This is a genomic window from bacterium (genome assembly GCA_035691305.1).
Classification (GTDB): domain Bacteria; phylum Sysuimicrobiota; class Sysuimicrobiia; order Sysuimicrobiales; family Segetimicrobiaceae; genus DASSJF01.
The window spans coordinates 1-55,622 of sequence record DASSJF010000061.1 but is presented as its reverse complement, the minus strand read 5'-3'; the positions used below and the strand labels follow the sequence as shown (position 1 = coordinate 55,622).

The window sequence follows — 55,622 nt, the reverse complement described above, 5'->3', positions numbered from 1 at the left end:
GATCGCGAAAGGTAACGGACGGAGTCACCGCGCGCCGATCGAGGAACTCCCGAAACCGCAGCTGCGCGCGCAGCGACGAGCCGCGGCGCATCTTCTCCGACTGGACGCGCTCGGTGTCCCGAATCGACCGGGCGAGGACCGCGATCTCTTGCGCCCTCGCCGCGGGCACGAAGACGATACCGTTCGCGTCGCCGACCGCGACGTCGGCGGCGCCCACGGTCCATGGACCGACGCGGGCCGACCGCAGAGCATCGGCTTCACGCGGGTCCAGCCGCAGCGGGCCCGTCGGGCACCCGCCGAGGCTGAAGAGCGGCAGTTCGATTTCCAGGAGTTCGGGCGTGTCGCGGTGCAGGCCCCAGATGACGATCCCCGCGAGTCCCGCCTGCTTCGCTTCCAGAACGATCAGATCGCCGACGCACGCCTCGTCCAGGCGGCCGGCGTTGTCGATCACCATCATCTCGCCCGGGGACGTCTCTTCCAACGCTTCGAGGAAGATATCGACGCTGCCGTAGTGGCGGACGGGGCGCACCGGGCCGGCCGCCCGCTTCGCCGGATCGAGCGCACGAACGCCGGCGGGGGCGCAGCGCACTTCCACGCCGGTGCGGAGGCACGCGTCGGCGACGTGCGGCGTGGTCAGATCTCGGAAGAGGGCGGCCGTTGCCGTGGCGTCCATGGTTCCTCCCCGTCAGCGCAGAATGAGCACAATCGAGAGCACGAGTAGCGCGGCCATCGCGCCGTTGAACAGGCGCCGGCGGCCCGGGCTGTGGAGCAGGCGATGCACCGCGGCGCCGAAGGCCAGCCACGGGAAGCAGCTCGGCAGGGCGGCCGAGACGAAGAGCGCGCTCAGCAGCGCCGCCTGTGCGACGGGACTGCCGGCGCCGGCCGTCATGAACGTGCCCGCGGCGCTCGCGCTGACCAGCCACGCTTTGGGATTCACCCATTGAAAGACGGCCGCGTCCAGGTAACCGAGCGGCCGTCCGCCGGGCGCCGCGTCGATGCCGCCCGACGCCGTGGCAATCTTCCACGCGAGCCAGAGCAGCACCGCCGCGCCGCCCCAACGGAGGGCCTGAAGCACGGCCGGATGTCCCAGCACCAGGCTGCCGAGCCCGGCCAACACGCCGAACAGCATAAGCCCCATGCCGGTCGTCTGGCCGAGGAGACACGGGAGCCCTCGCCGCACGCCGACCTGTGCGCCGGTCGCCGTCAACATCACGTTGCTGGGGCCGGGCGTGCCGGCGGCGGCCACGGCGAAGAGCAGGAACGCCACCGCCTGGCCGGTAGTCATTGAACGCGGCCCTTAGGGAACCGTGGGAGAATCGTCGCCATGCGTTTCAAGCACACCACATCGGCCGGCGAAGGTCTTGAACGATCGTGCCGGGAGCCGGGACGGCAATGGATCGCAAGCGCCGGCCCGCTCGACGGGGTCGAGCTCTTCCGGGCGTCCTTCGCCGGCGAGCGCTACCGGAAGCACCGCCACGCCACGTACGCGATCGGGCTCACCGACTTCGGGCTACAGGTCTTCGATTATCGGGGCGCCGTCCACGCGAGCGCGCCGGGCCAGGTCACGGTGCTGTACCCAGACGAGCTCCACGACGGGCGCGCGGGCGGCGAGGCAGGCTTCGGATACCGGATTGTGTATGTAGAGCCCGCACGGCTCGCCGACGCGGTTCGGGTGGTCTGCGGACGGCCCTATCCGCTGCCGTTTCTCAGGGATCCGGTATCGGGCAACGTCCGGCTCGCGCGGGCGATCACCGAGGTATTCGCAGCCGGCCTCGAGCCGCTCGCCGTCGACGACCTCGTGGTAGAACTGGCGGAAGGCCTGCTGGCGGGAGAGCGCGCCCGCGGCGCACCTACCGCCTCGCGGCGGGTCGACACACGCGCCGTTGAACGCGCGCGTCAGCTGCTCGACGTCGAACGAACCCGGACCGTCCGCTCGGCGGAGCTGGAGGCTGTGACCGGGCTCACGCGCTACGATCTCGCCCGCCAGTTTCGGGTCGCGCTCGGGACGAGCCCGCACCGTTACCAGCTGATGCGCAAACTCGAACGCGCCCGGGAGGCGATCCACCGGGCGCGTTCGCTGGCCGACGTGGCATCCGATGCGGGCTTTGCCGATCAGGCCCACTTCACACGGGCCTTCGTTTCTGCTTTCGGGCTCACGCCGGGCCGCTACCGGAGGCTGCGGCGTCCCCTGTTCTTACCGAAAGCCGGTTAGCTCGGGACCGAGCCGTCCAGGCTCCGCCGCGCCGGTCCCGGCGCGGCCGCACACCACGAATACGGCTAACAGCCCCACCGCCCCGGGGACGAGGGCGGACAGCCCGCCGCCGACGGCCAGCGTGACCACCGTCGCGCCGATCATGACTACCGACAGTCCGGCGGCGGCGAGCGGCGTCAGATCCTCCGCGATGTGAAGCACGCCCGGCAGGATCAGACCCAGCGCGCCGAGGATTTCGGCCGTTCCGGTGAACCGCAGGAACCAACCGGGAAGCGGCATCTGTTTGGTCATCATCTCGAGCGGCAGCACCAGCTTCATGGTGCCGGCAAAAAGGAACAGGGCGGCGAGCAGGGCCTGCACGATCCAGAGCACACGGTTCATGGCGGGGCTCCCTTCCGGCTTCGAGTCTCTTTCATCTCGTAGTCGGACGGCCCCGGCCGAAATCGACAATGGAGCGCGGACTAGACGACCGGCACGGCTTGCGCCCGCCTCAACAGGCGGGTGTCTCCAAGGCGCTCGGCCCAGGCCGCGAAGGCTTCCGTCGGCCCGCGCCACCGCAGGTCCTCCACGCCCTCGAAGAGCGGAGCGTCCATCCGGAGGGTCGCCAGGTTTTTGAACAGCAGCGCCGACCTGCGCGCAGAGGCGGGGAGCGCGTCCGGCGGAAAATCCTCGATCGCGCCGTACCGGTTCACGAGGCGCGCGGCCTTGACCGGGCCGATCCCCGTGATGCCCGGGTAGCCGTCCGCCGAGTCGCCGGTCAGCGCCAGGAAATCGGGGATCCGGGCCGGCGCGACCCCGAACTTCGCGCGCACGCCGTCTTCATCCAGAATGCGCCCGCTCTTGCGGTCCGCCTGTACGACCCGCTCGCCCCGCACGCACTGCGCCAGGTCCTTGTCGGGCGTCCAGATGCTGACTTTGGCGACGCGGCCGTCCCCGGACGAGATGCGCGCCGCGGACGCCAGCGCGTCGTCGGCTTCGAGCTCGACCATGGGCCAGACCGCCACGCCCATCGCGGCGAGCGCCTCTTCGAGCGGATGGAACTGCCGCAGCAGCGCGGGCTCCATGCCCGCGCTCGTTTTGTATCCGGACCAGAGCGTGTTGCGGAAAGATTCCACGACGTGATCGGTCGCCACACCGAGGTGCGTCGCGCCCGTCTCGATCATCTGCAGCACCGTGGAAAGCACGCCGGCGGCGGCGCCGAGCGGCGGATCGTCGCCCTTCGTAAACCGGCGCAGGCCGTAGAAGTGCCGGAACAGCTCGTACGTGCCGTCGAGCAGATGAACGATGATCCCGCCGCCGGGTCCGGCACCGGCGGGCGTCGCCGCCCGTCCCCTAGCGGCGCGCGGGCGAGGGGGCACCGAACCGCTCCGCGGCGCGGGCCTTCGCCTTGGCGGCTTCTTCCTCCCGGCTCTTCGGCGGCGCGCTCGTCTCGAGCGACGCGAGGAGGCGGGCGGCCGCCGCCGCGACCTCATCCACCGCGGCCACGAACGCCGGCTCGTTCGCCCGTGACGGCTTGGCGAAACCGCTGATCTTTCTGACGAACTGCAGCGACGCGCCCCGAATCTCCTCAGGAGTCGCGGCCGGTTGGAAGTTGAACAGCGTCTTGATGTTCCTGCACATCGCCGACGTCCTCAAGGGTGAGACATGCCCGGGCAAGCGAGCGGCGTGACTCAATCTTACCTCTTGGTGCCGCGGCGGGCTGCACCGGTTTGTCCGCCCGAATCGGATAGCCCGTCGATACGTTCCGGGCTACCCTTGCCGCATGAACACGACACTTACGCCGCGTCAGCAGGCCGGCATCGATCTCGTCGCGCTGCTGGTGGTCTCGATTTGGGGCATGAGCTTCGCTTTTCAAAAAATCGCGCTGCTACAGTTCGGGGCGCCGGGGTTCATGTGCCTGCGGTATCTCGGCATGCTCGCGTTGAGCTGGGGCGTCTTCCTCGCGCTCCGGGAGCGAGGGGAGCCGGTCGGGCTCGCCAAGGGCGACCTGCCCGCCCTCGCGCTTGTGGGCGTGATCGGCTACACCTTCTACATTCCGCTCAGCACGTTCGGCCTCAGCTACACCACGCCGTTTGCCAACGCGCTGCTGATCGCGCTCGCGCCGCTCTTCGCGATGGCGCTCCTGCGGGGGCTGCGCCTCGAGACGGTCGGACGCGCCCAGTACGCGGGCATGCTCGTGGCGCTGGCCGGCGCGGCCATCTTCGTCCTGCCGGCCCTCCGGCTGCGGGCCGACCAAAATTGGATCGGCGACCTGCTGAGCCTCGCCGGCGCGGCGTTCTTCGCCGGCTACACCGTGGCGAGCAGGCCGCTGCTCTCCCGCTACCGCCTGCCCGCGATGATGGCGTACACGCTCACGATCGGCACGGTGCCCGTCGTGCTGCCGCTGCTGCCGTGGCTCTTCCGCCTTCCCTGGAACGCCATCACGCCGGCGGGATGGGCTGCGTTCGCGTGGACGGTCGTCGTACCCGTCTACGTCGCGTGGACGCTGTGGAACTGGACGATCGGGCGCATGGGCGTCGCGCGGGCCTCGGTGTTCATGTATCTGGTGCCGGTCGTCGGCGGCGCCACGTCGTGGGTCCTCTTCGGAGAAGGATTCGGGCCGCTCAAAGTGACGGGCGCGCTGCTCATCCTCGCGGGGCTCAGCGTTGCGAGGCGGCGGGCGACGGCCGAATCGGCCCAGGCGCGCCGGCTGATCGCGCGCTACGCGGGAAGGTGACCATCACCGTAGCTCGCCGCTTTGTCTTTTCGGTAGCATGGGAGGTGTGGCCCGGCGGGCCACACCTCTCCATCGAAAAACGGAGATCACCGGGGGGATGGCGCGTGCCACCGATCGATCCGCTGGAGGCGTTCCGGGCGCTGGACCTTCGGGTCGGGCGCGTCGCGGCCGCGGAGCCGCTCGAGGGCGCCCGGAAGCCGGCGTACAAGCTGACGATCGATTTCGGTCCGCTCGGCGTGCTCGGGTCGAGCGCGCAGCTTACCGAGCTGTACCGCCCCGAGCAGTTGATCGGCCGCCAGGTGATCGCGGCGGTCAACCTCGGCGCGCGACGAATCGCCGGCTTCGCGTCGGAAGTCCTGGTGCTCGGCGTACCGGACGAGGAAGGCCGGGTCGTGCTGCTCGCGGCGGAACGGAACGTACCGCCGGGCGGGCGGGTCTACTAGCGCCGCCTCGAGCCACGCCGTGCCCCCGCTCTTTCCCGAGATTGAGCCCTACGACCGCGGTACGCTGGACGCGGGCGAGGGACACCGCGTGTATTGGGAGACCTGCGGCAACCCGGCCGGCAAACCCGCGGTCGTGCTCCACGGCGGCCCCGGGTCGGGGTGCGCGCCCTGGCATCGCCGGCTCTTCGATCCGGCAGCCTACCGCGTCGTGCTCTTCGACCAGCGAGGCTGCGGACGCAGCACGCCGCACGCCGGAGAGCCCTCCGCCGACCTTGCCGCCAATACCACGGCGCACCTGCTCGGCGACCTCGAACGGCTTCGCCGCCGCCTCGGCGTCGAGCGCTGGCTCGTGCTCGGCGGCTCCTGGGGCAGCACACTTGCGCTCGCCTACGCGGAAACGCATCCCGAGCGTGTGTCGGAGATCGTCTTGTTCGGCGTGACCACGGGGCGCCATCGGGAGTTCGATTGGTGGTTCCGCGGCGGCGCCGCGGTGCTGTTTCCCGCCGAGTGGGAGCGGCTGTGCGCCGGACTGCCGGCGGACCGGCGCGGCGACGTCGTCGGCGCCTACGCGCGGCTGCTCAACGATCCGGACCCCGCCGTCCACCACAAGGCCGCGGCCGATTGGTGCACCTGGGAATCGGCGGGCCTCGCGTGGCCTCCGGAGGGGCGCCTTGCGCCGCGTTTTGCGGATCCACGCTACGCGCTCGCCTTTGCACGGCTCGTCACACACTACGTCCGGCACAACGCCTGGCTCGAAGACGGCGTCCTTATTCGAGGCGCGGGCGCGCTCGCCGGCGTTCCGGGCGCCATGGTGCAGGGCCGCCTCGATTTCGGGGCCCCGATTGCCTGGGCGTGGGAGCTGAGCAAGGCGTGGCCGCGCGCCGAGTTGGTGGTCGTGCCCGGGGCCGGGCACGCGGGCGATCACCCGGGCATTTCCGCGGAACTGGTCCGTGCTACGACTCGGTTTTCGAGGGCTCGGTAGGGCGCTCGCGCCGCGGCCCGCGCACCTCATGCGAAACCGCGAGGTCCGCGACGACCGGCATGAGGCGGTTGAGGCCGAACCGCTCGACAAGCTGCAGCGTCGGGCGCGCGGCGACCAGCGTCAGCGCGCAGCCGAGACGCTCGGCGCGCTGCCCGGCGCGCAACAAGATGTGCAGCCCGACGCTGTCGATGTAGCGCAACCCCCGCACGTCGATGATCAGACCCCGGCGCGCGTCGATGGCGCTGAAGAGCGCGTCTGCCAGCATGTTCGCGTTGGTCAGATCGATATCGTCGAACACCCGGAGAACGGCGCCCGCGTCGGTCTCTTCGAGCCGATAACTCACCTTCATGGCCGGCTATTACAGACTGTACCCGGGATCGCCGCAAACGTCGCCCCCAGTGCCGCGGCAAGGGGCGGCGCCGCGCATCTTCGATTGGGGGGAGCGTGAGGTCCGCCCCGTGAATTCGCCGCCGCGCGCGATCCGCATGCCGGAGCGGGAGCCGCGAATCTGCGTCGCCGGCGCCACCAACGTGGACCTCATCGCGAAGGTGTCGCGGATTCCGGCGATCGGCGAGACGCTGCCCGCGGACGCGTTCCACGTCGACTGCGGCGGCAAGGGCGGCAATCAGGCGGTCATGGCCCGCCGGCTCGGCGCGCGCGTGACGATGGCATCGAGGGTCGGACGGGATGTCTTCGGCGAGCGCGCCGTCCGGAACTACGAAGACCGCGGGATCGACACCGCGTTTGTCTCGTGGGACGACGAACAGCCGTCCGGCGTCGCCGCGATCCTCGTGGACGGCGACGGCCGGAACGCGATCGTCTACGTGCCGGGCGCGAACTACGCGCTCACCCCGGCGCACATCCGGGCCGCGGGCGACGCGATCGCGCAAGCCGACGCCGTCGTCTCCCAGCTCGAGATCCCGCCGGCGACGACCCAGGAAGCGCTGGCGATCGCGCGGCGGGCGCGGCGTCCGGTCACGATCCTCAACCCGGCTCCGGCGGGGGCGATCTCGGGCGACCTGATCGAGCTCTGCGACGTGATCGTACCGAACGAGCTCGAGGCCGAGGCCCTCACCGGCGTCGCGGTGCGCACGCTCGATGACGCGGCCGCCGCGGCGCGGCGCCTCCGCGAGGCCGGGGCCCGCGCGGCCGTGATCACGCTCGGCGCCCGCGGGGCGCTTATCGCCGACGAAGGCGGCACGGCCCACATCCCCGGCCTGCGCGTCGGCGCGGTGGACACGACCGGCGCGGGAGACGCGTTCATCGGCACCCTGGCGTACCTGCTCGGCGCCGGCGCGACGCTGCGCGAGGCCGCACGCTTCGCCAACGCCGCCGCGGCGCTGTCGGTGACGAAGATCGGTACGCAGGCGTCCTTCCCGTCCAGGGCCGAGGTCGAAGAATTGACCGCCCGGCTCGCGAACATCACATGACGCAACGGACGGAGGTGTGAGAGACATGCACGCGCGTGCGATCCCCGAACCCCCGCAGTTTCCGGCCGGACCGTTCGTCCCTCTGGAGCGCTACGGACCCGGCGACCTGCGCGACTGGATCGACGAGATCGAGCGCGCGCCGGCCCGCCTGCGCGACGCGGTGGCCGGCCTCGGCGACGCGCAGCTCGACACGACCTACCGGAACTGGACGATCCGGCAGATCACGCACCATCTCGCCGACAGCCACCTCAACATGTACGTGCGCGTCCGGCTTGCGCTGACGGAAGAGCGCCCGACGATCAAGCCGTACGACGCCAGCCTCTGGTCCGCGCTCGCCGACGCGCGGACCGCGCCGGTCGCGCCGTCGCTCGCGATCATGGAGGGGATCCACGCGCGATGGGGGCTGCTGCTGCGCTCCCTTCCGGAGAGGGCGTTCGCGCGCACGTTCTACCATCCGGAGAGCCGCGCCGACGTGGCGCTCTGGCAGGGCCTCGCGACGTACGCGTGGCACGCCCGCCACCACACCGCGCAAATCGCATGGGTCCGGGCACACAAGTTGTGAACACCGGGTAGCGATCTCGTGAAAATTGATTCACAACCGCGCCCCTCGGGAACGGGAGAACGCGCCGGCGGCGTTAGTGAGGGTAGATAAAGAGGGAGCGACGCGGGCGGCGTCATTTCCAAGGAGCGTCCGAAGGAGGGGCACTGTAATGCACAAACGGATTGCCGCGGTGATTGCGGGGATCACGCTGGTCGCCGCGGCCGCGTTCTGGCAGGCGACCGGGGGCACCGCGCCGGTCGCGCACACGCTCGCCGCCGCTGCGCCGGCGCCGGGCTCGGCGAACGCGCAGCACTTCGTCATCGATCCGCGGGCGTCGGAAGCCTCGTATCACGTCGGCGAGACGCTCTTCCGCGACAACACATTCCAGGTCGCGGTGGGCGTGACGCACGGCATCCAGGGCGACGTGTACGTCGACCGCGCGCATCCCGAACAGAGCCGCATCGGAACGATCACCGTCGACGTCAATCAGTTCACGTCGGACAACAGCCACCGCGACAACGCGATTCGGACCCATTGGCTGGAGTCGAACGCGTACCCGACGGCGACGTTCGTCCCGACCTCCATCGAAGGACTGCCGAAGACCTACGCCGCCGGGCAGACGGTCCCCGTGAAGATCGCCGGCAACCTCACCGTTCACAACACGACGAAACCGGCGACGTTTACCGGGACGCTGAAGCTGTCCGGCGACACGCTCACCGGCACGATGCAGTCGACCGTGCTGATGAAGGACTTCGGATTCAATCCGCCGAGCATCATGATGCTGCAGACCGAGGACAAAGCGCTGCTGGAGTTTCAGTTCACCGCGCATCCGTTCGGCGCCTAGCCCGCGCCCAAGGCGCCCAGACCGCCGTCGTTGAAGCGTATCCTCATCTCCGCGGGCCGGTCTCGCGGCCGGCCCCGGGGGAGGAGGATCCGTTGCCCACGCCAAGACGTCCGATCGCCGTCGACGACATTCTAAAGTGGAAGATCGCGGGGCCGCCCGCATTGTCCCCCGACGGCACCCGCACCGTCTGTCCGCTGACGATCGTCGACGAACCCGCGAACGGCTACCAGACGCATCTCTGGATCGTCGACAGCAGCCACCCACCGCGCCAACTCACCACGGCCCGCGCCCGGGACACCGGCCCGCGCTGGTCGCCGGATGGCAGCCGGGTGGCCTTCCTCTCGGACCGCGGCGGCTCGAAACAGATCTGGGTCATCACCGTGGACGGCGGAGAGGCTCGGGCGGCGACGGCCGGGGCGCTCGCGCCGTCTGAGTTCGCGTGGTCGCCGGACGGCAAGTCGCTGGCGTTTACGGGCAAGCCCGAGCCGGCGGCACGCGGCGAGCAAAGCGACGTCCGCGTCATTTCCCGGCTTCACTACAAACAGGACGGCGAAGGCTTTTGGGACGGCCGATGGAAGCAGATCTTCGTCGTCGCCGCCTCGGGCGGCGAGGCGCGGCAGGTGACCAAGGGTGACTATGATCATACGGGCCCCGCCTGGTCGCCGGACGGCGCGCTGCTCGCCTACGCCGGCGACAACTCCCCGGACGCCGACCTCGACGAGCGCACCGACCTCTGGATCATCCGGGCCGACGGGACCGGCTCGCCGCGCCGCCTGACGCAGCGGATCGGCGCGGTCGAGTCCCCGGCGTGGTCCTCGGACGGACGGTCGATCGCCTATCTCGGGCACGACAGCGCATGCGGCGGGGCCACGCTCTCACAGGTATGGGTCGCGACGCCCGACGGCGGCGCGCCGGTCTGCCTGACGCGCGGGTACGAGGGCAGCATCGGGCACCACATCGGAAGCGACGTCCGTTCGCAGCCCGGCATGGGCGGGGTGACGTGGTCGCCCCGCGGCGACCGGCTCTACTTTCTCGCGACGGAGCGCGGCGACTGCCAAGTCGCCTCGGTGGGAGCGGACGGCGGCACGGTACGGCTCGAGACGGCCGGCGAGCACGACCTCGTCGGCTGCTCGCTCGACGCCGCCGCGCGGCGGGTGGCGTGCGTCGAGGCCGACCCGCTGACGCCCGGGGAGCTCGCGGTCGCCGACCTCGGCAGCGGACGGCCGGCGGCGTTCCGGCGTCTCACGGCGTGGAACGCGCCGATCGCCGAGGCGCTCTCGCTCGTCCGTCCAGAGCGGTTCGAGTACAAGACGCCGGACGGATACGTCTTCGACGGCTGGGTACTGAAACCGGCGGCGGCCGCGTCCGGCCGCCGGGTACCCGCGGTGCTCGAAATCCACGGCGGACCGCACGGCGCCTACGGGCACGCCTTCTCGAATCAGTTCCAGCTGCTGTGCGCCGCGGGCTACGGCGTCGTGTACGTGAACCCGCGGGGCAGCCACGGCTACGGGCAAGCGTTTCTCGCCGCCACGCACCACGACTGGGGCGGCGGCGACTACGAGGACCTGATGGGCGCGCTCGACCGGGCGCTGGCCGTTCACGAGTGGATCGATCCCGAGCGGCTCGGCGTCTGCGGCGGCAGTTACGGCGGCTACATGACCAACTGGATTCTCGGCCACACACAACGGTTTCGGGCCGGCGTGACGCTGCGCAGCACCTGCAACCGCTACAACCACTTCGGCACCGGCGACATCGCGTATCTCGGCGCGCGGTGGGAGTTCCCCGGCGCGCCCTGGGAGTCGCCGGAATTCTACCTCGAGCGCTCCCCGATCGCATACGTGCGGCAGATGAAAACGCCGCTCCTGATCCTGCACGGCGAGAACGACTACCGCTGCTCGGTCGAGCAGGCAGAGCAGCTGTTCCTGGCGCTCAAGCGCCAGGGCACGCCGACGCTCATGGTGCGCTTCCCGGGCGAGAGCCACGGCATGTCGTCGTCCGGGCAGCCGCGGCATCGCACGGAGGAGATGACGCACCTGCTCGGCTGGTTCTCCACGCATCTCGGCGCGCCGGTGGGCGCGCGCGAGGCAAAGGGGTGAGCACAGTGGACTACGCGGCGGCGGACGCCTATCTCAGCCGGCAGCGCGAGCGGCACCTTGGCGAACTGCAGGAGTTCCTCCGGATTCCGAGCGTGAGCGCCCTGCCCGCGCACCGGCCGGACATCGTGCGGGCGGCCGAATGGCTGGCGGCGCGCCTGCGGGCGACGGGCGTGCCCGAGGTGCGCGTGATGCCGACGGCCGGCAGCCCCGTCGTATACGGCGCGTGGCCCGTGCGGCCCGGCGCGCCGACGATTCTCCTCTACGGGCACTACGACGTACAGCCGGTCGATCCGGTGGCGCTCTGGCAGACGCCGCCCTTCGAACCCGCGGTCCGGGACGGCCGGCTCGTCGCCCGCGGCGCGAGCGATGATAAGGGCAGCCTCTTCATCCCACTCCTGGCACTCGAGGCGGTTCGCAGCGTGACCGGCGGTCCCCCGATCAACCTCAAGTTCATCTTCGAGGGCGAGGAAGAGACCGGCAGCCCGAACCTCGCGCCCTTCCTGCACGATCAGCGGGAACTGCTCGCCGCGGACGTCACGGTCAGCGCGGACGGCGGGCAGTGGGACGTGGAGACGCCGTCCCTCGCGCTCGGCAACCGGGGCCTGACGGGGCTGCAGATCGACATCCGCGGCGCGTCCACGGACCTGCACTCCGGCACCTACGGCGGCGCGGTTGCGAACCCGCTCCACACGCTGGCGGCGCTGCTCGCCGGGATGCACGACGCTCAGAACCGGGTGACGGTCGCCGGCTTCTACGACGCGGTCCGGACGCTCAGCGCGGCCGAGCGCCGGGAGCTGGCGCGCGTGCCGTTCGACGAAGCGGGGCAGCGCCGCGAACTCGGCATCGCGCAGTTCATCGGAGAACCGGATTACACGCCGCTCGAACGCACCTGGATCCGGCCGACGCTGGAGGTCAACGGCATGTGGGGCGGCTTTCAGGGCGACGGCAGCAAGACCGTCCTGCCGAACGAGGCGCACGCCAAGATCACATGCCGCCTGGTCCCCGACCAGGATCCGGATCAGATCGCGGAGCTGGTGGAGCAGCACGTGCGCCGCCACGCCCCCGCCGGCGTAACGCTGACCGTGACGCGCTCCAAGGGCAAGTCGCGCCCGTACCTCATGCCGTCGGACCATCCGGCGCTGACGGCGGCGGCGAAGGCGCTCCAGGCGACCTACGGCAGGGAGCCGGTGCGCGTCCGCGTCGGCGGCACGCTGCCGGTCGCCGATCTGGTGAAGCGCGAACTGGGGACCTGGCTCGTGTTCTTCGCCTTCGGCGAGCCCGACAATCTCGTCCACGCGCCGAACGAGTTTCTGCGCCTCGGGACGTTCGACCGCGGCACGCGTGCCTACGTGCGCTTTCTGGACGAGCTCGGCCGGTCGGACGCCGCCGGCCTGAGGGCGTAGCCGCCCGCCGCGGTCAGCGGCGCTCGAACGCCAGACGGGCGCCGAGGGCCGTCATGACCACGCCCGCGGCGGCGTCCAGCGCGCGGCGGAAGCGCGGACCGAATCGCGCGGACGCCCGCGCGATCAGCACACCGTAAACGTTCAGCCAGACCGTGACCATGACGACGAAGGCGGCGACCATGGCCGCCAGCCGCGCCGGCGGATCGCCCGGCGCCGTGAACTGCGGCACCACGGCGACGAAGATGGCGCCGGCCTTGGGGTTGAGCAGGTTGCCGGCGAGCCCCTGGACGAACGCGCGCGCGGGAGTGAGGAGCGGCCCCGCGGGAACGCGGACCTGAGCCGGTCCGGACGGGCGGCCCGCCTGACGGGCGGCGCCGAGCAGGCTCCGGATGCCGAAGAAGACGAGAAACAGCGCGCCCGCCAGCTTGAGGGCGCCGTACGCCGTGGCCGACGCGGCGAGCGTCGAGGCGAGCCCCGCGGCGGAGGCGCATCCCCATAACAGAATTCCCACGCCGACGCCGAAGGCGGTGGCGCGGGCGGCGCGCGTGCCGCCGCGGAAGGCGTTGCGCGCGACGAGCGCCATATCCGGTCCCGGCGTGACGATGAGCACCGCGGCCACGAGCACGTACGCGGCGAAGCGCGCGTCCATGCGATTCGCTTCCACGTCCGCCTGGCCCCGGCCTCCGGCGGGGTTATGCCCGAAGAAGAACACTGAAGCGATCGCCTATCGGGAGTTCTGAGCCCGCCGCGATTCTCGCCGGATAACCCGGCGGTGGCGGGCCGGCCGGCCCGCCACCGTCAAGATGCCCCCTGCTCTACGCCGATCGCTTAGCGGTTATGCGCCCCGTCCGAGCACGACTGCCCCTGCCCGTTCGATTGGCACACCTGCCGCGTGTCGCGGCCTCGAGATCCACCGCCCCGGTTCTGGACGGGCGCGTACTGTTGATACTGCTGATACTGCGGCGGCCGCTGATACTGGTTGTTGTACGGCTGCTGGTATTGGTGCTGCGGCGGCTGGTATTGCGGCGGCCGCTGATAGACGGTCGTGCCCCGCGTGTCGCCGTAGTGCACGGGCGCATCGCCGCGGAATGATCCGCCGTACGCTCGATACTCCGGCCGGTAGTAGTACGCGCGGTATGGTCCGTAATACGGATAGCGTTCGTAGCGACCGTCTCGGTCGCGCACGAGCAGATAGTCGACGCCGCTGAAGACCGTGACGCCGAGTACCACGCCGCCGAGCGGCGCCGCGGCGTAGACTACGGGACACGAAACGGGATACCACCCGACGTACGACCGGTATTCCGGCCGATAATAGTGACGGTAATACTCGCCGTAATACGGATACCGGTAGTAGTGATCGCCGTCGCGGACCAGCAGATAGATAAGGCCCGCGAGCACGATCGTGCCGAGCACGATGCCCACGAGCGGGAGCGGAGCCACGGCTTCCTGTTGGGCCGACAGCGCCACCGGCGCGACGGAGGCCTGCGCGGTGGTGTCGATGCGGGTCGCGATGAACTCGTTGCCGCTCGGCACCAGCCAGATCGTCGCCGGGCTGCCGACGTACTGTTGGAGGTCGCACAGTGAGACGGCTCGAGAATCGACGAGGACCGCGGTGTATGGGACGACCGCGATCGTGTTGGTGGAGGTCGGGGTGGCGACGACGAGAGTTTGAGCCTGGCAGTCGACCGCCTGGATCGTGCCCTGGACCTGCACAGTGGACTGCGCGCTCCCCACGCCGGCCAGCCCGAGCAGCGGCACAAGCACCCCCAGTACGAGTGCGACCGACTTCCGCATCCGGACCTCCAATCCGAGTCGCGATGCGCGCGGGCGCTCGCGCTCCGTTGTATCTGTAGCTTAGCGGTCGCGGTTGAATAACTGATGAATAAATCATGAAATCGGGCCGCGCGGGCGAGTGTTCGCAGGCACACGCGGCCGGAGCGGGTGATGACTATGAACATCGGATCGTACGTGACAGGATCCTGACCGGGCGCCCGGCGGGTGACGGCCGCGGTGGGTCGTTCGGGTGGTCCCGCGGCCGTCTGTCGGGTCTGCTGCCTGGAAGGGGGGAACAGAGACAACCGGGCGCCCGGCAGCAACCGAGAGCAAGCGTACCAGTCGCGGGTGAAGATCTCATGAAGAACTCGTGGAAGAAATCCCGCCGCCGAAGCTGGCCGCCGGCGCGCGCGCGATCAGGATATTCTAGGCGGACACCAAGACCTCCCCCCCAAGGGGGGCGTGCCGACGGTGCACGTTCACCGTCGGCGCCTGGCCCCGAGGCGGCGCCGGCTTACTGCTTGAGGGCCCTGGCCACGTCCACTTTATGAAGTTCCGCGGCAAACGCGATCACGTACTCGACCGCCCGGTCGATGATCTGCTCGCCGCGGCGGCGCAGCGCCTCGAGATCGTTCTTGTTCACTTCCGGCGGGCTTGCGATATCGATGTCCCAGGCGTCCACGGGGATGATCACCGGCGCGCCGCCGAACTCGAAGTTGTTGAACCCGAGCGGCTTGATCGCCTCGCCGAACACCTTTCGAAGCGGGGGCTGCGTCCCCCACTCTCCCTTGTAGCCGCCGCTCCGGATGTCGGCGACCTCGGTGCCGCCGGCGGCGAGCGCGACGGCCAGCTCGACGATGTGCGTGCCGTCCGTGCACAGGTCGGGCTGGAGGCGTTTCGTGATGTTCCACCACTCGACGATCGGGACCAGCATGTCGAGTTCGCGGACGTTGCGGCCCGCACGGACGAGCGGCTCGCGGTTGCCGCCGTGGCCGTTCAACGCGATCACCTTGCGCACGCCGTTATGGTGGAGGCTGCGGAAGATGTCCGTGCAGAACGCCTCCATCGTGCTCTGGCTGATCGCGAGCGATCCCGGGTAGTCGCGCATCTTGTCGTCTTCGCCGTAGACGAGCGTCGGCAGGACCATCATGCCGGTCTGCCTGCCGACGCGGTCGGCGATCGCGTCGACGGAGATCGCGTCGATGCCGATTGGACTCGGGCCGTGGCCGTGCAGCGTACCGACCGGAAAGATCACCGTATCCGACCGGCGGAACGCCTCCTGAGCTTCCACCCACGACATGTCCTGCAGACGATACTTGCCCATGGCCGCGGCACCTCCGGGGGAGATTGCGTTGTCTACCGCTCGCTTCGGGGCCGCGGGGGGCGATTCATCCCGCGCCGCGCTCAGCGCCCGGCGGTCAGCCCGCCGTCGACGATCAGCCCGGCGCCCATGACGAGCCGCGACTCGTCGCCGGCGAGGAACAACGCCGCCGCCGCCACCTCCTCCGGGGCACCCAGGTCTCCGGTCAGCTGGCGCGCGCGGACATCGGCGAGGCCTTTCTCGTAATCCGGGTAATTCGCCCGCAGGTACCGCTCCACCAGCGGCGTGTGGATCGTGCCGGGCATGAGCGCGTTGACCCGGATGTGGTACGGCGCGTAATCGACCTGCATGCACCGCGTCAACGCCAGCACCGCGCCCTTGGACGCGGCGTAGGACATCCGGCGCGCAAGCCCCGTATGGGCGATCGCCGAGGACATGTTGATGATCGAGCCGCCGCGCCGTTCCATCATCGGCGGCAGGGCCGCCCGGCACATCAGAAACACGCCGCGGACGTTGACGTTCATCACGCGGTCCCATTGCTCGAGCGGCTCGTCGTGCGCGCTGCCGACGGCGCCGATCCCGGCGTTGTTGAAGAGCACGTCGAGCCGGCCCCACCGCTCGAGGGCCAGCCCGACGGCGCGCTCGCACTGCGCCTGATCCGTCACATCGGTGCGGACGGCGAGGGCCCGGCCGCCGGACCCGGCGATCTCGGCGGCCACCCGTTCGCCCGCCTGCCCGTCCACGTCCGCCACGAGCACCGCGCCGCCCTCGCGCGCGAACAAGAGCGCGCTCGCGCGGCCGATTCCCGAACCGGCGCCGGTGATCAGGCAGATCTTGTCGGCCAGGCGCATGCGAGGTTTCTCAGAGCATCCCGATGCTCTTGAGCCAGTTCGTCGCGGTGTTGGTTACCGACGAGCCGTTCACGACCTCGAGTTGCAGCCGCTGGCTGACCTCCGTGGTCAGCTTCGGGGCCAGCGGATCAAGCGCGGTTGCGATGCCGGGCGCTTTGCTCAGGGTATCGTCGCGCACGATCGGCGCCGGATGATAGATCGGGAACAGATTCTTGTCGTCGTCGAGCAGGACAAAGTGGTTCTTCGGGATCAGGGCGATCGTCGTGTAGCACACGTTCACATCGGCCCGGCCCTGCTGGACGGCGGTGAAGGTCAGCGACTCGTCGAGGACGACGGTCTTCCCAAACGTGAAGCCGTACGCCGCCTTCATCCCGGGAAGCACGTTCGGATCGCTCGTGCCGTCGGGCGGCGACGCCACCGTGAGCTTCGGCGCCGTCTCGGCCAGTTGGCTGATCTTCGTCCCGAGCTTGCCGGCCTTCGCCTGCGTCGTGCAGATCCCGTAGGTATCGTTCAGCGGCGACATCGCGAGCCACGTGATGTGGAACTGCTTTTGGTAGCCGGCCTTCACAATCTCGTAATCCTTCTGGTCGTTGTGCGTGGTCTTGAGCTTGAGGCGCGCCAGTCCCGTCGCCGTAAACTCGGGGTACAGGTCGATCTGGCCGCTTGTGATCGCGTTGTGGACGATGTCGTTGGTGCCGAGCTTCGCTTTTTCGGTGACGTCGAACCCCGCTTTGCGGAGCAGCAGCACGTACAGCTTGGTCAGCAGCTGCGCCTCGGTGTCGTTCTTGCCGCCCACGGTGAGGTGGGGTTTGCCCGCCGCCGCGCCCGGGCTGATGCCCGGCACGATGGCGATCATCAACGCGCCGATCACGAGCACCGCCAGCAGTTGTCCCAGGAAAACTCCGGATCTCCACTTCATCATTGTGCCATCTCCCTTCTCGGTTTCACCGCTTCCTTTCAGTGCCGGACCTCTACGCCAACGCCGTCATTCGAACGCGCGCGTCCGCAGTCCGGGCGACGTGAGCGCGCGCTCCGCCGCCCCGAGACCCAGCTCCGCGCCGAGCGCGAACACCGACACGGGTATCGTGCCGGCCAGGATCTGTGTCATGTCGACCTGATACAGCCCGGACAGGATATAGTCGCCGTATCCCCCGGCGCCGATGATCGCGGCCAAGGTCGCCGTCGCGATGATTTGCACGGCGGAGGTGCGGGCGCCGGAGGCGATGACGGGGAGGACGAGCGGCGCCTGAATCCGGACGGCGATTTGCCGGTTGGTCATGCCCATGCCGCGGGCGGCGTCCACCGCGGCCGGATCGACGCCGCGCAGCCCGGCGCTGGTATTCAACAGCACCGGCGGGATCCCGAGAACCGTAAGCGCGACGAAGGCGGGGATGAAGCCCAATCCGAGATAAGGGATCGCAAACGCCAGGAACGCGATGATGGGAATCGCCCGCATCATGCCGCTGAGGTTGGTCGCGACGAAGGCGAAGGCCGGCCGGCCGGCGGCCAGCGTCCCGGCCGCGACGCCGATGACAACGGCCGCGGCGAGCGAGGCTCCGCACAGCGTGAGGTACTGGACCGTATGGCCGGCGTAATCGGCGCCGGGGCTCGCGACGAAGCGCAGGAGCGCGGCCATCAGCGGGACACCGGCGTGCTCCGCCAGCGCCCGGCGGCCGTTTCCACGCCCAGCAGCAGCAGGTCGGCGGCCACGGCGACCGCGCCGACGACGAGGCCGCCGGCGAAAACCTCGTCGTAGTTGGCGTTCTGGATGCTGCTGAAGATGAGGTCGCCCAGCCCGCCGGCGCCGACCAGCGACGCGAGCGAGGCGATGCCGATCGTCGTCACCGTCGCGACGCGGACGCCGGCGATGACGAGGGGCAGCGCGAGCGGCGTGACGACCCGACGCAGCAGCTGCCCGCGGCTCATGCCCATCGCGCGCCCGACCTCGAGCAGCAGCGGATCGATGGACTGGATCGCCGCCGCCGTGTTGCGGATCAGGACCAGCTGAGCGTAGAGGACGAGCGGCACGACGATCGTCGTCGTGCCGAGTCCCGTGACCGGCACGAGCACGGCCAGCAGCGCGAGGCCCGGAATCGTATAGAACAGGCCCGCCACGCCGACCACCGGCAGGTAGAGCGTGCGGTAGCGCGCGACCAGCACCCCGAGCGGCAGCGCGATCACGACGGAAATGCCCATCGCGATTCCGACGATGACGAGGTGCTGCATGAGCAGGTTGGGCACGCTCGAGGGGTCGCCGAGCGCGTAGCTCGCAGGATTCAGCAGGAATCGCACGGGCCCTCAGCCGGCGGCGGGACGCCCCGCCCGCCTCAGCGCGGCGATCTCCCGCGCGATCGCGGCCAGCGTGACGTACCGTGGCGGCCCGACGCCGTTGCCGTCGAGGGGAAGCGCCGGGACGCCGGTTTCGAGCAGTGCGAGCAGCGCCTCGAGCAAGGTCGCGTCCGGACGGAGCGGCGGCGCCGCGCGTCCGGCCTGGCTGCCGCCGCCGGGCCCCACTGCCACGGTGACCGGCAGGTACTCCAGCTGGCGGAGGACGGCGTCCGTGCCGAGCAGACGCCGGACGAAATCGTCCGCGGGGCGTGTGAGGAGCTCGGCCGGGGTACCGGCCTGCACGAGGCGTCCTTCCGACATCACCGCGATGAGGGACCCGAGCCGAAACGCTTCGTCCACATCGTGCGTGACGAACACGACGGTCTTGCGCACGCCGCGCTGGATGCGAAGGAGTTCGGCCTGCATGCGGCTCCGAGTGATCGCGTCGAGTGCGCCGAACGGCTCGTCCATCAAGAGAATCGCCGGGTCCGTCGCGAGCGCCCGCGCGATCCCGACGCGCTGCTGCTCGCCGCCGGAGAGCTGGCGCGGGTAGCGGCCTCGGTATAGAGCGGGATCGAGGCCCACGAATGCCAGCAGCTCGTCGGCGCGGCGGATCATCTCGTCCTTGGGGCGGCCGGCGACCTCGCCGGTAACGCGCACGTTCTCCGCCGCGGTCATGTGCGGAAAGAGGCCGGCCTGCTGGATGACGTAGCCGATGCGCCGCCGCAGCGCGATCGGGTCTTCCTCGAGAATGTTGCGGCCGTCGATCAGAATCGCGCCCGCGGTGGGCTCGATGAGGCGGTTGACCATGCGAAGCAACGTCGTCTTGCCGGCGCCGGACGTGCCGAGCAGCATGCAGATGCCGCCTTCCGGGACGTCGAACGTCACGCGGTCGACCACCGGGCCGGGAGCGCCCGGATAGGCTTTGGTCACGTCCCGGAACGCGATGGTGCTCATGGCGATGGAGGGGCGGGACCCCAAAGCGCCGACCGGCCGTCTCGCACCTGAACCTCCTGCCGGCTTGGGCGCCGGCCGCAATACGCGCCGCCTAGTGGGCGGTCCAGCCTTCGTCGACGAGAAACGTCGTGCCGGTAACACCGCCCGCGAGGTCACTGCAGAGATAACGTATGGCGCCGGCGATTTCATCCGGTTCCAGGAGGCGCTTGACCGCGGCGGGCTCGAGCATGATTTTCTCCACGACCTGCTGCGGGGAGATGCCGTGCACCTTGGCCTGGTCCGCGATCTGCCCCTCTACGAGCGGCGTGCGCACGTAGGCCGGACAGATGGCGTTCGCGGTGATGCCGTGCCCTCCCACTTCCAGCGCAAGACACCGCGTGAACCCCACGATGCCGTGCTTGGCGGCGGTGTACGCGCTCTTAAACGGCGACGCGACCACGCCGTGGATCGACGCCAGGTTGAGGACACGCCCCCAGCGATTCTTCATCATGTGCGGCAGCGCGTACTTGGTACAAAGAAACGTCCCCGTTAGCATCACGCCGATCAGCAGATTCCACTTTTCTTCCGGATACTCGTGGATCGGCGCGATGTACTGGAGCCCGGCGTTGTTGACGAGGATGTCGAGGCGCCCGAGGCCGCGCACGGCCTCACCGATGAACCGCTGCACGTCTTCGGACTTGCTCACGTCGCCGCCGGCCGCGATGGCGCGGCCTCCGGCGCGCTCGATTTCTCCCGCGACCGCGCGGGCCGTATCCGGCCGCAGATCGACGGCGCAGAGCGCGGCGCCGCCGGCCGCGAGCGCGAGCGCCGTGGCCCGCCCGATCCCGCTGCCCGCCCCCGTGACGACGGCAGCCTTGCCCGCAACGCTCAGGTCCCACGCCGGCACGCGCCTCACCCCTTTGGCCGAATCCGCCGTCGCCGTTCTTCTTCGGCGGCGGCGCACGCTCCCTGCCGAACACCCGCGCGCGCCGCGGATCCGCTTGCGCGACCGTACCGCGCCGCGTATGCTGGTCGGAGATTGGATAGTCCCGTGTATCGGCTGATCCGAGGCGCGGTGCGCGGTCTCGCGCGCCTCATGTTCCCGCTTCGGGCGGTCGGCCTCGAACGGCTCCCCGTGTCCGGCCCCGCCGTCCTCGTCGCCAACCACGTCAGCTGGCTGGATCCCATCGTGCTGCCGCTCGCGCTCCCGCGCAAACCGGCGGTTCTCGCGATGGAAGAGCTGTGGAGAATGCCGGTCGTCTCCTGGGTGATGCGGCTCTACGGGCCGCTGGCGATCCCGCTGCGGCGCCGGGCGATCGACACGACGGCGCTGCGCCGCGCCACCGAGGCGCTCCGCGCGGGCGCCTGGCTGATCGTGTTCCCGGAGGGCGGGATTCCCCAAGCAGGGGAGGCACGCGCGTTTCATCGCGGGGCCGCGATGCTCGCCGCGCGGACCGGCGCGCCGATCGTGCCGATCGCGATCGTCGGCACCGACGATGCGCTGCCGCTCGGCCGGATCATTCCCCGGCACCGGCCGGTCACACTCTGCGTCGGCGAGCCGATCGCGGTACCTTCGGGCGACCGTGACGCGCTCGGGAAAGCCGTCGACGAGGCGGCCGCCGAGATCCGGGCGATGCGGGCGTCGTTCCTGGCGCGCTCGGGGTGAGACTTGGCCGCGTGGAAGGGAGCGTTCCGCGTGGAGTCCAACGATTCCAACGGCTGATCGTTCAGGAGGGATCCTCCCATGTACGTGCCGGCGCACTTCAAAGAGGAGCGTGTGCCCGTGCTGCACGACGCCATCCGGCGGCTCGGGTTCGGGACAGTTGTGACGGCGGGGGCCGAAGGGCTCGAGGCGAGCCACCTGCCGCTGCTCGTCGATCCGGAGCCGGAGCCGTTCGGCACGCTGCAGGGACACCTCGCCAGGGCGAATCCCCAGTGGCGCGCGATGCAGGCGGGCGCGCAGGCCCTCGCGATGTTTCTGGGCCCGAACGCCTACATCACCCCGTCCTGGTATCCGACGAAACGAGAGACCGGCAAGGTGGTGCCGACGTGGAACTATCTCGCAATCCACGCACACGGTGAGGTTCGGATCTTCGACGATCCCGAGCTGCTCCGCCGGCATGTGCGCCGGCTGACCGAGACGCACGAAGCGGCCCGGCCGGCCCCGTGGGCGGTCGGCGACGCCCCGGAGGGCTTCATCGCCGGCATGTTGCGGGGCATCGTCGGATTTACGATGCGGATCACCCGGCTCGAAGGCAAGTGGAAGATGAGCCAAAATCGCCCCGCGGGCGACCAGGCCGGCGTCTACGAAGGCCTGACCGCGGATGGCGGGGCCGGTCACGCGGCCGTCGCCGGGATCATGGCAACCCGCACCAAAGGTTCCGCGTAGGCCCGGTGGCGTACGTCGGAACGCCGCTGCGGCGCCGGGAGGACCGGCGCCTCCTGACCGGCGCCGGCCGGTTCCTCGACGACATCCGGCTCCCCGGCACGCTGCACGCGGCCGTCGTCCGCTCGCCGCACGCCCACGCCCGCGTGGTCCACGTCGACGCCGGGCCGGCGCGCGCCATGCCCGGCGTGGCGGCGGTGCTGACGGCCCTGGATTTCGGCGCGACCGTGCCGAGGATTCCGCCGGTGCCGGTACCCCCGACGGTGGCGCACGCGGCTCACCCGCTTCTCGCCGACGGCGCGGTCCGCTACGTCGGCCAGCCGGTCGCGGTGGTCGTGGCGGACAGCCGGTACGCGGCGGAGGATGCGGCCGACGCGGTACGCGTCGAGTACGAGCCGCTGCGCGCGGTCGTCGACGTCGACGCCGCGCTCGCGCCCGACGCACCGGTTCTGCACGCGGCGTACGGCGGCAACGTCGTCTTTACCCGCGAGGTGCGGGCCGGCGACCCCGAGGCGGCGTTTCGCGACGCGGCCGCGATCGTCGAGGCGACGTTCGAACAGCCTCGCCTCGCCGGGATGCCGCTCGAGTGCCGCGGCGTGGTCGCGCGGTACGACGCCGGGACCGGACGGTTCGAGATCACACTCTCCACCCAGTCGCCGCACGGCGCGCGCGAGGCGCTCGCCGAGATCCTGGACGTCGAACCGGAGAAGGTTCGCGTGATCGCGCCGGACGTCGGCGGCGGCTTCGGCGTCAAAGGCATGGACTACCCGGAGGAAGCGCTCGCCGCGCACCTGGCCCGGCGCCTCGGACGGCCCGTCGCCTGGGCCGAGGATCGGCTGGAGAATTTGCGGGTCACCGTCCAGGGCCGAGGACAGCGCGCGCGGTTCCGCCTGGCGGCCAAGGCCGACGGCACCGTAACCGCGGTGGACGGCGACATCCTCTCCGACCTCGGCGCGTACTGCTACTCCGTCACGGCGCTGATCCCGACGCTCACGACCCTCGTGGGCCTCGGCGCGTACCGGATCCGCAACGTGCGCCTGCACCTCAGGGGTCTCGCCACCAACAAGGTCCCGCACGGCCCGTACCGCGGCGCGGGACGTCCGGAAGGTGCCTATTATATTGAACGCCTGATGGATCTGTTGGCGGCGCGCCTCGGCCTCGACCCCGCCGACGTGCGCCGGCGGAACTTCATCGACAAGTTCCCGTACAAGAGCCCGACCGAGCTCGTCTATGATTCCGGCGACTATCCGTCCCTGCTCAGCCGGGCGCTCGACCTCGCCGGCTACGAGCGGTGGCGGCGGGAGCAGGCCAAACGGCGCCGCGACGGCGGGCCGCCGCTCGGCATCGGGCTCAGCACGTGGATCGAGACCGCGGGCGGCGGGGAGATGTGGGAGACGGCGATCGTACGGCTCGAGCCGTCCGGCCGGGTCACCGCCGTCACCGGGTCATCGCCGCACGGCCAGGGGCTCGCCACGGCGTTCAGCCAGATTCTCGCGGACGGGCTCGGGCTCGCGCCGGAGGAGATCACCGTGCTCCACGGCGACACCGACGCGATCCCGGAAGGGGTCGGCACGTTCGGGAGCCGGTCGCTTTCACTCGGCGGGTCGGCGATCGCGGCCGCGGCGTCGGAGGTCCGGAAGCGCATCGTCGCCGCGGCCGCCCGGCTGCTCGAGGCGGCGCCGCGCGACATCGTGCTCGAGCGCGGCCGCGCCGGCGTGCGGGGCGTGCCAAAGCGGGCGGTGACCTTCCGCGAGATCGCGCAGCGGGCCGGCGAGCCGATCGAGGCGAGCGTCAAGTTCGAGTCCGAGCGCGTCATGACGCCGTCCGGCGCCCACGTCGCGGTCGCCGAGGTGGACCTCGAGACCGGCGGCGTCACGGTGCTGTCGTACGTCGCGGTGAACGACTGCGGGCGGGTGGTCAATCCGCTGCTGGTCGAGGGCCAGGTGCACGGCAGCGTGGCGCAGGGCTTCGCCCAGGCGCTGCTCGAGCAGGTCGTGTACGGCGACGACGGCCAGCCGCTCACGGGCTCTCTCCTGGACTACGCCGCGCCGACCGCGGCCGATCTGCCGACGATCGTCTCGGCAATGCAGGAGACGCCGTCGCCGCTCAATCCGCTCGGCTCGAAGGGCATCGGAGAATCCGGGTGCATCGGCGCACCGCCGGCGCTCGTGAACGCGGTGCACGACGCGCTGCGGCCGCTCGGCGTCGAGGACGTCGGGATGCCGATGACGCCCGACCGGGTGTGGCGGGCGATCCGCGCCGCGGCCGGGCGGCGGAACGCCTAGCTCAGTCCGATCGCCAGCGGTACCCGCCGTCTGCGCGCGCGATCCGGCCCCACGCCGGAAATCGGTCGTGTGAAAACACGAGTACGCTGTCCTGGTCGGTCGCTTCGCCGAGCAGCCGGCGCCGGGACTCGGCGAGCGCGGCGATGTCCCGATTCGGCGGGGCCCACTCGACGTGCTCGACCTCGCCCGGCACGTGGAACAGGTCGCCGAGGTAGTAGAATCGCTTCCCCCGAGACGTGATACGCACGGTGCAGTGCCCCGGCGTCTCGCCGGGCGACGCGTACATCGTCACACCGGGCTCCACCTCGCGCTCGTGGTCCACCGTCTCCAAGACGCGCCGGCGGGCCGCGAGCCCGAGACGCTGATTCAGCGGGCTGTCCGGCTGGCTGCGCGACGGATGCTCCTCCCAGTCGCGGCGCCCGACCACGTGGCGCGCGTTCTGGAAGCGCAGCGTCAGCGCGTTCCCCCGCTCCATCGCCACGCCCGCGTAGTGATCCTCGTGAGCGTGTGTGATCAGGACGTGCGTGATGTCGTCGGGCGAGACCCCGAGGTGTCGCAACGCCGCTTCGACACCGTCCGTGCGCGTCAGGCCCGGCCACTTGGCCGCGAACTCGCGGGACCAGACGGACGACGGGTCGTCGCACCCGGGATCGATCAAAATCGAATGGGCGCCGAGGCGGACGAACGCCAGGTTGAGGCCGAGCGTCAGCCTGCCCTCGCCGTCCGCGTCCGGCATCGCGCGGCGGCGTTCGTCCTCGGAGATCGCGAACTTTGGGGCCCACCGCAGCGTGCCTTCGGAGATGACGGTAACGACGGCGTCGCCGATCTTCCGGGTCGCGAAATACTCAGACATGTCGGCTCCTTTCTCTCGGCGGGGAAGGCGTCGACCGGTTCGTTCGGATCGAACGCCGCCGGGTCCTGGAATTTCGGGAGGGCGGCGTCGAGACCGGCGCGAAATTGCTTCGGCATGTCCTCCTCTCCGTGCTTCGGTGCGCCGTGACGCCCAACCCGTGCGCGCAGGCCGCCCAAATCAGCATCAACTTCGTGAACCTCGGGGCGTGGAAGGTCTTCATCCTCGGGATCGTCCAGGGCATCACGGAACTGCTGCCGATCAGCAGCACGGCGCACCTCCGCATCGTGCCGGCGCTGCTGGGATGGCCGGATCCGGGCTCCGCGTTTTCGGCCGCGATGCAGCTCGCGAGTCTCGTCGCCGTGCTCACGTTCTTGTGGCCCGACGTGACGCGCGTGACGCGCGAGGCGACGTCCGCGCTCGGCCGCAACAACTGGCGCGATCACTCGCTGCGGATGGCGGCCGGCATCGTGATCGGCACGATTCCGATCGGCGTCGCCGGCCTCGTGCTCCAGAAGCGCCTCAACCAGTGCGATTCGCCGCTGCGGGGCATCGCGGTCATCGGCTGGGCGTGCATCGTGATGGGCGTTCTGCTGGCGCTCGCGGAGCGGTACGGCCAGCACGACCGCCGCGGCGGCCGGCGCAAGTGGAACGATCTCACCACGGCCGACGGCATCTGGGTCGGGATCGCGCAGGCGTTCGCGCTGATCCCGGGAGTATCCCGCTCCGGCTCGACCTTGACCGCGGCGCTCGGGCTCGGGATGGAGCGCGCCACGGCCGCGTGGTTCTCGTTCCTGCTGGGCGTGCCGGCGATCGTGCTGGCGGGCCTCTACGAGTTGTGGCAGCTGCGCAAGGCCGGGCTCGGGGCCCACGGGTGGGAGTTGTTGCTGCTGGGCTTGGCGTCCGGGTCGCTGGCCGCGTACTTCGCGCTGGCGTTTCTCGTGCGGTATCTGCGCGACCACACCGCGTGGGTGTTCGCCTGGTACCGCGTGGTCCTCGGGATCATCCTGCTGTTTGGCGCCGCGAGGGGCTGGCTGCGCTAACCGGCTAGACTGCCACTGCTCCGAAACCGTCGTTGTCCCACTTGATCCGGCATGACGGCGAGAGGCGCGCCACCCGCTCGATGATCGCGCGTCCCGGCTCGGCCGCCGCCAGCACGGGGTTGCCCCGCTGCCACCGCGGCAGGCCGTGCCCGAGGGTCACGGGGTAGAGCCGGATCTCCGTCAGGCGCTCGCCGTCGAACCGCACCATCGGGACCACGCTCTCCCAGTAGGCCGCGTCCGCCGCGAAGCCGCCGCGCGCCCCGCGCGCATCGAAGAGGTCGGCCGGCGTGGCCGTCGGCGGGAGCCCGAGGCGCTCGTAGAAGTCCTGGGGCTGCCGCCACAGGGTTTCGTTCTGGAAGACGAAGTTGCCGAGGCTGTAGAAGATCGGTTTGCCGCGATGGATCTCCATCCCGCGCAGGATGTGCGGGCCGTGCCCGATCACGATGTCGGCGCCGGCCTCGACCGCGGCGCGGCAGAACGCGGGAATGAACTGCGCCGGCTGCTCGTGCACGCCGTTCTCCGATTCGTGCGCGTGCACGCTCATCACGACCCACTCGGCCTGGCGCCGCGCGTCGCGGATCCACGCGAGGTTGCCGGCCAGATCGGCCGCGTGCGGCTCGGTGCGGATGCCCGGCGGATCCCCGACCGTGAAGCGCTGGCCGAAGAGGTTGGTGATACCCTCCGGATCCGGGCGCAGGAAGCCCAGTTGCACCGAGTGCTGCCGGGGCGCGCTGAAGTGCACGCGCTTGTCGATGCCGGCCAGCGTGTCGAGCGTCGCGCGGTCGACGGCGATCGTCGTGTCAAAGCGCAGGGGGTTGATGCCCGGCCGGCCCTGGCAGTCCGGCCGCTGCTCGCCGGCGTACGCGCCCGGCGGGAACGTGCTCGTCAGCGCGAGTAGCGCGACGCGCCCCGCCGGCGTCTCGAGGTATCGCGGGGTGCGCGCCTCGGCAAGGTGGCGCCCCAGGCCCGCGTACACGACCCCCGCACGGTCAAGGGTGGCGAGCGTGCCGAAGATGCCGCCTTCGCCCCAGTCGGTCATGTGGTTGTTGGCGACGGAGTACAGGTTGAAGCCCACGGCCTTGAGGTCGTCGACGATCAGCGGCGAGCCGCAGACGTAGGTCCCGCCGCTCGTCGCCTGGGGATGGCCCTCGAAATCGTGCAGCGTGCCCTCCAAGTTCACGAAGCGCGCGTCGGCGGAGCGGATCATCTCCGCGAGGCGGAGGAAGCCGGGACCACGAGACGCGATGCGCTGCGTGATGAGGGCGTCGCCGGCGGCGGAGATGCTGAGGGGCCGGGCCATGTCGCTGGGCGCGCTATTCTTGCGCGGGCTCCGGAAGTCCTCGCCCGGGCGTCCCGCCGGCGCGTGCCGCGCGCGAGGAGCCCCGCCGCGCGGCCACCGCGAACGGATCCGCGAGGTCGCGGAGCGCGTCGCCGACCAGGTTGAGGGAGAGCACCGTCAGGACGATCGCGACGCCCGGAAAGACGACGAACCACGGCGCGGTCTCGATGTAGATGTGCGCGTCGTCGAGCATGTTGCCCCACGTCGGGGCCGGCGGCCGCACGCCGAGCCCGAGAAACGACAGCGCCGCGTCCGCGAGGATCGCCTCCGCGAACACGAACGTGGACTGCACGATCAGCGGCGTGAGGGCATTTCGCAAGATGTGCACGGCGAGGATCCGGCCGTCGCCCTCGCCGAGGGCCACCGCGGCCTCGACGAACGCCCGCTGCTTCAGCTGGAGGGTCGACCCGCGCACGATCCGCGCCGTTCGCGGGAAATACACGAGCGCGATCGCGATGATCTCGTTGCGCGCGCCGACCCCGAGCGCCGCGACGAGCGCGAGCGCCAGCAGGATCGCCGGAAACGACATCAGCCCGTCGAGGACCCGCATCGCGACGGCGTCGACGCGCCGGTAATAGCCGCACGCGAGCCCGGTCGCCGTGCCCGCGGCCGTGCTGGCCGCCATCACGCCGAGCCCGATGAGCAACGACACGCGGCCGCTGTAGACCACGCGGCTCAGGATGTCCCGGCCGAAGTTGTCGGTACCGAACGGATGACCCGATCCCGGCGGCGAGAGCCGCGCCGCCATCTCGATCGCGTCGGGCGCCGGCAGGCCGAGCACCGGCGCGAGCAGCGCCGCGAGCGCGACGGCCGCCAGCACCGCGAGCGCCGCCGCCGCGACCGGTCGCCGCCGGGCGAGCGCCCGGAGGAACGCGCCCATCACCCGGCCGCCGTCAGTAGGTGATCCGGGGGTCGAGCGCCGCGTACAGCAGGTCGACCCCGAGATTCACGACGACGTAGACGAGCGCCACGAACAGCACCACGCCCTCGATCACCGGGTAGTCGCGGCGGCTGATCGACTGCACGATCAGGTTGCCGATGCCCGGAAGGACGAACACCGTCTCGACGACGACGGCGCCGCCGAGCAGGTTGGCGAGGCTCGTCCCGACGACGGTCATCGTGGGGATGAGCGCGTTGCGGAAGGCGTGGCGGGTCAGCACGCGCCGCTCGCGGACGCCCTTGCTGCGCGCGGTGCGGATGTAGTCCTCGGCCAGCACGTCGATGGTCGTGTCCCGCGCCATCCGCGCGACGAGGCCGGCCTGGGTGAAGCCGAGCGCGACCGCCGGCAGGATGAGGCTCGCGAGCCAGAGGCCGACGCCCTGCGAGGGCGGCACATAGCCGGCGACCGGAAAGAGGCGCACCGCCACGGCGAAGAGCGCGATCAGGTTGAGGCCGGTCCAGAAAGACGGGACGGATACGCCGAGCAGCACCAGCATCATGAAGCCCTGGTCGAACCGGGTGTTCCGCTTCCAGGCCGCGAGGATGCCGGACGGCAGCGCCACGGCGAGCGCCAGCAGCTCGGCCAGCGCGGTCAGGCTGGCCGTCGGCCCGAGGTGGTCCCAGATCGCGCGCGTGACGGACTGGCGGAGGAAGATCGACGTGCCGAGGTCGCCGCGCAGCACCCGCTCGAACCAAAGCGCCAACTGCACGTAGAGCGGCCGGTCGAGGCCGAGCGCGGTCCGCAGTTGGGCGACCTGCCCGGGCGAGGCGTCCGAGCCGAGGATCACGGCCGCCGGATCGCCCGGGGTCAGATGGATCAGCAGGAAGACGGTGACGCCGACGACGGCGAGCACCGGCACGAGCGCCAGCACCCGTCCGGCGGCGTACCGAAGCATGCGGTCAGTCCGCGGCGGCCGCGCCTGCCTTCAGTGCGTCACCCACGTGTTCCAGAAACGGACATCGAAGTAGCCGGCGTACCCCTGCAGGTGGTCGTTGTAGACCTCGAGTCCGTACTGGTTGCCGACCTTCGCGACCGGCACCTCCGTGTAGAAGATCGTCTGAATCTGATCCATGATCTTGTGCCGTGCCGCCGAGTCGGTCACGGGCGTACGGCCCCACTGCGCGAGCGCGGCGTCGAGCGCGTCGCTCTTGTACCAGCCCGGCCACGTCTTGCCGAAGAAGATCACGCCGGTCGGATCGATCGAGGGCGAGAACCCGGTGAGGAAGATGTCGAACATCTCCGGCTTCGTCCGCCGGCTGAGCAGCGTCGGCCAGTCGTAAACCTGCGAGTCGACGGTGAAGCCGGCCGCCTGCATCTCCGGGACGAGCACCTGGGCCGTGTTGTTGTTCCAGGTGTAGTCCTTGGTCGACATGACCACGATCTTCTGGCCCTTGTAGCCGGCCTCGCGCAGCAGCGTCTTGGCCTTGTCGAGGTTCTGGTGGTTGTACACGTCCGCCCCCGCGCGGCTGTAGACATTGCGCTGCGCCGGGAAGAAGAGGCCCGGATCCAGCTGCCAGAACTCCTTCGGCCCCGCGGCCGCGGCCATCAGGTCCGCGTCCTTCATCGCGTACAGGACGGCCTGCCGCAGCCGCATGTCCGTGAACGGCCCGCGGGCCTTATTGAACACGACGCCGGTCCAGCTGAACACCGTCACGATGTCGGCCGTCAGCCGCCGGTCGGCGCGGACCTTCGCGTATAGGTCGGGCGGCAGTTCGAGGGCGAGGTCGTACTGGCCGGTCGAGACCCCGGCGAGGCGCACCTGGGGATCCGTCACCGGGAAGAAATGGATCTCGTCGGCGTAGGCGACCTTGCGTCCCGTGATCCCGCCCCAGTTCTCGGTACGCGGCGCGTAGGCGGGGTTGCGCGCGAGCACGATCTCCTGGCCGGGGGTCCACTTCTTGAAGATATAGGGTCCGGTGCCGACGAGTTCTTCGAGCGGTTTGAGACCCGCGCGCTCGACGATGGCCTTCGGAACGATGACCGCGGACTGCTTCGGGTCGCCGAGGTTGGTGACGAGCGGCGTGAACGGCGCGGAGAGCGTGATCTCAACGGTACCGGCGTCGACCGCCCGCAGGCCCTTGACGTACTTGAACGTCTCCTGGCCGCCGCCGCTCAGCTTACCCCAGCGCGCGAGCGAGGCGATCACGTCGTCGGCCGTCACCGGCTGGCCGTTGTGGAACTTCAATCCGGGCCGCAGCTTGATCGTGTAGCGGAGGCCATCGTCGCTCACGCTGTAGCCCTGCGCCAGCAGCGGGCGGACCTCGTACTGCTGGTCGATCGCGAAGAGGCCTTCGAAGACGTGCCATGCGACGAGCCGCGTCGCGGTGGCGGTCGAGGACGTCCAGTCGAACGTCGTCGGTTCGGCGTTGGTCGCCACGCGGATGGCGCCGCCGGCCCGCGCCTGCCCGGCCGCCGGCGCCCACGCGGACCACAGCAGCAGCGGAACGACGGAGATCGCAAGGAACCGAGCGACCGTACCCGTGCGCATGTCCATCACCCCCGCAAGCGGCTATTCGCGCGGAGCGTCCGGGGCGCCTTCCCCGGCGGCCGTGCGGGGTTACCGAACCGGCAGCGGCGTGGACACGATGAGCGCGTGCCGTGCGCGCCGTTGGGGCTCGGTCGCTTTAGTCCTTCTTTTTGAGCATCTCGAGGAAGTAGCGGTGCACGCGGTCGTCGTCGGTGAGCTCGGGGTGAAACGCGGAGACCAGCATGTTGCCCTGGCGCGCCAGCACGGGCCGGCCGTCGAGCGACGCCAGCACCTCGACCCCGGGCCCCACGGTCTCGATCTCGGGCGCGCGGATGAACACCGCGTGCACGGGCCGTCCGCCGAGCGCCGGGATCTCGAGATCGGTTTCGAACGAATCCACCTGCCGGCCGTAGGCGTTGCGCCGGACGGTGATGTTCATAAGGCGCAGCAGCGGCGGCTCCCCTCCGCTCGCCCGCTTCGACAGGGCGATCATCCCGGCGCAGGTGCCGTAGACGGGCATGCCGTCTTTGACCCGCGCCGGGATCGCCTTGTCCAGTCCGTACTCGACCGCCAGCTTGCCGATCGTGGTCGACTCGCCGCCGGGAATGATCAACGCGTCGACCTGTGCGAGGTCCTCGGGGGTACGGATCTCGATCGCCTCGACGCCGAGTCCCCGCAGCATCTTGACGTGCTCGATCACGTCGCCCTGGAGCGCGAGCACGCCGATCCTCGGCGCGGCGCCGTTGCGGGAAGGGCCCTGCGTCGTCACGAGATCTACCAGCCCCGCGTCTGCAGGAGTTCGGCCTCGGGCAGCTTGCGGACGTCGAGGCCCTTCATCGCCTCGCCGATCCCTTCGGACACGCGCGCGATGACGTCGGCGTCCTTGAAGTGCGTCGTCGCTTCGACGATCGCCTTGGCACGCTTCGCCGGGTTGTCGGACTTGAAGATGCCGGAGCCCACGAAGTTGCCGTCGCAGCCGAGCTGCATCATCAAGGCGGCGTCGGCCGGCGTCGCGATGCCGCCGGCGGAGAAGTTCACGACGGGGAGACGGCCGAGCGACCGCGTCTCGAGCACCAACTCGTAGGGCGCGCCCAGCTCCTTGGCGATGGTCATCAGCTCTTCTTCAGGCGCGGCCTGCAGCATGCGAATGCCGTCCGTCACCGCCCGCATGTGCCGCACGGCCTCGACGACGTTGCCGGTGCCGGCCTCGCCCTTCGTGCGGATCATCGCGGCGCCTTCGCCGATGCGGCGCAGCGCCTCGCCGAGGTCACGGCAGCCGCAAACGAAGGGCACCTTGAAGACGTGCTTGTTGATGTGGTACCGCTCGTCGGCCGGCGTCAGCACTTCGCTCTCGTCGATGTAGTCGACGCCGAGCGCCTCGAGCAGCTGAGCCTCCACGAAGTGACCGATCCGCGCCTTGGCCATGACCGGAATCGTCACGGCCTCCATGATCTCCTTGATCTTGAGCGGATCCGCCATGCGCGCAACCCCGCCCTCTTTGCGGATGTCCGACGGCACGCGTTCGAGCGCCATGACGGCGCACGCGCCGGCGTCTGCGGCAATCTTCGCCTGGTCCGCGGTCGTCACGTCCATGATGACGCCGCCCTTCAACATCTGCGCCAGGCCTCGCTTCAGCTTGACCGTTCCAACCTCTGCCATCGCCCTGCCTCCCTCTTCTGACGGCTACTTTCCGGCCGCGGTACCGGCGCGGCTGCCTTCCAAACCCAACTGCGGCGCGATGCCCTTAAGCGCCTCGATCACGACGCCGATGTGCTCCTCGAGCGGAACGCCGAGCCCGCTCGCGCCCGCGGTGATGTCGTTACGCCGCACCGCCCGCGCGAACGCTTTATCCCTCATCTTCTTGAGCACGGCGGGTACGTCCACATCCCCGATCGCGCGCGACGGCCGGACGAGCGCCACGGCGATGACGAAACCGGACAACTCGTCGGCGGCGAACAGCGCCTTCTCCATCTCGCTCTCGCGCGGCACGCCGCTGTAGTCGGCATGCGACAGGATCGCCCGACACAGCGGCTCCGGCAATCCCCGCTCTCGCAGGAGCTCGACCCCGGCGAAGGGATGCCCGGCGTCCTGCGACGGGTGCTTTTCGTAGTCGAGATCGTGCAGCAACCCGACGAGCCCCCATGTTTCCTCGTCCTCGCCGAACCGGCGGGCGTAGGCCCGCATTACAGCCTCAACTGCCAGCATGTGCTTCTGGAGATTCACCGATGGCGTCTCGGCCACCAGGAGCGCCCATGCTTCGCCTCGCGTCAACTCCGCTTCGCCTCCGCAACCAGTTCGTTTGGCAAAGCCGCCTACAATCCAAAATAGCAGATTACACACCAGATACTATATGTTCTTAGTAACAATAGTTGACTAAATCCGTAATGATGGTACTATACGTCATACTACGGAGATACAATCAGGTCAATATTATTAGAAACACTCGTTCCACGGCCATATTCGTGGCAGGACTAGGGGCCGGATGGAATACGTCGAGGCAGAGGTGACATGATGGCGCACGAATCCCTCGCGTTAAACCGGGAATCAGAGACGCCTCTGTACCGGCAACTCCACGCGGGCATCGCCTCGATGATTCGATCTGGACAGATCGGCACGGGCGAGCGGCTCCCGTCCGTGCGCCAACTCGCACGGAGGCTCGACGTAAGCCTCATCACCGTCGTCCAGGCGTACCAGGTGCTGGCAGCGGATGGACTCGTCCAGGCCACGGTCGGCCGTGGAACGTATGCGGGGGGACCGCAGACAGCGGCCCAGACATCCGCTGTTTCACGTGAAACAGCCCACACCCTCGATGGGACCGAGTGGCAGTCGTCCGTACCGATACACATGCGGTCTCCGCGGGTAACGGCGATGGAGGCGCTCCTTAGGCCTGTGGTTCGGTCGAGCGTGATCGCACTGGCTGGCGGCATCCCGGATCCGACACTATTTCCGGTACGGGCGCTCGGCAGGATGTGGCACCGTGCGCTTGCGGTCGAAGATCCAAAATTCCTGCAGTACGGATCTCCCCAGGGAGATCTGAGCCTGAGAGGGTGGATCGCCGAGTATTGCGGCGCCACCGGCATCACGGCGAGGCCGGACGATGTGCTGATCACGTCCGGATCCCAGCAGGCGATCGACCTCGTGGCCAGAACGCTCCTCGCGCCCGGAGATCACGTCCTCGTCGAGAGCCCCACGTTCCCGACGGCCCTGGACGTGTTCGAAGGCCGCGGGGTCAACCTTGTCGGCGTGCCCGTCGATTCAGACGGGATGCGGGTCGAGATGGCGGCGGCACTCGTCGAACGCTACCGGCCGCGTCTTATCTACACGATCCCTACCGCGCAGAATCCTACGGGTGCGGTCATGAGCGATGACAGGCGGCGTCGGCTGGCCGCGCTCGCCAGGCAGCATAATCTTATCGTGCTGGAAGATGACATCTGCAGCGAGTTCTCCTACGACGGGGATGCCCCGTCCGCGGTCAAAGCCTACGACTCGGGTGGGCACGTGATGTTCGTCAGGAGCTTCTCGAAGACGGTCATTCCTGGGCTCCGGGTCGGATGCGTGGTCGCCCATGGTCCACTCATGGCACGCCTGATCGAGGCGAAGTTGGTCATGGACCGGTTCACGTCGCCGCTGATCCAGCGGACGTTGTGGCGTTACCTGTCATCCAAGCAGTACGCTCGGGATCTTCGAATAGCCAGAGAGACTTACCGCCGACGGAGGGATACGGTGCTGCGAATGCTCGAGGCGTCGATGCCGGCGGGCGTTACCTGGAGCCGCCCCGCGGCCGGCTTCAACCTGTGGGTTACGCTGCCCCCCGAGATTCCGGCAAGGGAGGCGTTCAACGAATCCCTCAAAGAAGGCGTCGCGTGCGGACTCGGAGATCTCTTCCTGCCGCACACGCCGCCCCCGTCCGGGCTGCGCCTGTCATTTGCAGACAAACCGGAGGAGCTACTGGCAGAGGGTGTGCGCCGCCTGTCGGCAGCGATGAGACGGCTCCTCGCAACCCGCGCCAGGCAGGCGACCGAGCAACCTGAGTACGTGACCAGCGTTTAGCGAAGGAGCAGGTCGATCAGGCGCTCGAGATCCTGGTTGGAAAAGTAGCGGAGCTCGATGATGCCGAGGGAGCCCTTCCCGCGGATCGCCACCGTGGTGGTGTACCGCTCGCGCAGCTGGGTTTCGAGGTCAACGATCTGAGGATCTCGCCGCCGTCCGCGCCTGACAGTTGTTTCACGTGAAACGCGGCGGACGCGCGCCTGGACGAGCGCCTCTGTCTCCCTGACCGAGAGCGCCTTTTCCTCCACCAGCTTCCAGAGTTCTAGCAGGGCTTTCTGGTCGGGCGCCATGAGAAGCGCCCTGCCATGTCCCTCGCTGATCCGGCCAGTTGTGAGCGACAACTGGACCTCGGACGGGAGGTCAAGCAGCCGAAGCGTGTTGGCGATCGCGGGACGGCTTGAGCCGACGGCTTCAGCAACCTGGTCCTGCGTGAGCTGGAAGTCATCCGACAGCCGCCGGTACGCCAACGCGCGCTCGATGGGGTTGAGATCGGTGCGCTTCAGATTTTCGATCAACGCGATTTCGAGCATCTCGCGGTCGGCCACGCTCTTGACGACGGCAGGGATAGTGACGAGGCCTGCGTCCTTCGCGGCGCGCCAACGACGCTCGCCGGCCACCAACTCATACCCGGTGTCTTTGGGCCGCACCATGACCGGCTGGAGCACGCCGTGCCGGCGTACCGATGCCACGAGCTCGTCAAACTCCCGGCCAGAAAAGTCCCGGCGCGGCTGGAACGGATTCGGGGAGATGCGGAACACGTCGATCTCTGCGGCGGTGCCGACCGGTTCCGCCAGTGCGCCGGGAATCAGCGCGTCGAGCCCCCGTCCGAGACCACGCTTGATCATTAGTCGTCACTCCTCCCGATAGTGGTTGGGTTGAGCCCGGGCGGCACAGGCTCCCCGTCGATGTCTTCGCGTGCGGCGTCCGGTCCAGGCGCGGCCGCGCTATGGACCGCCTGGTGCCACTCCAGGCCGAATCGCTCCGCGACCTCGGCCGCGAGCGCGGTGTACGCCGCCGCTCCGCGCGACGTAGGCGCGTAGGTTGAAACGGGCTGACCGTAGCTCGGCGCTTCGGCCAGCCGTACGCTGCGCGGGACCTCGGATTTGAAGACCAGATCGGCGAAGTGCCGCCGGACCTCCTCGCCTACCTGATCCGAGAGCTTCGTGCGCGGATCGACCATCGTCAGCAGCACGCCGGCCACGCGCAGCCCGGGGTTGAGGTGGCGCCGCACCAAGCCGATCGTCTCGACGAGCTGCGTGAGCCCCTCGAGCGCGTAGTACTCGCACTGCACGGGAATGAGACACGCCTCGGCGGCGGTGAGCGCGTTCACGGTCAGGAGGCCGAGCGACGGCGGACAGTCGATGAGGATCACGTCGTACCGGTCCCGTACGCCCGCGAGCGCGGTCTTCAACTTCGACTCGCGCGCGATCTGCGGCACGAGCTCGACCTCGGCGGCCGCCAGGCGCGCGTCCGCGGGCGCGATCTCGAGGCGCTCGGTCGGCGTGCGCACGATAACGCCGGCGAGCGGCGAGTTCATCACGACGGCGTCGTAAGTGCTCGCATCGAGCGCGGCCTTGCTGATGCCGGCGCCGCTCGTACAATTGCCCTGCGGATCCATGTCGACGAGGAGGATGCGGTGGCCGAGCGACGCGAGGGAGGCGCCGAGGTTGACGGCGGTGGTCGATTTCCCCACGCCGCCCTTCTGGTTGACGATCGCAAACACGTGCGCCGTGCGATCGGCTCCTCTATGCTGCGTCGAAAGTGCGATCACTGCCCCGATCGATGGTCCCGCGATCGTGGACGTGTTCCCGCAACCTTCCGGCAAATCCTCCGATGCGGTGGCAGCCGATCGCCGGTCACGTGCGCCGCCCGGCTCCGCACCCGGCGACTTTGAGTTAAGACATTTATATGTTTAGAATCATACACATTACTGAGAGCGTACATTTCGCGGAGACGTCGAGCATCGGACCTCGCCTAAAGGGGATGCCGCTCGGGTGTACCAGCGCGCCGGGGATAGGCCGAAGGCGTCGGCGCCGTCTTCCGCAGCACAACGACGGGCGAACAAAACGACGCGGACGGTTCGTGCAGGTCGGCTTCGCCGCCGAGCCGATGCAGCGCGCGGGCCGCGGCGCGCACTTCGCCCAGCGCGCCGCGGCCCTTCGGCAACACCGCTTTCCCGCCGATCCGTAACAGCGGCAACGCGTACTCCGCCAGCACCCGCACGGGCGCGAGCGCCCGCGCCGTAACCACGTCCGCGCGCCCGCGATGTGCGGCGTCGCGTCCGAGGTCCTCAGCGCGTGCCTGCGTCACGTCGACGTTCGGAAGCTCGAGCTCGCGGAGGACGATCTCGAGAAACGCAACCTTCTTACGCTCCGAGTCCGCCAGCATCACGCGAAGGCACGGACGCATCACCGCGACCGGGATCCCCGGCACGCCGGCACCGCTGCCGAGATCGATCAGGATACCCGACCCCGGGAGGTACGGGACGACGCACAGCGCACCCACGACGAGCACCGACGGCGTATCGGCGGGATCCACGCCGGTCAGCTGCACGCGGCCGCGCCAATCGTCGACGAGCGCGAGGTAACGGTCGAGACGAGACTGCTGGTCGACGGAGAGTGACAGCCCGAGGCCGGCGGCGGCCGCCGGAATGGTAAGGTCCGATCCGCGAGACGTTCGCGGACTCGGCACGCGCGCTTAGGTGTCCGTGTCTTCCGACGCCTCGTCGTCCGCGGGCGGCGCACCGCGACGGGAAGACGAGCCGGCAGGTACCGCGCCGCCGCGCGGCGCGATGACGATATGGCGGTCGGCGCCCTCGCCTTCGCTGTAGGTCATGACGTTGGGGTCTTCAGCGAGCATCGTGTGAATGAACCGCCGCTCCGAGGCCGGCATCGGATCGAGCGGCGCCGGCTGGCCGTCCCGCCGGACGCGGCTCACGACGCGACGTGTCAGGGCGGACAGCGTTTCGCGCCGCCGCTCGCGATACCGCTCCGCATCGACGGCGACCTGCACGCGATGACCGAGCTGGCGTGTCGTCATCAGATTGACGAGGAGGTCGAGCGCCTCGAGCGTCTGGCCGTGCCGGCCGATCAGCGGCGCGAGCTGCGGACCGGTCACGGTGACCGCCACGCCGCCGTCCTCGGCGCGCGCCATGACGGACGCGCCGATGCCCATGGTGTCGAGCAGCGACGCCGTCACGCGCCGCGCCACCGCGACGGGATCGTCCCCCGTGTCGACCGGCGCGGCGACCCCCTCTTGAGCTTCGCCCGCCTCGATCGCCGAAAGCAGCGTCACGCGGACTCGCGCTTCCCGCGAGCCGAGGCCGAGCACGCCGCGACTCCCTTCGTCCAGCACCATGAGGTCGACGTCTTCGCGCTTCGCGCCGAGCGCGCGGAGCGCGGTGCGGATCGCCTCTTCCACCGTGCGCCCGGCGCCCTCTGCGGAGTTCACGCCTGCTTCGCCCCCTTCTGACGCCGGTCGCGGCGGCTCGCGCGCCTCCCGCCGGACGGCTGTGCCGGTGCCGGGCCGACCGGTGCCGTAGGAGCCGCCGGCGTCGAGGAGCGCGCCTGTGCGGCCGCCTGAGACTTTGGCGGTGCCGCCACCATCGGAGACGGCCTGCCGACAACCAGGAAATACTCGCCGACGTACGCGGCGGTCGAGACAATCCAGTAGATCGACAACCCCACGGCGTAGTTGAGCGCGAAGTATCCGAACATGATCGGCATGAAAACAAACAACCGGGCCTGCGTCGGATCGGTCATGCTCATCCGCTGCTGGTACCACGTCGTACCCCCAACCAGCACCGGGAAGATCAGCGCGAGCAGGTAGATGGGATGGCTCGGCAGCGCCTCGAGCACGCGCTGCATCGGCCGCTCCGCCAGCCCCAGCCACGGCATCCCGATCACGGTGGCATTGCCGAACAGGGCGCGGTTCGAGAGCAGCGCAAAGAGCCCCCACAGCACCGGCAGCTGTACGATCATCGGCAGGCAACCCATCATCGGGTTCACGTTGTGGGCCCGATAGAGCGCCATCATTTCCTGGTTGAGACTCTTAGGGTCGTCCTTGTGCTTCCGCCGCAGCTGCTCCATGTGCGGTGTGAGCACCTGCATCGCCTTCATCGACCGCAGCTGGACGCGCGTGAGCGGATGGATGACCGCTTTCACGATCAGCGTGAGCAGAATGACCGAGAGCGTGTAGTCGTGCGTGAGGCGGTACAGCGCCGCGAGTGCGCTCCCGAGCCAGGGCACGAACGGATTATGCAACGTTAGGCCTCCCTGGTTCGCGCCGGTCCGGGACCGGATCGTAGCCGCCCGGATGGAAGGGATGGCAGCGCAGGATCCGCAGCAGGGCGAGGCACGAGCCGCGCGCGATTCCGTACCGCTCGATCGCCTCGAGGGCGTACTCCGAGCACGAGGGGGTAAACCGGCAGGACGGCGGGAGGAATCTCGAGATCCAGCGCTGGTACCCGCGGATCACGCCGACCCCTACCACCCGGCCTACGTCGCGCCGCACAGCAGCCGCCCCGCAGCGCAAAGCGCTTCCATTTCACGCATGATCTCGGCAAACCCGGCGTTGACCGCCGCGGACCTCGCGACCAGCACAAGATCCCCCGTGGCGCACAGCCGCGCCTCGATCCGCCGGTACGCTTCCCTCAGACGACGCTTTGCTCGGTTCCGAATCACGGCACCGCCGAGACCGCGGCCCGCCGTCACACCGACCCGGCGCACGCCGTCCGTCGAGCGGACGTACAGCGCCAGCGTTTCTCCGGCATAGCGGCGCCCCTCGCGGTACACTCGGGAAAAATCCGCTCGCGACACCAAGCGGCCGGGCGGCCGCGTCGGGCCGGCGGCGCTTGGCCGGCTACGCGGGTGAGAGACGGCGCCGTCCGCGCTGGCGGCGGCGGCGCAGCACATTGCGGCCCCCCGGCGTGCGCATCCGTACCCGGAACCCGTGCGTCCGGGCGCGGCGCCTGCGGTTTGGTTGAAAGGTACGCTTCACCAACGACACTCCCTTAACAAGAGACCAAATGACTATAGCATAACGGCCCGCGGACCGTCCACGACACTCCGCTGCCGACCACAAAGCGTGCCGGATTTCACCGAACTGGCGATAACCTGTGGGCAGTGTGCCCAGTTGTCCACACTTTCGTGACGCCGTGCCATGACCTCGGTCGTTTTGTGCGGTTTTGTAACGGGTTGCGGTGCTTTTTCCGAGGCCGGCAGGAGTCCGTCCAAATTGTCCACAATCTTTTCCACACCTGTGGATAACATGGTCCACCCGCTGTTATCCGCTCGGTACACAGCCTGCACACCGCGCGCGCGACGAGGACCGCCCGCGACCGCTGAAAAGACGGCGATCATCTCTCCACAGAGTTGACCGCACCACGGCATTTCAGCGGGATATTCGAAAAGTACACAGCGTGTGCGAAAACAAAAGGAGGGCACCCGCATGCGGCCAATGTTGTGTCCGCACGCGGGGGAGTCGCGTCGATGGAAGACTTCTTCCTGCGGCTCGTGTCTCAACGAGGAGACGGAACGTCGGACCAGGCGCAGGCGCCTGAGGTTCGCGTCGCCATCTACGATTCGCCGCTCGCACCGCCGCAGATCATCACCCTTTCTTCTCAGGACTTTAACGAGCTGATCGGCGAATTGTCTGCGCGAACGCACCGTTACGCGCGAGAGCGCGGCGGGCGCATCCCCTTCGTCGTGATCAAGGAGATCGTGGAGAACCTCATTCACGCCTATTTCAAAGACGCGGTCGTCTCGATCATGGGCGACGGCAACACGATCCGGATCTCGGATCAGGGACCCGGCATCCCCGAGAACGCCAGGGATCGCGCGTTCGAGCCCGGGTTCACCACCGCGACGCGCGACATGCGGCGGTTCATCAAGGGCGTCGGGTCCGGCTTGCCGGTTGCGAAGGAACAGCTCGCGTTTCTCGGCGGCGCGATCACGATCGACGAGAACCTGCGCGGCGGCACGGTCGTCACGCTCAAAGTCGGTCCGGCCGCCCCGGCGGCGGAAGCGCCCGCCGCGCCTCGACAGACACCCGCCGCGCGACCCGCCGCCGCGGCGGACACCGCGCGCCTCACCGACCGTCAGAAGAAGATCCTACTGCTGATCGCCGAGATCGGCGCGGCCGGTCCGTCCACGATCGCGAAAGAACTCGGGATGAGCCACAGCACCGCATTTCGCGAGCTGTCCGCGCTGCAGCAGATGCGTCTGCTGACGGTCGGCACCGCCGATCCGGGGAAGCGGACGCTCACCGGGGAGGGCGTCGCGTTCCTCGGCTCCGTCTTCAAGGCGTAGGCGCACGTCGCCTGATCGACGCGTCACGGGAGGGCCCAGCACATGGACGTACAGAGCATTACAGCCGGCCAGGTCTGGCAGGAAGCCCTTACCCGGATCGAGAGCCAGCTCAGCAAGCCGAGTTTTGAAGCGTTTCTCAAAGCCATGCAGCCGCTCGCGCTCGAGCAGGACGTGTTCGTATTCTCGGTGCCGAGCGCGTTCGCGAAGGAATGGCTGGAGGGCCGCTACCGCGGCCTCATCACGGAGACGCTGCGCGAGGTCCTGACCCGGGGCGTGGACATTCGCTTCATCGTCACGGAGAGCGACCAGAACGGACAAAACACCCGCACCGCGCCGACACAGTCCGTCGCCCGCATCGACGCGGCCACGGCCGGGATCCCTGTCGAAGCGCGCCACCTCGCCGGGAAATACACGTTCGACACCTTCGTCGTCGGCGCCGGTAACCGTTTCGCCCACGCCGCGGCCAAGGCCGTCGCGGAGGCGCCGGCCCGTGCGTACAATCCTTTGTTCATCTACGGCGGCGTCGGTCTCGGTAAGACCCACCTGCTTCAGGCAATCGGGCACTACGTCCTGACCCATTCACCGTCAGCGCGTGCGATGTACGTCTCCTCGGAACGGTTCACGAACGACCTGATCAACGCGATCCGCGACGACAAAATGGTGGAGTTCCGCCACCGGTACCGCAATGTCGACGTGCTCGCGATCGACGACATCCAGTTCCTGGCCGGAAAGGAACGCACCCAGGAAGAGTTCTTCCATACCTTCAACACCCTGCACGAGTCGAGCCGGCAGCTCATCATCAGCAGCGACCGGGCGCCCAGGGAGATTCCGACCCTCGAAGACCGACTGCGCTCGCGGTTCGAATGGGGCCTCATCGCGGACATCCAACCGCCGGATTACGAGACCCGCGTCGCGATTCTTCGCAAGAAGGCCGAAAAGGACAAAATCGTTGTGCCCGACGAGGTCGCGCAGTACATCGCCCAGCGGATCTCGTCCAACATCCGCGAGCTCGAGGGAGCGCTCAGCCGGCTGCGCGCCCACGCCGAAATGACGCGGACGCCGATCTCGGTGGATCTCGCGACCGATGTGCTAAAGGAGCTTCTGCCGCAGGCACGGGTACGTCCGGTCACCATTCCGGCGATCCAACGCGCCGTCGCGGAGTTTTTCGGGATTCGCATCGAGGAAATGAAGGCGAAGCGGCGGACCAAGGGTGTTGCCTTTCCCCGCCAGGTTGCCATGTATCTCTGCCGGGAACTGACCGACGCGTCGCTACCCCGTATCGGCGAGGAGTTCGGCGGGCGGGACCACACCACGGTCATGCACGCCTGCGATCGTGTAAAGCACGCGCTGGCCGAAGATACCCATCTGAACGCCGGTGTCCAAAGTCTTGTGGAAAGCTTCCGGACCGAACGGGCGGGTAGTCGGGGATAGTATGTGCACGATCAGGAGCGCGTGTCCGTCAAAAACACCGATCGGGGGACAATCGGGATAACCCCGATCATCCGCGAAATTTCATCCATTTGGTTATCCACAGCGCAAAATCGCCTTCTGATGCGCCTCTCCGGCGATATTCACACAATCCACAGGTTCTACTACTATTACGACGAATCTTTATATAAGAAAACCTTATGAGAGGGCGTAAGTAATGCACCTCAAATGCTCTCAAGACAATCTTTTGAGAGCGGTGCAAACCGTTGGCCGCGCCATCTCGCCACGGGCTAGTATGCCTATTCTCGGCAACGTACTCGTCGAAACGAGTAAAAACGGCGTGAAGCTCGCCGCTACGGATCTCGAGCTCGGTATTGAGGCCTACGTCTCTGGAACAGTCAAAGAAGGCGGTGCCGTTACTCTTCCGGCACGGATTCTTACCGATATAGTGACGAACCTACCGGAGGCACCCTTGGAAATGGTGGTTGCCGAGGGTGAATCCAAAGCGGTTATTACCTCCGAAAACGTGCGGTTTGAGATCTTAGGGCTACCAGCCAGCGATTTCCCGTTGATGCCATCCGGCGAAGGCAATGTCGTTGTTAAATTTGACGCCGGATTGCTACGAACGATGATTCGTCAAACCAGTTTTGCCGTATCGACTGATGAAACCAGACCGTTCCTGACCGGTGTTTACCTCGTTGTGGACGGTGACCAAGGACACTTGGTCGCGACGGACGGAGGCCGGTTGGCGGTGCGGCGCGCCAAGATGGGCGGCGCCGGCCGGGGTAAAGTTACGGCGATCGTGCCGAGTAAGACGATGGCGGAGCTGGTGAGGGTACTCGGCTCGGTTGAAGGCGAAGTCTCGGTGGCGTCTCACGACAACCAACTCATCTTTTCGCTTCCGGGTATGCGGTTTGTGTCGAGACTGATCGCCGGGCAGTTCCCGAATTATGAACAGGTGATCCCAAAAGAGTTCAAGCAGCGGATCACGGTCGGTACCGAACGGCTGCTGCGCGGTGTGCGCCGGGCCAGCATCACGGCGAAGGATTCCGCCAATGTGGTGCGCCTCAACGCCGCGGAGGGCACGCTCACGATCTCTTCCAACACGCCGGATGTTGGGAAGGCGCAGGAGGACATCGAGGTCCGTGTCGAGGGCGACGCGATTCCGGTTGCGTTCAACGCGAAGTTTCTCATGGACGCGTTGACGAACATCGATGCGCCGGACGTCCACTTCGATCTCACCGGATCGCTCAGCCCGGGCGCGCTGCACCCGACCGACAACACCGACTATGTCTACGTCCTCGCGCCCGTTCGGGTCTATTCGTAGACCGGAGTCCGAGACGGTTGAAGTGGAGATTGAGACTCCGCGGATTACCCTCGGCGATTTCTTAAAGTGGGCGGGGGCCGCCGACACCGGCGGCCGCGCCAAACAGATGGTGCAAGTGGGCGCCGTGCGCGTCAACGGCGCCGTCGAGCGACGGCGCGGGCGGCAGCTCGCGCCGGGCGACCGCGTCGGCGCCGGAGGCAAGGATTACCTCGTTGTGGCTCGCTGAGCTGCGGCTTCGGGACTTTCGCAACTACGCGGCGACGGACCTCGCGTTTGAGGCCGGCATCACGGTGTTGGTCGGCGCGAACGCGCAGGGCAAGAGCAACTTGCTTGAAAGTGTTTACACCGCGGCGCTCGGCCGGAGCCCTCGTGCCTCGGCCGACGTTGAACTCGTGCGGTTCGGCCAGGATCGGGCGTACGTACGGGCCGAGGTGCGTGATCCGCGGGCGGATGTGCTTGAGATCGCCGTCGATCGTACGACGGGCGAGAAGCGCATGAAGGTCAATGGGGTCGTCGTGCAGCGGGGTCAACTGCTTGGTCGGATGGCGATTGTGCTGGCGGGGCCGCTTGACGGCGACGTGATCCGCGGTGCGGCCGGAGCGCGGCGCCGGCTCCTCGATGCCGCGCTCAGTCAGGCGAGCCCGTCGTATTTTTTCGCGCTCACGCGGTATCTCCGGGTAGTGCGACAACGCAATCGGCTGCTCGGCGAGGGCGCCGGTGGTGCGGCGCTCGAGCCGTGGGACGAGCAACTGGTCGCCCTTGGGGCGACGTTGGTGGAGCGCCGGCGCGGTTTCGTGCGGGCGCTCGCGGCGCGGGCCGCGAAGCGGCACGCGCGCGTTTCGGACGGTTCCGAAGGGCTGGACGTGACCTACTCGTCGACGGCGGACGACCCCGGCGGCCCCGCGCCGGTCTCGGCCGGCCCCGGCGACGGCCGTGAGGCCGCCGCGCTGGCGCGCGCGCTGGCCCGGCATCGCGCGGAGGAGTACCGCCGCCGGACGAGCCTCGTTGGGCCCCATCGCGACGATCTGCGGATCGGCGTGAACGGCGTCGATCTTCGGGCTTTCGGATCTCGAGGCCAGCAGCACACGGCCGCGCTCAGTCTCAGGCTCGGCGAGGCGGAGATCTTGCGCGACGAACTCGGAACCTGGCCCGTGCTGCTGCTCGACGACGTACTCGCCGACCTTGATCCGGCGCGCCAGATCATGTTGCTGCGGGAGATCGAGGGGCCGCAGGTCTTGCTGACGCATACGGTGCCGCCGCCGGCGGCCGGCGTCGCGCTCCGGATGTTCATGGTCCGCGGTGGTGCGATCGAGGCGGGCACCGATGTACACGCTTAGGGAACTGCTGTCCGATGCGCTTTCGAGCCTCGTCGGGCCGCGTCGGGCCCGGCAGGGCAGCGTGCTGGAGGCCTGGCCAGTGGTGATCGGTCCGGCGAAGGCGCGCCATGCCCGCGCGCTCGGTGTTCGGGGCCAGACTCTTGTCGTTGCCACCGACCATCCTGCGGTTTACTACGAACTGGGCATGCAGCGGGCGGCGTTGATCGAGGCGCTGAATGCTCGCGCCGGCGAGCGGGTAATCGCGGAGATCCAGCTGACGATGCGTCCGCTCGGCGCATCCGACGGGTCCGGTGGCGGTGCGGCGAATGCCGATCGCACCGGTCCCCGAGCCTGATCGTGTACGTGCACATCGGCGGAGAAGTCGTCCTTCTGATCCCGGATATAATCGGTATCTTCGATGCCCGTCTGATCGCGGGAAACTCCGATAACGAACGATTTGTGGAGAGGGCGAGAGCCCAAGGCCTGATGCGGTTCGAGGTTCCCGTTCATGACCGCAAGGCCGTAGTAGTGACCACCGGAGGAGTCTATGAGTCGGCGATTTCTCCTGTGACGCTTGTCCGCCGGGTGACCAACGCGGGGACCGAACTTGCCAGGTCCGACGCGTGACGTTCCTCCGCTAAAGTTCCGCCCGCGTCCGATGGCTGAAATCCAGTTGCGACGCCACTTTCGGCCGATTGACCTGAGGCGGTTTTTTCGTTATTATAGGTAATGCTATAAATAGTAGAAACTTTTCGTGGAACAGTGTGTAACGCGGGGCGTGGCCGGCGTGCCACGTCCCGTTTAGTGGACTCTACCCAGCCGCTCCGGAGGAGCAGACGCCGCATGGATCAGACTCCAGATCGCAGCACATATGACGCACAACAGATCCAGGTGCTTGAGGGGCTGGAAGGGGTGCGCCGGCGCCCCGGCATGTACGTCGGCAGCACCGGTAGCCGCGGTCTTCATCACCTCGTCTTTGAAGTTGTGGACAACAGCGTGGACGAGGCGCTCGCTGGATACGCCAAGCGCATCGACGTCACCATCCATAAAGACAACAGCGTCACCGTGACGGACGATGGTCGCGGCATCCCCGTCGACAACGTCCCGAAGGTCGGCAAGCCGGCCGTGGAAGTCGTCATGACGATGCTGCACGCCGGCGGCAAGTTCGGCGGCGGCGGCTACAAGATCTCCGGCGGTTTGCACGGCGTCGGCGTCTCGGTCGTGAACGCCCTCTCGGAGTGGCTCGAGGTCGAGGTCCAGCGCGACGGCAGCCGGCACACGCAGCGGTTCGAGCGCGGCCGGCGCGCGACGCCGCTCCGCGTCACCGGGAAATCGTCGAAGACCGCCACGACCGTCACCTTCAAGGCCGACCCCGAGATCTTCGACGAGACCGAATATGAGACGAAGATCCTGGCGGAGCGGCTCGACGAGCTCGCCTACTTGAATGCCGGCCTGCTGCTCACGCTGCACGACGAGCGGTCCGGTGAGCGCCGGGAGTTCCTCCACAAGGGCGGGATCGTCGAGCTGATCGCGGCGCAGAACAAGAACAAGGACGGCCTCGGCAAACCGATCGCGATCCACGGCACGCGCGAGGGCGTCGAGGTCGACGCGGCGATCCAGTACAACAACGGCTATCTCGAGCACGTCTACACCTACGTCAACACGATCAACACGACCGAGGGCGGGACGCACCTCGTCGGTTTCCGCTCGGCGCTCACACGCATGATCAACGACTACGCGCGCCGGCAGGGACTGATCAAGAACGGCGACCTGACGATCCAGGGGGACGACGTCCGCGAGGGCCTGACCGCGGCGCTGTCGGTGAAGCTGCCGGAGCCGCAGTTCGAAGGCCAGACGAAGACCAAGCTCGGCAACCCCGAGGTCAAGGGCATCGTCGAGTCGATCGTCGGCGAGTCCTTGGGCGAGTACCTCGAGACGCACCCGGGCGAGGGCAAGCGGATTGTCGCGAAGGCGATCCAGGCCGCCCGCGCCCGGGAGGCCGCGCGGCAGGCGCGCGAACTGGTGCGCCGCAAGAATGCGCTCGACGTCAGCACGCTGCCGGGCAAGCTCGCCGACTGCGCGGAGAAGGATCCGACGAAGTGCGAGCTGTTCGTCGTCGAGGGCGAGTCGGCCGGCGGCAGCGCCAAGTCCGGACGGGACCGCCACTTCCAGGCGATCCTGCCGATCCAGGGCAAGATCCTGAACGTCGAGAAGGCGCGGCAGGACAAAATGCTCGGCCACGAGGAGATCCGCGCGCTGATCACCGCGGTCGGCACCGGCATCGACAAAGAGTTCGCGTTCGACAAGCGGCGCTACGACCGCATCATCCTGATGGCCGACGCCGACGTGGACGGCGCGCACATCCGCACGCTGCTGCTGACCTTCCTCTACCGCTACATGCCGGGGATGATCCACCACGGCAAGGTCTTCATCGCGCAGCCGCCGCTCTATCTGATCACCGCGGGCAGGGAGCGGCACTACGCCTACACCGACGACCAGCGCGACGAGGTCACGAAGCAGCTGACCAAGCGCGGGGCGAACTTCGAGGTGCAGCGCTACAAGGGCCTCGCCGAGATGAACCCCGAGCAGCTGTGGGAGACCACGATGAATCCGGCGACCCGCACGCTTCTTCAAGTCGAGCTGGACGACACCGAGACCAACGGAGCCGGCGACGTCGACCAGCTGTTCAAGACGCTGATGGGCGACGAGGTCGAGCCGCGCCGGCAGTTCATCCAGAAGTACGCCAAGGAAGTCCGCAACCTGGATATCTAGGGCCCGCCGCGCCATGGCCGCCGAAGAGAAGATCATTACCCAACCGATCGCCCGCGAGATGCGTACGTCGTATCTCGACTACGCGATGTCCGTCATCGTCAGCCGGGCGCTGCCCGACGTGCGCGACGGGCTCAAGCCGGTGCAGCGGCGCATCCTGTTCGGCGCCTCCGAGATGGGCCTTGCCCCCGACCGGCCGTACCGCAAATGCGCCCGCGTCGTCGGCGACGTGATGGGCCGCTACCACCCGCACGGCGACGTACCGGTCTACGAAGCCCTCGTCCGGATGGCGCAGGACTTCAGCTTTCGCTACCCGCTGATCGACGGTCAAGGAAACTTCGGCAGCGTCGACGGCGATCCGCCGGGGGCGATGCGCTACACCGAGGCGCGGCTCTCGCGGATGGCGATGGAGCTGCTCGCCGACATCGACAAAGAGACGGTCCCGTTCGAGCCCAATTTTGACCAGAGCCTCAAGCAGCCCGTCGTCCTGCCGAGCCGGGTGCCCAACCTATTGATGAACGGCTCGGCCGGCATCGCGGTCGGGATGGCGACCAACATCCCGCCCCACAACCTTGGCGAGCTCGTCGACGCGCTGGCGGCGCTGATCGATGAACCGAAGCTGTCCGACGCCGACCTGCTGAAGATCGTCAAGGGGCCGGACTTTCCGACCGGCGGGCAGATCCTCGGCCGGGACGGCATCAAGCAGGCCTATCTGGAAGGGCGCGGCAGCATGGTGGTCCGGGCGACGACGACGCTCGAGGAGCTGCGCGGCGGCCGTGTCGCGATCATCGTCACCGAGCTGCCGTACATGGTGAACAAGGCCGCGCTGATCGAGCGCATCGCCCAGCTCGTGCGCGACAAGAAGCTGAACGGCGTCTCGGACCTGCGGGATGAGAGCGACCGCCGGGGCATGCGGATCGTGATCGAGTTGCGCCGGGACGTCAACCCGCAGATCCTCCAGAACCAGCTGTTCAAGCACACCCAGCTGCAGACGACGTTCGGCGCGATCATGCTGGCGCTCGTCGACGGCGTACCGCGGGTGCTGACCCTGCGGCAGATGCTGACCCACTACCTCGACCACCGTCGCGCGGTGGTCACGAAGCGCACCGAGTTCGAGCTGCGTAAGGCGAAGGCCCGCGCCCACATCCTGGAAGGCCTCAAGATCGCGATCAAGTTCCTCGACGAGGTGATCGCGCTGATCCGGAAGGCCAAAGACGTTCCGGCGGCGCGCGCCGGCCTGATGAAGCAGTTCAAGCTGAGCGAGCCGCAGGCGGACGCGATCCTCGAGATGCGCCTCCAGCGCCTGACGGCGCTCGAACGCGAGAAGATCGACGAGGAGTACAAGGCGCTGATCAAGGCGATCGCCGAGTACGAGGACATCCTCAAGAGCCCGCGGCGGCTGATGACGATCATCAAGAGCGAGCTCGACGAGGTCAAGGCGAAGTACGGCGACGAACGGCGGACGCAGATCCGGGCCAAGGAGACCGAGCTCGAGGAAGAGGACCTGATCCCGGACGCCGACGTCGTGGTCACGCTCACGCACCAAGGCTACATCAAGCGCCTGCCGCTCGATACGTACCGGCGGCAAAGCCGCGGCGGCCGCGGCGTGATGGGGATGGAGACGAAGGAAGAAGACTACGTGGAGATCGTCTCCGTCACCACCAACCACGCGTTCGTCCTGTTCTTCACGAACCGCGGCAAGGTCTACCGGGTCAAGGCCTACGACATCCCGGAGGCCGGGCGGACCGCGAAAGGCACGAACGTCATCAATCTGATCGCGCTCGCGCAGGGCGAGCGCGTCACGGAGATCATCCCCATCCGATCGTTCGAGGACGCAGGGTATCTCTTCTTCGCCACCGCCGGCGGCTACGTGAAACGCACCGGGCTCATGGAATTCCTGAACGCGAAGCGCGCCGGCATCGTGACCATCAACCTGGACAAGGGCGACGAGTTGATCGGCGTGCGGTTCACGGACGGCAAACAGGAGGTCGTGCTGGCCAGCCGGCGCGGCCAGGCGATCCGGTTCAAGGAGGCCGACGTGCGCGAGATGGGGCGCGCGGCGCACGGCGTGCGCGGCATGCGGCTCGGCAAGGAGGACCGCGTCGTCGGGATGGCCGTGAGCACCGGTGCCGTGGATCTGCTCGTGGTGACGGAGCTCGGATCGGGCAAGCGGACGCCGCTGAAGGAGTACCGCCTGCAGTCGCGCGGCGGCGGCGGTGTGAAGAACATCCGCCTCACGCCGAAGACCGGCGCGGTCGTGGCGGTGCGCGCCGTGAGCGACGGCGACGAGGTGCTGGTGATCACCGCGCGCGGGATCGTGAGCCGTCTGAGCGTGAGCGATATTCCGAAGCACGGCCGCGCGGCGCAGGGCGTGCGCATCAAGAAGCTCGACGCGAACGACCGCGTGTCGGCGATCGCGCCGATCGTGACGCGCGAGGAGAGCGCGGAAGCGTAGCGGTTCCGCATCGCCTGCGCGCGCCGCCCGCGAAATTTTTCAGCAGGGGGGACGCGCCCCGCGCGGCGAAGTGAGAGCGCGGCCGAAGGTCTCCGCGACGGAGCCCGCCGGAGGTGCGGCGCGATGGATGCCGGTGTCGCGGCAATTCAGGAACACCTCGACGACGTATGGGAGTCGCTCCTCGCCGCCGTGCGCGAAATCGACGACGGCCTCTTTCAGTGGTGTCCCGGTCCCGAGTTTAATTCCGCCGCGATTCTGCTGCGCCACCTCGCCGGCAGTGAGCGGTGGTGGATCGGCGAGCAGATCGGCGGCGTACCGGCCCACCGCAACCGCGACGCGGAGTTCGTGCACGACGATCCGCCGCGCGGCGCCGTGCTGCGCGCGGTCGAAGAGGCCAGGGCGCTGACGCGGCGCGTGTTGAGCGGCGTGACCGCGGCCGACCTCGCCTTGCCGGTGCCCGCCAAGACCAAGCGCCTCTCGTCTCCGGAACAGCCGACCAGGTACTGGGCGTTGCTGCACTACCTCGAGCACCTCGGGTATCATCGCGGCCAGATCCTGCTGATCCGCAACCTCGGCCGCAAGATGATCTCGGCGCCGGCCGCCGCCCCTACACACCGCGGGCGCGCAGCCGGCCGCTGACCGTCGGCCGATGCGCTGGGAGCTCTGCCGCCGCACTCACGACCGTCTCCGCCGGATTGTCGGGGCGCTCGAGTTCTCCCACGTGGATCCGTCGCGGATCTTCTGCGTCCGTGGGTACGGCTCGACGTCCGAAGCGTGGGCTCGGATCTGGGGCCTGCCGAGCCTGTGGCAGCAGGTGCTGGAGATCGGGCCCGCCTACGTCGTCGAGATCATCGAACCGGAGTTCAGCCGGCTGCCGGAGGACGAGCAGGACCGCATCCTGATCCACGAGCTGCTGCACATTCCGCGGACTTTCAGCGGCGCGATTCGCCCGCACCGGACGCCGACGTTCCGCATTAACCGCCGGACCGTCGAGCGCTTCTACCAGCAGTACCTCGCCTCCACGACCGGACGCACGTCCCACGCGCGGGACGGGGAGCGCCTGCTGCCGGCCCAGCCGGCCGGCAAGACGATGGCCGCGATCTCGCCGCGGTCGCCCGCCACGCCGCGCGGGCACCGTAGCGCGCCGGCACGGCCGGTGCGCGGTCGGGCCCGCCGGACCTAAGCGTCATACGCTACAATTGAAGACGGGAACCGCCCGGGGCGGCGCAGCCGTTTTCTGTGGAGCGGATGCGGCGGTTGTCCGTGTGTTCCAATTCGGACGAGGTGTTCGATGTTCGACAATCCGGAGAAGCTCTTCATTCTGTTCGTGATCGCGCTCCTGATCTTCGGGCCGTCGAAGCTGGCCACGCTGGGCGCGTCGCTCGGCCGATCGATCCGCGACTTCCGCAGTGCTGTGAGAGGCGCGCACGACGAGTTTCGCCAGGCGGTCCAGGAGCACGTTGACACCATCACCCCGGCCCTGCCCTCGCCCGAGTCTATGTCGCTCGAGACGCCCGCGGCTCCCGACGTCGATTACGGCACCGCGATGAGCACACCGGCCACCCCGGACGCGGCCGATGTCTCGGCGTATCCGGCGTCGGTCGAGGCCGGTGCGCCCGCGGGCGACGCATCCACCGGGCCGGCGTCCGCGGGGGCGGCGGCATCCGAGGACGATGCGGCCTCGCTCGCGTCGGAGCCGAGCGCCGCCGCGTTGAAGGAGAGCCTCTCGCACTGACCCGCGTCTACCTGATCCGGCACGGCCAGACCGGCTGGAATGCCGAGGAGCGGCTGCAGGGCCAGTGCGACAGCCCGCTCTCCGGCACCGGACGCGCACAGGTCGACCGGCTGGCGCGCGCGCTGGCCGGGGTCCCGTTTCGCGCCGTGTACAGCAGCCCGCTGTCCCGGGCCCGCGACACCGCCGCCGCGATCGCGGCGCCGCACCGTCTGCCCGTCGTCGCCGTGGACGCGCTCAAAGAGATCGCCCTCGGCAAGTGGGAAGGCCTGACGATTGGGGAGGTTGCCGCCAGATATCCCGAGCAACTTGCGGCCCGCCGGCGGGACCCGCTCCGCGTCGCGCCGCAGGGCGGCGAGACGATCGGCGACGTGCGCGCCCGCGTGCTGCCCGCGGTGCGGGCGATCATCGCGGCGCATCCCGGCGAGACCATTGCGATCGTGGCGCACGGCGCCGTGAACAAGGCCGTGCTCCTGAGCGTGCTCGGGCTGCCGCTCGAGTCCTACGGACGCATGGCGCAGGACAACGCGGCCTTCAACGTGCTCGAGTGGGACGGAGACGCGGTGCGCGTCGCCGCCTTCAACCAGACGGGCCACCTCGAGGGCCCGCGTCCGCGCGCGGATACGCTCGAAACACCACCAACGCGGCCAGCGTACACACCCCTGCCAGAGCCGGAATAAGGCGCAGGCCGATGGTGTGCCCCCGGCTGTAGCCGAGGCTGAGCACCACGCCGAGCAGGGCCGAGGAGAGGGCGGTCGCGCCGTTGAGCACCAGTCCCTGCACCGCGTAGAACATTCCCTCCCGCGCGCGGCCGGTGATCCGCGCGTCCGACTCCGCGATGTCCGCGATCAGCACGTTCGGCAACACGAGCAGGCCGGCGAGCGGCGCCGCGGCGAGCACGATCAGCGTGTACCCTTGCGCGGCCGCCGCGGACGGCGTGCCGCGGAGCCCGATCGCGCCGATCAGCGGGACCACCACGGTGGCGGCCGCGAGCGTCCACGTCAGCGCCCGCGCGGTCCCGAGCGCCCGAGTCAGGCGCCCGAGAAGCGGCAGGACAGCCACGGTACAAGCGAAGACGGCGCCGAGCGCCACCGCGACCTGGTCCCGCGGCAGGCCCATCAGCACCGTGACGACGTAAACGGCGACCGTGTTGACCATGCTCGTACCGAGCCAGAGCAGCGCGAGCGAGAGCAAATAGATCCGGTAGCCGCGGTGGCGCAGCACCGCGCCGATCTCGCGCCAAAACGTTCCCGGCCGCGTCTCGGTTCTTCCCGGCGTCTCTTCATTGCGGACGCCTCCCGCGACGATCCACAGCGCGGCGAGGGCGAGTGCGGCGAGCGCCGCGCCCATTCCCCCGAAGCCCCAGCGCCGGATCAGCCACGCCGAGGCGATCATGGTGACCCCGACGCCGCCGAGCGATCCGCCGGCCTGCCAGGCCGCGGCCGCCGCCCGGCCGCGGCCGCCGGGCGTGATCTCCGGAAGCATCGCGGCGTACGGGTTCATCACGAACGAGAACAGGAAGAAAAACGCCGCGAGCGTCCCCGCGGCGTACGCGAAGAGCACTCCCTGCGGGGCGCGCGGCGGCAACCACAAGAGCACGAAGCAGACCGCCAGGGCAGGGGCGCCCACGGCGATAAACGGGCGGCGCCGGCCCCACCGCGTGCGGCTGCGGTCGCTCCAGAAGGCCACGGGCGGGTTGCTGAGCGAGTTCACGACCCGTCCCGCGGCAAGCGCCAGGCCGACGAGGGTCGGCGGCAGCAGCGTGACGCCCTGGCCGGCCGGGGGCGCGTAAAAGTAGACGAGCCAGAGCAGGATCGTCTGCAGCAGCACGCTCGCGCCGAACGCGCCGCCCCCGTACACGGCGAACGCGCGGCCGTCCCGCTCGGACACCGCGGCCGGCACTATTTGGTGAAGATCGGGAGCGTGCCGAGATGAATCAGGTTCGGATCGCGGTAGCCGCCTTCTTCGAGCAGCACCGCCGCCCGCGCGACCACCTGGGCGTTGACGCGCTCGAGCAGCTCGTCGACGGCGCGCAGGCTGCCGCCGGTGCTGACTACGTCGTCCACCACGGCGACGCGCCTGCCGCGGACCCGGTTCGCGTCCGCGCCGTCGAGGACCAGCGTCTGCGTCGACGCGGTGGTGATCGACTTCACCTGGACGGTCAGCGCGTCTTTCATGTAGCCCTTGACGCTCTTCCGGCACACCGCGTACGGAAAGTATCGGTCGGCCCGCTCGTCCGACAGGTACGTCGCCACCATGTGCGTGAGCGGCAGGGCCTTCGCCTCGACCGACACGATGCAGTCGAAGGCGAACGGTCGCAGCCGGTCGGCCAGGAGGCGGGCGCTGGCGTTCGTCAGCTGGACGTCGCCCCACAGCACGAACGCCGCGATCCACAGCGAGTCGTTGATCGGCACGATCGGCAGCCGGCGCCGGAGACCCGCCACCGTGATTTCGTAGGAATCCTGACCTTCGTAGCGCATGCGGATTGATTCGGCGGCCGCCCGGACGCCCCTGTGCGGCGCCCGCCCCGGCCGAGGCTTGTACCGTTCCTCCGAAGCACCCTATAATTGAGGCCTGCTACGCCGGCCGTCCGGACAGGGAGGGGTCGTACGGAAATCAACGCGGCGACGATACTCGTCGGTCTGATCGGGGACTCGGTTCGCGGCAGCCTGTCCCCGCGCATGCAGAACGCCGCGTTCGCCGCGGCCGGCCTCAACTGGTGCTACGTGGCGCTTCCCGTTGCCCGGACGCGCCTCGGGGACGCGCTCCGCGGGCTCGTGGCGCTCGGCGCCGCCGGCGCCAACGTCACGGTGCCGCACAAGGAAGCGGCGCTCGCCTACCTCGACGACACGTCTGACGACGCGCGGGCGATCGGCGCGGTCAACACAGTCCGCGTGCAGGGCGAACGTCTCGTCGGCTACAACACCGACGGCGCCGGCCTGCTCGACGCGCTGCGGATCGACGGCGGCGTGGCGGTCGAGGGCGCGCGGGCCGTGGTGGTCGGTGCGGGCGGCGCCGCGCGCGCGGCGGCGTTCGCGCTGGCCGGGGCGG

At 69.0% G+C, this 55,622-nt stretch carries 61 protein-coding genes (1 of these 61 running past the window's edge); 28 read left to right on the top strand and 33 right to left on the bottom strand.

Features of this window, described 5'->3' with window-relative positions; translation table 11 throughout:
• Together VFL28_11060 and VFL28_11055 are read right to left on the bottom strand one after the other, a co-directional pair.
• Nucleotides 1–673, bottom strand: partial view of an RraA family protein gene (locus VFL28_11060; GenBank protein HET7265199.1) — the 5' portion only. The gene continues 35 nt to the left of window position 1, outside the view; the window shows 673 of its 708 coding nt (coding positions 1–673); its start codon is at nucleotides 671–673; the stop codon falls past the left edge of the window.
• Nucleotides 674–685: 12 nt separating this feature from the next.
• The gene (locus VFL28_11055; GenBank protein HET7265198.1) at nucleotides 686–1,285 is read right to left on the bottom strand and encodes a LysE family translocator; all 600 of its coding nucleotides are present in this window, start codon (nucleotides 1,283–1,285) and stop codon (nucleotides 686–688) included.
• Between the two features lie 39 nt (nucleotides 1,286–1,324).
• On the opposite strand from VFL28_11055, the gene VFL28_11050 reads away from it, so the two are divergent.
• Nucleotides 1,325–2,212 carry an AraC family transcriptional regulator gene (locus tag VFL28_11050; GenBank protein HET7265197.1) on the top strand — a complete coding sequence of 296 codons (888 nt, stop codon included), beginning with the start codon at nucleotides 1,325–1,327 and terminating at the stop codon, nucleotides 2,210–2,212.
• On the opposite strand, the gene VFL28_11045 is transcribed toward VFL28_11050, so the two are convergent.
• From VFL28_11045 to VFL28_11035, 3 genes are all read right to left on the bottom strand, one after another.
• The gene (locus VFL28_11045) at nucleotides 2,195–2,593 is read right to left on the bottom strand and encodes a DoxX family protein (protein HET7265196.1); all 399 of its coding nucleotides are present in this window, start codon (nucleotides 2,591–2,593) and stop codon (nucleotides 2,195–2,197) included. The genes VFL28_11050 and VFL28_11045 overlap by 18 nt on opposite strands.
• 80 nt (nucleotides 2,594–2,673) lie before the next feature.
• The gene (locus VFL28_11040; GenBank protein ID HET7265195.1) at nucleotides 2,674–3,570 is read right to left on the bottom strand and encodes a 5'-3' exonuclease H3TH domain-containing protein; all 897 of its coding nucleotides are present in this window, start codon (nucleotides 3,568–3,570) and stop codon (nucleotides 2,674–2,676) included.
• The gene (locus tag VFL28_11035) at nucleotides 3,545–3,832 is read right to left on the bottom strand and encodes a DUF2277 domain-containing protein (GenBank protein ID HET7265194.1); all 288 of its coding nucleotides are present in this window, start codon (nucleotides 3,830–3,832) and stop codon (nucleotides 3,545–3,547) included. The genes VFL28_11040 and VFL28_11035 overlap by 26 nt, the downstream gene beginning before the upstream one ends.
• Nucleotides 3,833–3,974: 142 nt before the next feature.
• Here VFL28_11035 and VFL28_11030 point away from each other — a divergent pair, with 142 nt between their 5' ends.
• The 3 genes from VFL28_11030 (at nucleotide 3,975) to pip (ending at nucleotide 6,353) form a co-directional block, all read left to right on the top strand.
• Nucleotides 3,975–4,928, top strand: coding sequence for a DMT family transporter (locus tag VFL28_11030; protein HET7265193.1), 954 nt, complete (start codon nucleotides 3,975–3,977; stop codon nucleotides 4,926–4,928).
• 113 nt (nucleotides 4,929–5,041) lie between these two features.
• On the top strand, nucleotides 5,042–5,371 hold the full coding sequence (locus VFL28_11025; protein ID HET7265192.1) for a tRNA-binding protein: 330 nt from the start codon (nucleotides 5,042–5,044) through the stop codon (nucleotides 5,369–5,371).
• A 19-nt stretch (nucleotides 5,372–5,390) separates the two neighbouring features.
• Entirely contained in the window at nucleotides 5,391–6,353 is a 963-nt protein-coding gene (gene pip / locus VFL28_11020; GenBank protein HET7265191.1) for a prolyl aminopeptidase, read from the top strand.
• On the opposite strand, the gene VFL28_11015 is transcribed toward pip, so the two are convergent.
• A complete protein-coding gene (locus VFL28_11015) occupies nucleotides 6,325–6,702 on the bottom strand; it encodes an STAS domain-containing protein (GenBank protein HET7265190.1) in 378 nt (125 codons plus the stop codon). The two genes, pip and VFL28_11015, sit on opposite strands and share 29 nt — an antisense overlap.
• Nucleotides 6,703–6,811: 109 nt before the next feature.
• Between VFL28_11015 and rbsK the strand changes: the two genes are divergently transcribed.
• From rbsK to VFL28_10990, 5 genes are all read left to right on the top strand, one after another.
• Nucleotides 6,812–7,783 carry a ribokinase gene (gene rbsK, locus VFL28_11010; protein ID HET7265189.1) on the top strand — a complete coding sequence of 324 codons (972 nt, stop codon included), beginning with the start codon at nucleotides 6,812–6,814 and terminating at the stop codon, nucleotides 7,781–7,783.
• Between the two features lie 25 nt (nucleotides 7,784–7,808).
• The gene (locus tag VFL28_11005; protein ID HET7265188.1) at nucleotides 7,809–8,345 is read left to right on the top strand and encodes a putative metal-dependent hydrolase; all 537 of its coding nucleotides are present in this window, start codon (nucleotides 7,809–7,811) and stop codon (nucleotides 8,343–8,345) included.
• Between the two features lie 148 nt (nucleotides 8,346–8,493).
• On the top strand, nucleotides 8,494–9,168 hold the full coding sequence (locus VFL28_11000; GenBank protein ID HET7265187.1) for a YceI family protein: 675 nt from the start codon (nucleotides 8,494–8,496) through the stop codon (nucleotides 9,166–9,168).
• A gap of 92 nt (nucleotides 9,169–9,260) precedes the next feature.
• Nucleotides 9,261–11,264, top strand: coding sequence for a S9 family peptidase (locus tag VFL28_10995; protein HET7265186.1), 2,004 nt, complete (start codon nucleotides 9,261–9,263; stop codon nucleotides 11,262–11,264).
• A complete protein-coding gene (locus tag VFL28_10990) occupies nucleotides 11,261–12,667 on the top strand; it encodes a dipeptidase (protein HET7265185.1) in 1,407 nt (468 codons plus the stop codon). Before VFL28_10995 ends, VFL28_10990 begins: the two co-directional genes overlap by 4 nt.
• Nucleotides 12,668–12,680: 13 nt before the next feature.
• On the opposite strand, the gene VFL28_10985 is transcribed toward VFL28_10990, so the two are convergent.
• The 9 genes from VFL28_10985 to VFL28_10945 all read right to left on the bottom strand — a co-directional run bounded on the left by VFL28_10985 (nucleotide 12,681) and on the right by VFL28_10945 (nucleotide 20,783).
• Nucleotides 12,681–13,316: a LysE family translocator gene (locus VFL28_10985; GenBank protein HET7265184.1), complete on the bottom strand. Its 636-nt coding sequence runs from the start codon at nucleotides 13,314–13,316 to the stop codon at nucleotides 12,681–12,683.
• Between the two features lie 179 nt (nucleotides 13,317–13,495).
• Entirely contained in the window at nucleotides 13,496–14,461 is a 966-nt protein-coding gene (locus tag VFL28_10980) for a hypothetical protein (GenBank protein HET7265183.1), read from the bottom strand.
• 493 nt (nucleotides 14,462–14,954) lie between these two features.
• The gene (locus tag VFL28_10975) at nucleotides 14,955–15,764 is read right to left on the bottom strand and encodes a creatininase family protein (protein HET7265182.1); all 810 of its coding nucleotides are present in this window, start codon (nucleotides 15,762–15,764) and stop codon (nucleotides 14,955–14,957) included.
• 80 nt (nucleotides 15,765–15,844) lie between these two features.
• Nucleotides 15,845–16,612: a glucose 1-dehydrogenase gene (locus VFL28_10970; protein ID HET7265181.1), complete on the bottom strand. Its 768-nt coding sequence runs from the start codon at nucleotides 16,610–16,612 to the stop codon at nucleotides 15,845–15,847.
• Nucleotides 16,613–16,622: 10 nt separating this feature from the next.
• Entirely contained in the window at nucleotides 16,623–17,534 is a 912-nt protein-coding gene (locus VFL28_10965) for a glycine betaine ABC transporter substrate-binding protein (protein ID HET7265180.1), read from the bottom strand.
• Nucleotides 17,535–17,597: 63 nt separating this feature from the next.
• Nucleotides 17,598–18,248, bottom strand: a complete 651-nt coding sequence (locus VFL28_10960; protein ID HET7265179.1) for an ABC transporter permease — start codon at nucleotides 18,246–18,248, stop codon at nucleotides 17,598–17,600.
• Nucleotides 18,248–18,904: an ABC transporter permease gene (locus tag VFL28_10955; GenBank protein ID HET7265178.1), complete on the bottom strand. Its 657-nt coding sequence runs from the start codon at nucleotides 18,902–18,904 to the stop codon at nucleotides 18,248–18,250. The genes VFL28_10960 and VFL28_10955 overlap by 1 nt, the downstream gene beginning before the upstream one ends.
• A gap of 6 nt (nucleotides 18,905–18,910) precedes the next feature.
• Complete coding sequence (locus VFL28_10950; GenBank protein ID HET7265177.1) at nucleotides 18,911–19,897, bottom strand: ATP-binding cassette domain-containing protein; 987 nt, start codon at nucleotides 19,895–19,897, stop codon at nucleotides 18,911–18,913.
• Nucleotides 19,898–19,988: 91 nt separating this feature from the next.
• Nucleotides 19,989–20,783, bottom strand: a complete 795-nt coding sequence (locus VFL28_10945; GenBank protein ID HET7265176.1) for a 3-hydroxybutyrate dehydrogenase — start codon at nucleotides 20,781–20,783, stop codon at nucleotides 19,989–19,991.
• Between the two features lie 144 nt (nucleotides 20,784–20,927).
• Here VFL28_10945 and VFL28_10940 point away from each other — a divergent pair, with 144 nt between their 5' ends.
• The 3 genes from VFL28_10940 (at nucleotide 20,928) to VFL28_10930 (ending at nucleotide 24,547) form a co-directional block, all read left to right on the top strand.
• Entirely contained in the window at nucleotides 20,928–21,542 is a 615-nt protein-coding gene (locus VFL28_10940) for a lysophospholipid acyltransferase family protein (protein ID HET7265175.1), read from the top strand.
• Nucleotides 21,543–21,620: 78 nt separating this feature from the next.
• Entirely contained in the window at nucleotides 21,621–22,265 is a 645-nt protein-coding gene (locus VFL28_10935) for an FMN-binding negative transcriptional regulator (GenBank protein ID HET7265174.1), read from the top strand.
• A 5-nt stretch (nucleotides 22,266–22,270) separates the two neighbouring features.
• On the top strand, nucleotides 22,271–24,547 hold the full coding sequence (locus tag VFL28_10930) for a xanthine dehydrogenase family protein molybdopterin-binding subunit (GenBank protein HET7265173.1): 2,277 nt from the start codon (nucleotides 22,271–22,273) through the stop codon (nucleotides 24,545–24,547).
• A gap of 1 nt (nucleotide 24,548) precedes the next feature.
• Here VFL28_10930 and VFL28_10925 read toward each other — a convergent pair whose 3' ends face one another.
• Entirely contained in the window at nucleotides 24,549–25,400 is an 852-nt protein-coding gene (locus VFL28_10925; GenBank protein ID HET7265172.1) for an MBL fold metallo-hydrolase, read from the bottom strand.
• Nucleotides 25,401–25,543: 143 nt separating this feature from the next.
• Between VFL28_10925 and VFL28_10920 the strand changes: the two genes are divergently transcribed.
• A complete protein-coding gene (locus VFL28_10920) occupies nucleotides 25,544–26,440 on the top strand; it encodes an undecaprenyl-diphosphate phosphatase (protein ID HET7265171.1) in 897 nt (298 codons plus the stop codon).
• Nucleotides 26,441–26,444: 4 nt separating this feature from the next.
• Here the strand turns inward: VFL28_10920 and VFL28_10915 are convergent, their stop codons facing one another.
• The 7 genes from VFL28_10915 to VFL28_10885 form a co-directional block, all read right to left on the bottom strand.
• A complete protein-coding gene (locus VFL28_10915) occupies nucleotides 26,445–27,740 on the bottom strand; it encodes a CapA family protein (protein HET7265170.1) in 1,296 nt (431 codons plus the stop codon).
• Nucleotides 27,741–27,753: 13 nt separating this feature from the next.
• Nucleotides 27,754–28,659: an ABC transporter permease gene (locus tag VFL28_10910; protein HET7265169.1), complete on the bottom strand. Its 906-nt coding sequence runs from the start codon at nucleotides 28,657–28,659 to the stop codon at nucleotides 27,754–27,756.
• 13 nt (nucleotides 28,660–28,672) lie between these two features.
• Nucleotides 28,673–29,614 (bottom strand): ABC transporter permease, encoded by a 942-nt coding sequence (locus VFL28_10905; protein ID HET7265168.1) that lies wholly within the window; start codon nucleotides 29,612–29,614, stop codon nucleotides 28,673–28,675.
• Between the two features lie 30 nt (nucleotides 29,615–29,644).
• Complete coding sequence (locus VFL28_10900; GenBank protein HET7265167.1) at nucleotides 29,645–31,207, bottom strand: ABC transporter substrate-binding protein; 1,563 nt, start codon at nucleotides 31,205–31,207, stop codon at nucleotides 29,645–29,647.
• A 136-nt stretch (nucleotides 31,208–31,343) separates the two neighbouring features.
• Nucleotides 31,344–31,955: a pyridoxal 5'-phosphate synthase glutaminase subunit PdxT gene (gene pdxT, locus VFL28_10895; GenBank protein ID HET7265166.1), complete on the bottom strand. Its 612-nt coding sequence runs from the start codon at nucleotides 31,953–31,955 to the stop codon at nucleotides 31,344–31,346.
• 5 nt (nucleotides 31,956–31,960) lie between these two features.
• Nucleotides 31,961–32,845, bottom strand: coding sequence for a pyridoxal 5'-phosphate synthase lyase subunit PdxS (pdxS, locus tag VFL28_10890; GenBank protein ID HET7265165.1), 885 nt, complete (start codon nucleotides 32,843–32,845; stop codon nucleotides 31,961–31,963).
• A 24-nt stretch (nucleotides 32,846–32,869) separates the two neighbouring features.
• Nucleotides 32,870–33,457 carry an HD domain-containing protein gene (locus VFL28_10885; GenBank protein HET7265164.1) on the bottom strand — a complete coding sequence of 196 codons (588 nt, stop codon included), beginning with the start codon at nucleotides 33,455–33,457 and terminating at the stop codon, nucleotides 32,870–32,872.
• Between the two features lie 237 nt (nucleotides 33,458–33,694).
• On the opposite strand from VFL28_10885, the gene VFL28_10880 reads away from it, so the two are divergent.
• Nucleotides 33,695–35,236 carry a PLP-dependent aminotransferase family protein gene (locus VFL28_10880; protein HET7265163.1) on the top strand — a complete coding sequence of 514 codons (1,542 nt, stop codon included), beginning with the start codon at nucleotides 33,695–33,697 and terminating at the stop codon, nucleotides 35,234–35,236.
• Here VFL28_10880 and VFL28_10875 read toward each other — a convergent pair.
• The 8 genes from VFL28_10875 to rpmH all read right to left on the bottom strand — a co-directional run bounded on the left by VFL28_10875 (nucleotide 35,233) and on the right by rpmH (nucleotide 40,234).
• Nucleotides 35,233–36,081: a ParB/RepB/Spo0J family partition protein gene (locus tag VFL28_10875; protein ID HET7265162.1), complete on the bottom strand. Its 849-nt coding sequence runs from the start codon at nucleotides 36,079–36,081 to the stop codon at nucleotides 35,233–35,235. The genes VFL28_10880 and VFL28_10875 overlap by 4 nt on opposite strands.
• Complete coding sequence (locus VFL28_10870) at nucleotides 36,081–36,959, bottom strand: ParA family protein (protein HET7265161.1); 879 nt, start codon at nucleotides 36,957–36,959, stop codon at nucleotides 36,081–36,083. Before VFL28_10870 ends, VFL28_10875 begins: the two co-directional genes overlap by 1 nt.
• Nucleotides 36,960–37,210: 251 nt before the next feature.
• Entirely contained in the window at nucleotides 37,211–37,927 is a 717-nt protein-coding gene (gene rsmG / locus VFL28_10865; GenBank protein ID HET7265160.1) for a 16S rRNA (guanine(527)-N(7))-methyltransferase RsmG, read from the bottom strand.
• A gap of 6 nt (nucleotides 37,928–37,933) precedes the next feature.
• Entirely contained in the window at nucleotides 37,934–38,686 is a 753-nt protein-coding gene (jag, locus tag VFL28_10860) for an RNA-binding cell elongation regulator Jag/EloR (protein ID HET7265159.1), read from the bottom strand.
• Nucleotides 38,683–39,498 carry a YidC/Oxa1 family membrane protein insertase gene (locus VFL28_10855; GenBank protein ID HET7265158.1) on the bottom strand — a complete coding sequence of 272 codons (816 nt, stop codon included), beginning with the start codon at nucleotides 39,496–39,498 and terminating at the stop codon, nucleotides 38,683–38,685. The genes jag and VFL28_10855 overlap by 4 nt, the downstream gene beginning before the upstream one ends.
• Entirely contained in the window at nucleotides 39,491–39,748 is a 258-nt protein-coding gene (yidD, locus tag VFL28_10850; protein HET7265157.1) for a membrane protein insertion efficiency factor YidD, read from the bottom strand. Before yidD ends, VFL28_10855 begins: the two co-directional genes overlap by 8 nt.
• On the bottom strand, nucleotides 39,733–40,149 hold the full coding sequence (gene rnpA, locus VFL28_10845) for a ribonuclease P protein component (GenBank protein HET7265156.1): 417 nt from the start codon (nucleotides 40,147–40,149) through the stop codon (nucleotides 39,733–39,735). The genes yidD and rnpA overlap by 16 nt, the downstream gene beginning before the upstream one ends.
• Entirely contained in the window at nucleotides 40,097–40,234 is a 138-nt protein-coding gene (rpmH, locus tag VFL28_10840) for a 50S ribosomal protein L34 (protein HET7265155.1), read from the bottom strand. Before rpmH ends, rnpA begins: the two co-directional genes overlap by 53 nt.
• 491 nt (nucleotides 40,235–40,725) lie before the next feature.
• Here rpmH and VFL28_10835 point away from each other — a divergent pair, with 491 nt between their 5' ends.
• The 13 genes from VFL28_10835 to VFL28_10775 all read left to right on the top strand — a co-directional run bounded on the left by VFL28_10835 (nucleotide 40,726) and on the right by VFL28_10775 (nucleotide 53,251).
• Nucleotides 40,726–41,544 carry an ATP-binding protein gene (locus VFL28_10835; protein HET7265154.1) on the top strand — a complete coding sequence of 273 codons (819 nt, stop codon included), beginning with the start codon at nucleotides 40,726–40,728 and terminating at the stop codon, nucleotides 41,542–41,544.
• 42 nt (nucleotides 41,545–41,586) lie between these two features.
• Entirely contained in the window at nucleotides 41,587–42,975 is a 1,389-nt protein-coding gene (gene dnaA / locus VFL28_10830) for a chromosomal replication initiator protein DnaA (protein ID HET7265153.1), read from the top strand.
• Between the two features lie 214 nt (nucleotides 42,976–43,189).
• Complete coding sequence (gene dnaN / locus VFL28_10825; protein ID HET7265152.1) at nucleotides 43,190–44,299, top strand: DNA polymerase III subunit beta; 1,110 nt, start codon at nucleotides 43,190–43,192, stop codon at nucleotides 44,297–44,299.
• 22 nt (nucleotides 44,300–44,321) lie between these two features.
• Entirely contained in the window at nucleotides 44,322–44,525 is a 204-nt protein-coding gene (locus VFL28_10820) for an RNA-binding S4 domain-containing protein (protein ID HET7265151.1), read from the top strand.
• Nucleotides 44,512–45,636: a DNA replication and repair protein RecF gene (recF, locus tag VFL28_10815; GenBank protein HET7265150.1), complete on the top strand. Its 1,125-nt coding sequence runs from the start codon at nucleotides 44,512–44,514 to the stop codon at nucleotides 45,634–45,636. Before VFL28_10820 ends, recF begins: the two co-directional genes overlap by 14 nt.
• On the top strand, nucleotides 45,623–45,970 hold the full coding sequence (locus VFL28_10810; protein ID HET7265149.1) for a DUF721 domain-containing protein: 348 nt from the start codon (nucleotides 45,623–45,625) through the stop codon (nucleotides 45,968–45,970). The genes recF and VFL28_10810 overlap by 14 nt, the downstream gene beginning before the upstream one ends.
• A 2-nt stretch (nucleotides 45,971–45,972) precedes the next feature.
• Nucleotides 45,973–46,242 (top strand): hypothetical protein, encoded by a 270-nt coding sequence (locus tag VFL28_10805; GenBank protein ID HET7265148.1) that lies wholly within the window; start codon nucleotides 45,973–45,975, stop codon nucleotides 46,240–46,242.
• 216 nt (nucleotides 46,243–46,458) lie between these two features.
• A complete protein-coding gene (gene gyrB / locus VFL28_10800; protein ID HET7265147.1) occupies nucleotides 46,459–48,387 on the top strand; it encodes a DNA topoisomerase (ATP-hydrolyzing) subunit B in 1,929 nt (642 codons plus the stop codon).
• 13 nt (nucleotides 48,388–48,400) lie between these two features.
• Nucleotides 48,401–50,839: a DNA gyrase subunit A gene (gyrA, locus tag VFL28_10795; GenBank protein HET7265146.1), complete on the top strand. Its 2,439-nt coding sequence runs from the start codon at nucleotides 48,401–48,403 to the stop codon at nucleotides 50,837–50,839.
• A 123-nt stretch (nucleotides 50,840–50,962) separates the two neighbouring features.
• The gene (locus VFL28_10790; protein ID HET7265145.1) at nucleotides 50,963–51,478 is read left to right on the top strand and encodes a DinB family protein; all 516 of its coding nucleotides are present in this window, start codon (nucleotides 50,963–50,965) and stop codon (nucleotides 51,476–51,478) included.
• A gap of 10 nt (nucleotides 51,479–51,488) precedes the next feature.
• Nucleotides 51,489–52,022, top strand: coding sequence for a putative metallopeptidase (locus VFL28_10785; protein HET7265144.1), 534 nt, complete (start codon nucleotides 51,489–51,491; stop codon nucleotides 52,020–52,022).
• Between the two features lie 108 nt (nucleotides 52,023–52,130).
• Nucleotides 52,131–52,574, top strand: coding sequence for a twin-arginine translocase TatA/TatE family subunit (locus tag VFL28_10780; GenBank protein HET7265143.1), 444 nt, complete (start codon nucleotides 52,131–52,133; stop codon nucleotides 52,572–52,574).
• Entirely contained in the window at nucleotides 52,469–53,251 is a 783-nt protein-coding gene (locus tag VFL28_10775) for a histidine phosphatase family protein (GenBank protein ID HET7265142.1), read from the top strand. The genes VFL28_10780 and VFL28_10775 overlap by 106 nt, the downstream gene beginning before the upstream one ends.
• On the opposite strand, the gene VFL28_10770 is transcribed toward VFL28_10775, so the two are convergent.
• Together VFL28_10770 and VFL28_10765 are read right to left on the bottom strand one after the other, a co-directional pair.
• Nucleotides 53,151–54,473, bottom strand: coding sequence for an MFS transporter (locus VFL28_10770; GenBank protein HET7265141.1), 1,323 nt, complete (start codon nucleotides 54,471–54,473; stop codon nucleotides 53,151–53,153). The two genes, VFL28_10775 and VFL28_10770, sit on opposite strands and share 101 nt — an antisense overlap.
• Nucleotides 54,473–55,051, bottom strand: a complete 579-nt coding sequence (locus VFL28_10765; GenBank protein ID HET7265140.1) for a phosphoribosyltransferase family protein — start codon at nucleotides 55,049–55,051, stop codon at nucleotides 54,473–54,475. Before VFL28_10765 ends, VFL28_10770 begins: the two co-directional genes overlap by 1 nt.
• 201 nt (nucleotides 55,052–55,252) lie before the next feature.
• Between VFL28_10765 and VFL28_10760 the strand changes: the two genes are divergently transcribed.
• The coding region (locus VFL28_10760) for a shikimate dehydrogenase (protein ID HET7265139.1) at nucleotides 55,253–55,622 on the top strand (370 nt) is incomplete at its 3' end.

What these genes read in the sequence shown, in the direction of transcription:
- VFL28_11005 (HET7265188.1), top strand. Translation starts at nt 7,809, where the DNA reads ATGCACGCGCGTGCGATCCCCGAACCCCCGCAGTTTCCGGCCGGACCG.
- VFL28_10975 (HET7265182.1), bottom strand. Translation starts at nt 15,764, where the DNA reads ATGGGCAAGTATCGTCTGCAGGACATGTCGTGGGTGGAAGCTCAGGAG.
- VFL28_10790 (HET7265145.1), top strand. Translation starts at nt 50,963, where the DNA reads ATGGATGCCGGTGTCGCGGCAATTCAGGAACACCTCGACGACGTATGG.
- VFL28_10900 (HET7265167.1), bottom strand. Translation starts at nt 31,207, where the DNA reads ATGCGCACGGGTACGGTCGCTCGGTTCCTTGCGATCTCCGTCGTTCCG.
- VFL28_11055 (HET7265198.1), bottom strand. Translation starts at nt 1,285, where the DNA reads ATGACTACCGGCCAGGCGGTGGCGTTCCTGCTCTTCGCCGTGGCCGCC.
- VFL28_10915 (HET7265170.1), bottom strand. Translation starts at nt 27,740, where the DNA reads ATGGCCCGGCCCCTCAGCATCTCCGCCGCCGGCGACGCCCTCATCACG.
- VFL28_10965 (HET7265180.1), bottom strand. Translation starts at nt 17,534, where the DNA reads ATGATGAAGTGGAGATCCGGAGTTTTCCTGGGACAACTGCTGGCGGTG.
- VFL28_10910 (HET7265169.1), bottom strand. Translation starts at nt 28,659, where the DNA reads ATGGGCGCGTTCCTCCGGGCGCTCGCCCGGCGGCGACCGGTCGCGGCG.
- VFL28_10950 (HET7265177.1), bottom strand. Translation starts at nt 19,897, where the DNA reads ATGAGCACCATCGCGTTCCGGGACGTGACCAAAGCCTATCCGGGCGCT.
- gyrB (HET7265147.1), top strand. Translation starts at nt 46,459, where the DNA reads ATGGATCAGACTCCAGATCGCAGCACATATGACGCACAACAGATCCAG.
- VFL28_10925 (HET7265172.1), bottom strand. Translation starts at nt 25,400, where the DNA reads ATGTCTGAGTATTTCGCGACCCGGAAGATCGGCGACGCCGTCGTTACC.
- VFL28_10980 (HET7265183.1), bottom strand. Translation starts at nt 14,461, where the DNA reads ATGCGGAAGTCGGTCGCACTCGTACTGGGGGTGCTTGTGCCGCTGCTC.
- gyrA (HET7265146.1), top strand. Translation starts at nt 48,401, where the DNA reads ATGGCCGCCGAAGAGAAGATCATTACCCAACCGATCGCCCGCGAGATG.
- VFL28_11035 (HET7265194.1), bottom strand. Translation starts at nt 3,832, where the DNA reads ATGTGCAGGAACATCAAGACGCTGTTCAACTTCCAACCGGCCGCGACT.
- dnaN (HET7265152.1), top strand. Translation starts at nt 43,190, where the DNA reads ATGCACCTCAAATGCTCTCAAGACAATCTTTTGAGAGCGGTGCAAACC.
- VFL28_11050 (HET7265197.1), top strand. Translation starts at nt 1,325, where the DNA reads ATGCGTTTCAAGCACACCACATCGGCCGGCGAAGGTCTTGAACGATCG.
- rnpA (HET7265156.1), bottom strand. Translation starts at nt 40,149, where the DNA reads ATGTGCTGCGCCGCCGCCGCCAGCGCGGACGGCGCCGTCTCTCACCCG.
- VFL28_10785 (HET7265144.1), top strand. Translation starts at nt 51,489, where the DNA reads ATGCGCTGGGAGCTCTGCCGCCGCACTCACGACCGTCTCCGCCGGATT.
- VFL28_10970 (HET7265181.1), bottom strand. Translation starts at nt 16,612, where the DNA reads ATGCGCCTGGCCGACAAGATCTGCCTGATCACCGGCGCCGGTTCGGGA.
- VFL28_10810 (HET7265149.1), top strand. Translation starts at nt 45,623, where the DNA reads ATGTACACGCTTAGGGAACTGCTGTCCGATGCGCTTTCGAGCCTCGTC.
- VFL28_11045 (HET7265196.1), bottom strand. Translation starts at nt 2,593, where the DNA reads ATGAACCGTGTGCTCTGGATCGTGCAGGCCCTGCTCGCCGCCCTGTTC.
- VFL28_10935 (HET7265174.1), top strand. Translation starts at nt 21,621, where the DNA reads ATGTACGTGCCGGCGCACTTCAAAGAGGAGCGTGTGCCCGTGCTGCAC.
- VFL28_10875 (HET7265162.1), bottom strand. Translation starts at nt 36,081, where the DNA reads ATGATCAAGCGTGGTCTCGGACGGGGGCTCGACGCGCTGATTCCCGGC.
- VFL28_11000 (HET7265187.1), top strand. Translation starts at nt 8,494, where the DNA reads ATGCACAAACGGATTGCCGCGGTGATTGCGGGGATCACGCTGGTCGCC.
- VFL28_11015 (HET7265190.1), bottom strand. Translation starts at nt 6,702, where the DNA reads ATGAAGGTGAGTTATCGGCTCGAAGAGACCGACGCGGGCGCCGTTCTC.
- dnaA (HET7265153.1), top strand. Translation starts at nt 41,587, where the DNA reads ATGGACGTACAGAGCATTACAGCCGGCCAGGTCTGGCAGGAAGCCCTT.
- pdxS (HET7265165.1), bottom strand. Translation starts at nt 32,845, where the DNA reads ATGGCAGAGGTTGGAACGGTCAAGCTGAAGCGAGGCCTGGCGCAGATG.
- VFL28_10985 (HET7265184.1), bottom strand. Translation starts at nt 13,316, where the DNA reads ATGGACGCGCGCTTCGCCGCGTACGTGCTCGTGGCCGCGGTGCTCATC.
- VFL28_10880 (HET7265163.1), top strand. Translation starts at nt 33,695, where the DNA reads ATGATGGCGCACGAATCCCTCGCGTTAAACCGGGAATCAGAGACGCCT.
- VFL28_11030 (HET7265193.1), top strand. Translation starts at nt 3,975, where the DNA reads ATGAACACGACACTTACGCCGCGTCAGCAGGCCGGCATCGATCTCGTC.
- VFL28_10905 (HET7265168.1), bottom strand. Translation starts at nt 29,614, where the DNA reads ATGCTTCGGTACGCCGCCGGACGGGTGCTGGCGCTCGTGCCGGTGCTC.
- VFL28_10780 (HET7265143.1), top strand. Translation starts at nt 52,131, where the DNA reads ATGTTCGACAATCCGGAGAAGCTCTTCATTCTGTTCGTGATCGCGCTC.
- VFL28_10960 (HET7265179.1), bottom strand. Translation starts at nt 18,248, where the DNA reads ATGGCCGCGCTCCTGCGCTTCGTCGCGAGCCCCGGCGCCGATTACGCC.
- VFL28_10835 (HET7265154.1), top strand. Translation starts at nt 40,726, where the DNA reads ATGGAAGACTTCTTCCTGCGGCTCGTGTCTCAACGAGGAGACGGAACG.
- VFL28_10765 (HET7265140.1), bottom strand. Translation starts at nt 55,051, where the DNA reads ATGCGCTACGAAGGTCAGGATTCCTACGAAATCACGGTGGCGGGTCTC.